Source organism: Allobosea sp. FBZP-16 (assembly GCF_002831785.1).
GTDB lineage: Bacteria > Pseudomonadota > Alphaproteobacteria > Rhizobiales > Beijerinckiaceae > Allobosea > Allobosea lupini.
The window spans coordinates 333,167-389,026 of the sequence record NZ_LNCQ01000023.1; the positions used below are offsets into that span (position 1 = coordinate 333,167).

Here is a 55,860-nt window from a genome sequence, read left to right on the forward strand (position 1 = left end):
GCGCCGCCGATCACGGCGCCAGCACCGGCACCGATCAATGCGCCGGTGGCGGTCCTTTCCTCGCGCGGCGTACAGGCGCCGAGCGCGGTCACGGCGGTGGCGACAAGGAGAAGCTTCTTCATCGTCATCGGGATCGTCATCGGGCGTTTCCTTTACTTTGAGGGCGAGGGCCGACGACGCGCGGCAACACCGCTAGCGTTCATCCGCCTCGTGAATCGCGTCGCTTCAAGCCGCGTTCGATCGGTCATCAAACCGCAGCCGTCCGCATTTGTTCCGGGCATGGGCTGACAGGCCGTCCGCTGAATGTTCGCGATGGCAGGGATGCCCCGTCGCGGCACTGTCTTGAGGACGCGCTTTTTTCGCTCGCGCCTGGGAACCAGGCAGCAGCCTCGGGGTTGATGGAGCAGGCCGGCCTACCGGCTTGTCAGATATGCATGGAGGGACCGATGAGCGCTACGATGACCGCAGCCTCTCACGCCGCCAACCCGCTGATCGCCGGTGCCCGTGTCGCCGGCACCGATGTCTACAATACCACCGGCGAGCATCTCGGCTCGATTTATGACGTGATGCTCGACAAGGCGACGGGCAAGGTCGCCTATGCGATCATGTCTTTCGGCGGGTTCCTCGGCCTCGGCGAGAAGTATCACCCGATCCCGTGGAGCATGCTCGACTACGACGTCGACAAGGGCGGTTACGTCGTCCCGCTGACCCGCGAGAAGCTCGAGGCCGCTCCGATGTACGGCGCCGACGGCGAGCCCGACTGGCACGACAAGGAGTATGGCAAGCGCGTGCACGATTATTACGGCACGATGCCCTACTGGATGATGTGAGAGCGCGCCGCTAGGCCGTCGCTCCACGCCAAGGCGCAGCTCGCGGCGATCGCTATCCCCCCAGCCGGATCGTCGTGATTGCGTGGTGCGGGCCGAAAGGCCCGCACCTTTTTTATGCACTCAGGCTGGCCATCGGGCGGGAACTTCGGCCGGCTGAGCGCGTCATTAAGTGCCGGTCGGGGAGCTCCCCCGCCGCGGCGGGGCGGCTCCCATCGCGCAGCGTTGAGGTCACTATGCATATCCGCTATGGCTACCGGATCGAACTTGTCTGTGAACAGCCGAGCGCGTTGTTGACGCTTCTGGACGTTCATCCTTCGCGTCGGCACGATCTGATCCACCCCGACGAGATGCGCGCCACCTCGCTGCGCGGCCCGGGTCGATCGATCGAGATCAGTCAGCACATCGACGCGTTCGGCAACATCTGCCGGCGTCTGGTCGCGCCTGCGGGCGGCGTGCTGCTCGCCTGCGAGGGGCTCGTCTATGACGACGGCGAGCCGGATCGCATCGATCTCTCCGCACGTCAGGCCCAGCCGGCGGAGCTGCCGGACGAAGTCCTCCCCTATCTGCTCGGCAGCCGCTACTGCGAGACCGATCGACTGGCCGACACCGCCTGGAACCTGTTCGGCCAAGTGGAGCCAGGCTGGGCCCGCGTACAGGCGGTCACCCAGTTCGTCCACAATCATATAACCTTTGGCTACGCATTCGCCCGCAACACGCGCACCGCGGCCGAAGCGTTCAACGAACGCATCGGCGTCTGCCGCGACTTCGCCCATCTGGCGATCGCCCTGTGCCGCTGCCTCAACATTCCGGCGCGGTACTGCAATGGCTATCTCGGCGATATCGGCGTGCCGCCCGATCCGGCGCCGATGGACTTCAACGCGTGGTTCGAGGTCTGGCTCGGCGGGCGCTGGCACACCTTCGACGCGCGCCACAATGAGCGGCGCATCGGCCGGATCGTCATCGCTCGCGGCCGCGATGCCACGGACGTTCCGATGCTCACCTCGTTCGGCCCGCACTGGCTGCAGCGCTTCGAGGTGATCACGGAGGAAGTCGACGAGGAATCGTTGCATAACATGGCCCGCCTTGTTCCCGCCAGAAGGGACGTCCATATCGCCGCCTAATATGGCGAAACAGTCGGACCCGTTGCTGGAGCTCGATGCGCAGGCGAAGCTTCGCTGCTTCCGCGTGATCGCCAATGCGCGCGCCGGAACGGTGCTGGAAGCCGGAGCGGAGAGCTTCGCGCGTCAGATCGAGGCGGCCTTCGAAGCGGCGGGGTGTCAGGCCGAGGTCGAGCTGGTCCCTCCGCGACAGCTGGAGGAACGCTTGCGGGCCGCGATCGCCGACGAGGCGGTGACGACCGTCGTCGCCGGCGGCGACGGCAGCATCAACGGGGCCTTGCCGGTTCTGGTCGGGTGCAAGCGGCCCGTCGGCGTGCTGCCGCTCGGTACCGTCAACGTCCTTGGCCGCGATCTCGGCCTGATCGGCCCGCTCGAAGAGCAGATCGCTGCGATCTGCGCGGGCGAGCCGGTCTCAATGGATCTCGGCAGCGTCAACGGCCGGCTGTTCCATTCGATCTCTGGCATGGGCTTCTTCAGCCTGATGGCGCGTGAGCGCGAATATGCGCGCCGGCGCTTCCCGTTCAGCCGTCTCGTCGCCTTTCTCTTCGCGGCGACGCGATCGATCCTGTTCACCCACTCGATCCGCATCGAGATGGAGATCGCCGGTGAGCGTCGGCAGGTCGAGGCCGACGCGGTCCTCGTCACCGTCAACCAGTTCGACGGCACCGAGTGGCGCCGCAACCGCCTCGACGGCGGCGAGTTCGAGGTCCACATCCTCGATACCGGGGGCCTGCTGTCGCGCTGCAAGGCCGCCTTATCGATGCTGACCGGCGGCTGGCGCAATTCGCAGCATCTGGTTTCGCTGACCGGCACGGCGGTGACGATCAACCGTCGCGACAAGCGCCGCGGTCACGTCACATTCGACGGCGAGGTCGAGCGTCGCGCCAGCCCTTTCACCTATCGCCTGTTGCCGGGTGCGCTGCGGGTGATAGCGGCGCGACCGGCCAAGATCGAACCGCACCCGGCCGAGCACATGTTCCCCTCATGAGGCATGCGATGTTCCTCCTCCAGCCGCGCTTCCTCCTGCCTGTCGCGGCGGCCTTCGGTTTCGTCGGGCTGGCCTTCTATGTCATCTCCGATGGCGGCGCCGCGCTCGACAGCGCCCTGGTCATGCTGTTCCGCGATCCGGCCAACCCGTCGCTGCCGATCGGCCCGGCCTGGTTCCGCGAGATGATGCGCGACCTGACGGCTCTCGGCAGCTTCATCGGGCTCGGCATCGCGACCGTGATCGCGACGCTGACGCTGCGCCTCTGCGGCCATCGCCCTCTTGCGGTCGGCCTGGTGCTCAACGTCCTGGCGGCCGTGGTGGCGAGCACCCTGCTCAAGATCGGCATCGGCCGCGAACGGCCGGATATCGTCGAGCACGCAGCGTTGACCTTCACGGCGAGCTTCCCGAGCGGTCACGCCTTCCTTGCCGCGGTGGTTCTGCTGAGCATTGCGAGCTTCGCCGGCATCGCGTCGCGCCGCGCCGATATCGCCCGGCTCTGCCTGTGGGTGGCCTGGGCGCTGATCATCGCGATCGGCGTGAGCCGGATCTATCTCGGCGTGCATTGGCCGAGCGACGTGCTCGGCGGCTGGTGCCTCGGAGTGGCCTGGTCAAGTCTTGCCACTTTCCTGATCGGGCGCCGGGCAGCCCGCTCGGAGGACGATCTCGCCCAGGTCGTCGCATCCCGCAGCGAGGCCGCAGGCTGAGAAGGTCGGAACCCGCGCGCCGGCGTCGGCGTTGATGGGTGGCGCCGTGTCGGCGCCCCCGCAACGGAGTTCCTGATGACGCTGTCCCGCAACACGCTTGTTCTCCTCGTCGCCATGCTCGTGCTCGGCCTCGGGGCCGTCAGCTATGCGCTTTATCAGGAGAAGAAGCAGCCGGAGGGCGTCGAGATCTCGGTCGGCAAGAACGGCCTGTCGATCAAGGAGAAGTAAGCGGCTGCTCAGCTGTTCGCCAGGATCATGTTGCGGACGATCGGGTAGATCTGGTTCTCCCATTTGCGGCCCGAGAACACGCCGTAATGGCCGACGCCGGCCTGCATGTGATGGCGCTTGCGGAAGGGCTTGAGCCCGCGGCAAAGGTCGTGCGCCGCTGCGGTCTGCCCGAGCGAGCAGATGTCGTCGCGCTCGCCCTCGACTGTAAGCAGCGCCGTCCTGCGGATCGCGCTGCAATCGACGCGCTCGCCGCGATAGGTCAGCGTGCCGGCCGCCAGCCGTGCCTCCTGGAAGATCCACTGCACGGTCTCGAGATAGAACTCGGCCGGGAGGTCGAGCACCGCGAAATACTCGTCGTAGAAGGCCTTGATCGTCTGCGCCTTCTCGGTCTCGCCGGCGGCGAGGTGGGTGAAGAGATCGATATGCGCGTTGACGTGCCGGCTCATGTTCATCGCCAGGAACGCGCCAAGCTGGACAAAGCCCGGATAGACCCGGCGGCCGCCGCCGCCATAGCGCCGCGGCACGGTCGAGATCAGGTTGCTGCGGAACCACTCGATCGGCTTGTCGTTGGCGAGCCGGTTGACCGCGGTGGGGTTGATGCGGGTATCGACCGGCCCTGCCATCAGCGTCATGCTGCGGGCCTGGGCGCGGTGGCCGGCCTGCGCCATCACTGCCGCCGCGGTGAGCACCTGCACACAAGGCTGGCAGACTGCGACCAGATGTGCCTGTGGACCGAGCACGTCGAGGAACCGGATCAGATAGTCGACATAGTCGTCATAGCCGAAGGGCCCGGCCTCGAGTGGCACGTCGCGGGCATTGTGCCAGTCGGTGATGTAGACGTCGTGATCCTGCAGCAATGTCGCGACGGTGTTGCGCAGCAAGGTGGCGAAGTGCCCGGACATCGGCGCGACCACCAACACCTTCGACTGGGCGAGATCGCTGTCCTTGCGGAAATGCAGCAGGGTGCCGAAGGGAAGGGTCAGTGCCGCCTCTTCGGTCACCGGCACGTCGCGATTGCCGGTGCGGACGCTGGCGATGCCATAGGGCGGGCGCTTATGCGTCAGACCGGCCCGCGTCACCATCTCGTAGCCGGCCGCCGCGGCACGCAGACTCAGCGGCTCGCCGAGCAGGGCCCGGCTGCCGAGAGTCACGATCGCCGCCTGGGCGAGCGCGCGAGCCGGGTCCAACAGGTCGGATTGGGCCTGATAGGCGAGATAGAGCATCCGTCTGCGATCCCGATCGTGCCGCGCCGGCATAGGCCGTTGCCCCGTGCAATCGGCATGCCCACGCCGCCCCACGCATGCCGGCGCCGCTGGAACATCTCTTGCTACGCCGGTTCTCCGCGCGCCGAGGATGCCGAGCATGCCCGCCACCACGCTGACCATCAGTAGCAAGAACTACTCATCCTGGTCGCTGCGCGGCTGGCTGCTCTGCCAGCTCGCAGGTCTCGAGGTCGAGGAGATCATGCTCTCGGTCGACGACCCCTCGGCTCGGGCCGAACTGCTGCTGCTCTCGCCCTCCTTCCTGGTGCCCTGCCTGCGCCATGACGGCGTGGTGATCTGGGACACGCTCGCCATCGCCGGCTATCTCGACGAGCTGAAGCCGCAGGCCGGACTGCTGCCGGCCGAGGTCGGCGCGCGCGCCCGTTGCCGTGCCATTTCCGGTGAGATGCATTCGGGTTTCGCCAATCTGCGCTCGGCCCTGCCGATGAACCTCAAGGCGCATTATCCTGGCTTCAAGCTCTGGGCCGGAGCCCAGGCCGATATCGACCGCGTCATCGAGATCTGGCGCGACTGCATCGCGAGCTATGGCGGGCCCTATCTCTTCGGCGAACGGCTCACCATGGCGGATGCGATGTATGCGCCGGTCTGCCTGCGCTTCCTGACCTATGACGTCGCGCTCGACCCGGTCAGCCGGGCTTATTGCCAGACAATCCTCGGCTGGCCGGCGCTGCAGCGCTGGATCGCGGCTGCGAAGACCGAGCCGGACGAACTCGAGGAACTCGACGCCGAATTCTGAGGACGTCGGAGATCAGGCTGCGCGGCGCGCGACGACGACGCGGTCGCGGCCAGCCTGCTCTACCCGGTAGAGCGCGGCATCGGCTTCCTGCAGCAAGCGGCAGTAGCGGCCATGAACTGCGGCCAACGACCTCTTGTCAGCCCTGCCGCATGCGCCCATGGCGGGGCGCACATCGCCATTCATCGGGCCGTCCTGCATGGCCTTGCCGACATAAAACGGTTAAGACCGGCTCCTCAATTCGGTTTGGCACGTTTGGTTAGGCAAGAGGTTTTGCGATGAATGCTCCCTTCAAGAACCTGATCGCCGGTGAATGGACCGGCTCGCAGAACGCTTCGCGCAACATCAACCCCTCCAACACCAACGATGTCGTCGGCGAGTATTCGCAAGGGTCCGTCGACGACCTGAACAATGCGGCCGCCGCCGCCAAGGCCGCCTTCCCGGCCTGGAGCCGCACCACCCCGCAGGAGCGCTACGAGGTCCTGAAGAGGGCCTCCGACGAGATCCTCGCCCGCAAGGAAGAGCTCGGAAAGCTGCTCTCGCGTGAGGAGGGCAAGACCCTCCCCGAGGGCATCGGCGAGGCGACCCGCGCCGGCCAGATCTTCGCCTTCTTCGCCGGCGAGTGCCTGCGTCTGAACGGCGAGAGCATCCCCTCTGTGCGTCCTGGCGTTGGTGTCGAGGTCACCCGCGAGCCGGTCGGCATCGTCGGCATGATCACGCCCTGGAATTTCCCGATCGCGATCCCGGCCTGGAAGATCGCCCCTGCGCTCGCCTACGGCAATTGCGTCGTGATCAAGCCGGCCGACCTGGTGCCCGGCTCGGCCTGGGCGCTGGTCGACATCATCCAGCGCGCCGGCCTGCCCAAGGGCGTGCTCAATCTGGTGATGGGCCGCGGCTCGGTGGTCGGCCAGGCGCTGCTCGAGCACAAGGATGTGCACGCGATCTCCTTCACCGGCTCGGTCTCGACCGGCCGCAAGGTCGCGGCCGCCTGCATCGCCGGGAACCCGATGAAGAAGGTCCAGCTCGAGATGGGCGGTAAGAACCCGCTCGTCGTGCTCGACGATGCGGATCTCAAGGTTGCGGTCGAGGCTGCCGTCCAAGGCGCCTTCTTCTCGACCGGCCAGCGTTGCACGGCCTCCTCGCGCCTGATCGTCCAGGCCGGCATTCACGACCGCTTCGTCGAGGCCTGCATCGAGCGGCTGAAGGGCGTCACCGTCGACGACGCGCTGAAGGCCGGCACCACGATCGGCCCGGTCGTCGACCAGAGCCAGCTCGACCAGAACCTGAAGTACATCCAGATCGCCCGTGACGAGGGCGGCAAGCTCGCCTTCGGCGGCGAACTGCTCAATCGCGAGAACCCCGGCTTCTACCTGCAGCCGGCGCTGTTCACCGAGACCACCAACGCCATGCGCATCTCGCGCGAGGAGGTCTTCGGCCCGGTCGCCAACGTCGTCCGCGTCAAGGACTACGAAGAGGCGCTCGCCATCGCCAACGACACCGAGTTCGGCCTGTCCTCGGGCATCTGCACGACCTCGCTGAAGTATGCGACGCATTTCAAGCGCAATGCCGAGGCCGGCATGGTGATGGTCAACCTCGCCACCGCGGGCGTCGACTACCATGTGCCGTTCGGCGGCCGGAAGGGCTCGAGCTACGGCCCGCGCGAGCAGGGCGCCTATGCCCGCGAGTTCTACACCACGGTGAAGACCTCCTACACGCTCGCCTGAGCCGAGGCGTCATTCGGAACTCTTGGGGCCGCGCCGCAAGCGCGGCCCTTTTTCATGCCGAACTGATGTTTCGTTGGGGTCCTGTCACAAGGGGACGGGTCGTCCCGGGCGGAGCGCAGCGGAGACCCGGGACCCATTCCGGAACCTCTTTCGGATAGGCTCCGGAATGGATCCCGGATCGGCGCCGCTGACGCGGCTTGTCCGGGATGACAGGTAATGGATGTCGAAACCCGCCCCTTCGGCGTCCTGACTAATCGAACAGCGCCTGCTCCAGCCCGGCGATGCTCGGCAGCAGGATATGGCTGAGCGGGCGCAAGGTCTCGGCGCTACCGGCGCCGGTCAGGACCGCGACTCGCAGGCCAGCCCCGGCCGCGGCCGCCATGTGCATGTCATGGCTGGAATCGCCGACGACGGCGACCGCATCCGCGGGCAGCCCCGTCGCGGCACAGAAGCCGTCGACCATGCCGCGCTCCGGCTTGGCGCCATGGCCGGAATCATAGCCGCACTGGAAGACCAGATGCGATTCGAGGCCGAAGCGCTCGGCCGTCGCGGTCACCGCCGCTTCGCTGTCGCTGGAGGCGATACCGAGCGCGAGGCCGCGATCGGCAAGGCTGGCGAACAGGGCAGCAAGATCGCAGACCGGCACGGCGGCGACGACCGCGGATCGAAAGAGGGTGTCGAGCCGGTCGGTCAGCTCCGTCATCCCGAACCGGGCGCCGGCCTCCACCCAAGCCTGAGCCACGTCCTCGGTATTGCCGGAGGCGAGCAGGCCGTCGGAGGTGGCGTAGCCTGTCGCGGGATCGACACCGGCGATCGTCAGCAGCCGCGCCGCCAGCTCGATATCGCCCCGGGCCGCGAGCCGGCCGGCGCCGAGATTGGTTGGGGCCCAGCTCGCCTGGTAGTCGATCAGCGTGCCGTCCTTGTCGAACAGGACGCCGCGGATGGAAGGGCGCGCCATCACGTCACCGGCAATCATAGGACGGGGACCACATCGACCTTGACGTCGAGCTTCTGGCTGCCGGGCCCAACCAGAACGCCGTCGAGCGGCGAGACGTCGGCATAGTCGCGCCCCGTCGCGGTAACGATATGGTCGTCGGCGACGACGAGATCGTTGGTCGGGTCGAGCCCGATCCAGCCGGTCTCAGGCCCGCACCAGAGCATCACCCAGGCATGGGTGGCGTCGGCGCCCTCCAGCCTCGGCTGACCCGCTGGCGGGATCGTGCGCAGATAGCCGCTGACATAGGCGGCCGGCAGGCCGAGGCCCCTCAAGCCCGCGATCATGATATGGGCGAAGTCCTGGCAGACACCGTGGCGGTTGGCGAAGGCCTCGCGGATCGGCGTCGAGACCTCGGTCGCCTCGGGATCGTAGACGAACTCCTTGCGGATCCGGGCCATCAGCTCGCCCGCCGCCTCGAAGACCGGCCGCTTCGCGGCAAAGCTCCTGCGGGCATAGTCGGTGATCTCCGACACGGTCGGCGCCAGCCGGCTGGGATAGAGATATTGGGCGGGGGAATCCGGGGAGAGGCTCTGCGCCTGCAAGGCGAGTTCGGCGACCTCCTCCCAGCCTCGCGTCAGGGCCGGAAAGGGCGGCGCGGTCCGCATCACCTCGACCCGCGAGGTCATCTCGATCCTGAGCTCGCGATGCGGCTTGGCGATGGTCAGCGTCGTCGTGCGATTGCCGAAGAAGCAGACACCGTCGCGCCGCTCGGCACCGCGCGGCGCCACGGAGAGCTGGCTGGTCAGGACACGCTGGCCGACGCCGTCGCGCGGCAGCACGCGCAGGATGCAGCGCGCGAAAGGTACCGGCCGGCTATAGCTGTAAGCCGTGAGATGGCGAATGGCGTAGATCACCCGGACTCCCTTACGCGAGTCGCGTCATCCGCGAACCTTCCGGCGTGGAGTTCTGCAGGAAATAGCGCTCCGCGACTGCACTCGAGAGCCCCATCAGCAATTGCTCGAAATAGAGGATACCGGTGCGGTCGAGACGGCTGGCCTCAGCGGTGCGGCATTCGGCAGCGAGCTTGAGTGCGAGCCGGCGCGGCTCTTCCAGCATCCCGTCGTCGTTGAGGGAAGGCAGTGCCGCAATCTCGGCATCGAGCTGCTCGATCTGGAAAGCGACGGAGCGCGGATTGTAGGGATCGAGCATGACGAGATCGAGAACCGGCTGCAGCGCGGCGCCGAGCATGTAGCGCGAGCGATAGGTGATCTGCGAGTCCGTCAGGTCGAGCAGCGCGTCGAGGCAATTGCCCGGTGCGTTGTTCTCGACGAAATGGCGGGCGAAGCGGCAGGTGGTGATGCCGCGCTCGATCCGCCGGCCGATGTCGAGGAAGCGCCAGCCGGCGCCGCGCACCATGTTCTCCTGGGAGAGCCCCGAGAAGGCGGCGAGCGACTTCAATCCGGTATCGGCGATCTCGAAAGCCTCGCCCTCGCTGGTCGCCTTGCCGGGGTCGGCGAGCTGCCGCTGCAGATCGCCGAACAGCCGCCAGGCATCGACCGAGAGCCGCTCGCGGATGACGGAGGCGGTGCGCCTGGCTTCGCGGACCGAGGCGGCGGCCGAACCGTAATGGTCGAGATCGTGCAAAGCGGAGCGTGCCTGGACCACGACGGAGCGGGCCTTGGACGCCGTCGGCGCCGCGCCCCAGGCGACGAGCAGATTGGCGAGCCGCTTGATCGTCTCGCCGTGGCCGGGTGCCTGGTCGTCGGCATTGATCAGGCGCCCCAGCAAGGCGCGCACCAGCCGCAGCGTAGCCTCGCTGCGCTCCAGATAGCGCCCGAGCCAGAACAGGTTGTCGGCGGCGCGGCTCGGCAGGATGCCGACGATGCGGCGGATGCCGATCCGGTCCGGGCTCGGCAGCAATGTCACCTGCTCGACCGGCTGGTCGGAGGTCACCCAGACATCGCTGGAGCGCACGCCCGCGCGCATCGTCACGGCGCGCGCATCGCAGTCCTCGGAGATGCGGCAGAAGCCGCCTGGCATCACTTGCCAGCCATCGGGCGTCGCGGCAGCAAAGACACGCAGTGTCATCGGCCGCGGCTCCAGCCGGCCGCCCTGCATCACCGGCATGGTCGAGAGGTTGACGACCTCCTGCCCGACATAGTCGAGCCCGCGCTCGCCGATCCGGGCGCGCAGTGCCTCGCGCTCGGCCTTGTCGAGATCGGCGACCAATACGGTGCCGCCGTCGAGCCCGTCGCCTGGCGCGCGGAAGGCGGGGGAAACGCTCATCTCGTCCAGCCGGTCGAGCACGATCCCGCGCTCGCGCGGCTGGCCGCACCACCAGGTCGCGACGTTCGGCAGGATCAACTCTTTGCCGACTACCTCCCGCGCCAGGCGGGGAATGAAGCCCATCAGCGCGCGCGCCTCGACCACGCCGGAGCCGAGCCCGTTGGCGACGGCGACGTTCTCTGCCCGCACCGCCTCGACCAGGCCGGGCACGCCCAGCGCGGAACGGGCGTTGAGCTCCAGCGGGTCGGCGAAATCGCCGTCGATGCGCCGCCAGATGATGTCGGCGCGCTTGAAGCCGGCGATGGTGCGCACATGCACCAGCCCGTCGCGCATGACGAGGTCGCCGCCCTCGACCAGCAGGAAGCCGAGATAGCGGGCAAGATAGGCCTGCTCGAAATAGCTTTCGTGCATCTGGCCAGGCGTCAGCAGGCAGATGCGCGGCTCGACCCGCCGGGCGCGCGAGACGAGCCCGGCGCGGAAGCCCTGGAAGAAGCCGGCGAGCCGCTCGACGTTCATCGTCCGGAACAGGTCGGGGAAAGCGCGGCCGAGGGCGAGCCGGTTCTCCAGCGCATAGCCTGCGCCGGATGGTGCCTGGGTGCGGTCGTTCAACACCCACCAGCGCCCATCCGGCCCGCGGCCGAGATCGGCGGCGTAGATCTGCAGTTGTCCCGCGCCGGCCGTGCCTTGCACCGGCCTGAGATAGTCGGGGCTGCCCGTGATGGCCGCGGCCGGCAGTGCACCTTCTGCGATCAATCGGCCGGGGCCGTAGATGTCTCCGAGCACGGTGTCGAGCAGGCTTGCGCGCTGGGCGACGCCGGCGGCGATCACCTGCCATTCCTGCCCGGTGAGTACGAGCGGGGCATGATTCAGCGGCCATGAGCGCTCGCCGGCGAGAGGATCGCTCTCGTCGAGGTCGCCATGGACGCGATAGGACACGCCGGTGTCGCGCACATGCCGGTCGGCGAGGCCGAAGCGGCGCTGCAACTCGTCGCTGGAGAGCGAAGACCATTCCGCCAGGAAAGGCTCCCAATGCGGCCGGATCGAGCCATCAGGCGCCATCAGCTCGTCGTAAGCGCCTGGCAGCGGCCGATAGCCCGCGAGAAGGGCGTTGCGGCGCTCGTTGCGCGTCCTCGTCGAACTCGATCGGCGCTGCAAAGCCATCCTTGACCTCAAACCCCCGGCGGGCGGCGCAGGTCGAGGGTCATCGGGAACTCCGGATTGCGCTCTTCTGCGGGAATCGCCAGCGGTCCCGGACTATGGCCGATCGCTTCGAACCGGGCCAGCCTCCTGGCCTCCGCCTCGTAGGAATTCACAGGCGGTGTCTCGTAATTGCGCCCGCCGGGATGGGCGACATGATAGACGCAGCCGCCGAGCGAGCGCCCAGCCCACGTATCGACGATGTCGAAGGTCAGCGGCGCATGCACCGGTATCGTCGGATGCAGTCCAGAAGCCGGCTGCCAGGCTTTGAAGCGCAGGCCGGCGATGCAGGTTCCGGCGGCGATATCGGTCATCGGCAGCGCGCGGCCATTGCAGGTGATCACGTGCCGGCCGGGGGTCAATCCCGTCGCCTTGACCTGCAGGCGCTCGACCGAGGAATCGACATAGCGGACAGTGCCGCCGATCGCGCCTTCCTCACCCATGACGTGCCAGGGCTCGAGTGCCTGGCGCAGTTCCAGTTCGACGCCGCCCTGGTTGATCCTGCCGAAGAAGGGGAAGCGGAACTCGTGCTGCGCCGAGAACCAGGCGGGATCGAAGCGGTAGCCGGCCCGTTCCAGATCGGCGAGCACATCGCGGAAATCCTGCGAGACGATCTCCGGCAGCATGAAGCGGTCATGCAGGCTGGTGCCCCAGCGCACGAGCCTGCCTTGTTGCGGCTCACGCCAGAACCAGGCGATCAGCGCCCGGATCAGCAGTTGCTGCGCCAGCGACATCCGCGCATCCGGCGGCATCTCGAAGGAACGGAACTCGATCAGCCCGAGCCGGCCCGTCGGCCCATCCGGCGAATAGAGCTTGTCGATGCAGATCTCGGTGCGGTGGGTGTTGCCGGAGACATCGACCAGGAGGTTGCGATAGAGCCGGTCGACCAGCCAGAGCGGGATGGCGGGATCGTGCGGGCCGGGCGTCTGCGCCAGCGCGATCTCGAGCTCGTAGAGCTGGTCGTGCCGGGCCTCGTCGATGCGCGGCGCCTGGCTGGTGGGTCCAATGAACAGGCCGGAGAACAGGTAGGACAGCGAAGGGTGGCGCTGCCAGTAGAGCACGATGCTCTTCAGGAGGTCCGGCCGGCGCAGGAACGGGCTGTCGGCCGGGGTGACGCCGCCGAGCACGACATGGTTGCCGCCACCGGTGCCGGTGTGACGGCCGTCGACCATGAATTTCTCAGCGCAGAGCCGGGACTGGCGGGCTTCCTCGTAGACGCCGCGGGGGATCGCGACAGCTTCCGCCCAAGTCTTCGCCGGGTGGATGTTGACCTCGATTACACCGGGGTCGGGAGTGACCTTGATGACGTTGAGGCGCGGGTCATGCGGCGGTGAATAGCCTTCGATATGCACCGGCTGGCCAGTTTCTTCCGCTGTCGCCTCGATGCTGGCGATCAGGTCGAGATAATCCTCAACTCGCTCGACCGGCGGCAGGAAGACGCAAAGCACGCCGTCGCGCACCTCGATGCTGAGCGCGGTGCGCACCGATTCGGCGCCGAGCTCCTGCTCGACGATGTCCTGGCGCGCAGTCTGGGGCTCGCTGCTTCCGGCCGGCCGCGTCGGCTGGATCGGGCCGTCGAAGCTCGGCGGGGAATCGGTGGCGCGCGGTGCGCCAGGTGAGCTGGCCGTGACAGGCGGCAGCGGTCCGCGCGGCTCCAGAGGGTCCTGCGGATGAATATGCGGATAGGATTTGGCCGGGACATGCGGCAGCGATCCGAGCGGCAGCCGGAAGCCGACCGGTGAATCGCCCGGTACCAGGAAGAGCTTGCCGCGCCTGAGCTTCCACTTCTCCGAGCGCCAGCGCCGGTCGTCCGCTGCTGCCTGCCAGCGCTGCACCGGGATGACATAGCCGCTCGGCTTGCCGAGCCCGCGCTCGAAGACGCGGACCATGCGAGCGCGTTCCTCCGGATCCGACAGCTTCGGGTCGAGCGGGTCGACATTCTCCGGCAGCTGGCCTTCCTTCACCAGCCAGTGGCCGGTGTCCTCATAGGCCGGCAGCACATAGTCGGCCCCGAGGCCGAGCCGCTCGGACAGGCCCGCGGCGAGTCTCTCGACTGCGGCCGAACTCGGCACGACTTCGTGCTCGCGGTCGCCGCCCGTCTTGGCGCCGGGCTCGCGCGCGATCAGCGCGGCATTGCGCCAGATCGGCTCGCCATCCTCGCGCCAGTAAAGCGCAAAGGCCCAGCGCGGCAGGCTCTCGCCCGGATACCATTTGCCCTGGCCGTAATGCAGCATGCCGCCCGGTGCGAAGCGCTCGCGCAGGCGCCGGATCAGCACGTCGGCGCGCTCGCGCTTGGTCGGCCCGACGGCGGCGGTGTTCCATTCCTCGCCGGTCTGGTCGTCGATCGAGACGAAGGTCGGCTCACCTCCCATGGTCAGGCGAACGTCCTGCGCCGTGAGATCGGCCTCGACCTGCTCGCCGAGCGCGTCGAGCTCGGTCCAGGAGGCATCCGAGAAGGGCAGGGTGATGCGCGGCACCTCGTGCACGCGCGTGACGCTCATGTCGAAAGCGAACTGCGTCTCGGCATAGCTCGCGACGCCGCTTACGGGGGCGGCCGAGCGGTAATGTGGCGTCGCTGCCAGCGGCAGGTGGCCCTCGCCGGTGAGCAGGCCCGAGGTCGGATCCATCCCGATCCAGCCGGCGCCGGGAAGATAGACCTCGGCCCAGGCGTGCAGGTCGGTGAAGTCCTTGTCGGTGCCGCGCGGCCCTTCCAGCGGATCGACGTCCGCCTTCATCTGGATCAGGTAGCCGGAGACGAAGCGGGCGGCGAGGCCGATATGCCTGAGGATCTGGACGAGCAGCCAGGAGGTGTCGCGGCAGGAGCCGGATTTGATCGCCAGCGTCTGCTCGGGCTCCTGCACGCCCGGCTCCATCCGGATGCCATAGGCGATCATCTGCTGGAGACGGGCGTTGAGATCGACGATGAAGTTGACTGTGTTGGTCTTCTCGCGCGGGATCGTGGCGAGGAATGCGGCAAGCAGTGGCCCGGCCTCCTCCTTGACCAGATAGGGCGCAAGCTCGTCGCTCAATTCATCCGGATAGGCGAAGGGAAATTCCTCGGCTTCGCTGGCGACGAAGAAGTCGAACGGATTGATGATCGAGAGCTCGGTGACGAGGTCGACCTCGATGCGGAATTCGGTCACCGGCTCGGGGAAGACGTAGCGCGCCAGCCAGTTGCCGTTCGGGTCCTGCTGCCAGTTTACGAAATGCTCGGCCGGCGTGACCTTGAGCGAATAGCTCTTGACCGCCGAGCGGCAATGGGGCGCCGGCCTCAGGCGGACGATCTGCGGGCCGAGCGTGACCGGGCGGTCATAGCGATAATGGGTCAGGTGATGCAGTGCAGCGATGATGGCCAAGAGCGGGGGTCCTGCTGTGCCATGAACCGGCCCGGGCTGGCCGCTGCCATTACGATAGCGGCAGGGGCAAGCGGAGCAAGCCCGTTCCTGCGCAGGAATGCGCCGGCAATTCAGGCTGTTGCGCAACAAGCGTGCATGCTGGACGCCATCCCTCGCACACTGCTCTTCCCCGGCTGGACATCGGCCATGATCTGGCCACAGAGTGCGCGCCAACGGGCGCCTGCGAGTGCCCGCAGACCACACAACGGGGATTTTCCATGCGTCATGTAGCGAAATTGATGGCGGCTTCTGCTTTCGCCGCCCTGCTGGCGAGCGCTGCCCAGGCCCAGACGCCCAAAGACACCATCGTGATGGCCAAGCAGATCGACGACATCATCACGCTCGATCCGGCCGAGGCCTTCGAGTTTTCCGGCGTCGAGGTCGTCACCAATCTCTACGACAAGCTGATCGGCGTCGATCTCAAGAACAACAATGCTCTCGTCGGCGAGCTCGCCGAGAGCTGGACCGTCAGCCCCGACAACCTGACGTACACCTTCAAGCTTCGCCCTGGGATCAAGTTCCACTCCGGCAATCCACTCACCGCCGCCGACGTGGTCTATTCCTTCCAGCGCGCGGTGACGTTGAACAAATCGCCAGGCTTCATTCTCACCCAGTTCGGCCTGAACAAGGATACGGTGCTGGATAAGGTCAAGGCGGCGGACGCCAACACCGTCGTCATCACCGTCTCCAAGCCCTTCGCGCCGAGCTTCTTCCTGAACTGCCTGACCTCCGGCGTCGCCTCGATCGTCGATTCCAAGCTGGTCAAGGCCAACGAGAAGGACGGCGACTGGGGCAATGGCTGGCTCAAGCTCGCCTCGGCCGGCTCCGGCGCCTACAAGGTCCGCGCCTACCGCCCGAACGAGCAATACGCGCTCGACGCCAACGAAGGCTGGTACAAGGGTGCGCCGAAGAGCAAGCGCATCATCGTGCGCCACGTCGCCGAGCCGGCCTCGCAGCGCCTGCTGCTGGAGAAGGGCGACATCGACATCGCCCGCAATCTCTCCAAGGATCAGCTCGCCGCGGTCAAGAGCAACGCCAATGTCGAGATCACCCAGGGCGACAAGGGCTACATCCTCTATCTCGGCCTGAACCAGAAGAATCCGAACCTCGCCAAGCCCGAGGTCCGCGAGGCCCTGAAATGGCTGGTCGACTACGACGCGATCGAGAAGAACATCGTCGAGGGCACCTATAAGGGCCACGAGTCCTTCCTGCCCAAGGGCTTCCTCGGCGCCATCGACGACAGGCCCTACAAGCTCGACGTCGCCAAGGCCAAGGAGCTTCTCGCCAAGGCCGGCCTGCCGAACGGCTTCACCGTCACGATGGATACGCGCTCGGTCAACCCGATCACCGATATCGCTCAGGCGATCCAGTCGACCTGGGCTCAGGCCGGGATCAAGCTCGAGATCCTTCCCGGCGACGGCAAGCAGACCCTGACCAAGTACCGCGCCCGCACTCACGACATCTATATCGGCCAGTGGGGTCCGGACTATCTCGACCCGCACACCAATGCCGAGACCTTCGCCATCAACGAGGACAATGGCGAGGAGGCAAAGTCGAAGACGCTGGCCTGGCGCAATGCCTGGGATATCCCGGACATGACCAAGATCACCCAGGCCAACGTGCTTGAGAGCGATGCGACCAAGCGCGCCGCCGTCTATGGCGAGCTGCAGCGCGACCACCAGAAGGTCTCGCCCTTCGTCATCATGTTCCAGCAGATCGAGGTCTCGGCGCAGCGCAAGGGCGTCGGCAACTGGGTGATCGGACCGAGCTCCGACACCAATTTCTACGCTCCGATCACCAAGAACTGAGGCGTTTCGCCAGCGGAACCCGCCGTAGCCCATCACCAGGCTGCGGCGGGTTCTTGCCATTGGTCCTGGCCTGATCTGGCCGACGCCCTCCAAGAACAAGAAGAACGGAGCCGACGATGGTTTCCATCACTGCACCGACCCCGCCCGCACCCCCGCCACGCGCCAAGAGCGGTGTCGTTCGCTGGGCCAAGATCCTCGGTCGCGAGCTGACCACGGTTGCGATCACCATCTTCGGCCTGCTGCTGGTGACCTTCCTGATCGCCCGCGTCATGCCGATCGACCCGGTGCTCGCCGTGGTCGGCGACCGCGCCCCCGCCGATGTCTACGACAAGGCGCGCCTCGCGCTCGGCCTCGACAAGCCGTACTGGCAGCAATTCGCCGTCTATATCGGCAAGGTGTTTACCGGCGACCTCGGCACGTCGGTGCTGACTGCGCAGAAGGTCACCGACGACATCAAGACCGTTTTCCCGGCGACGCTGGAGCTGGCGACGCTCGGCACGCTGATCGGCGTCGCGCTCGGCGTGCCGCTCGGCATCCTGGCCGCCGTCAACCAGGGCCGCTGGATCGACCAGGTCGCCCGCGTGATCGGCCTGATCGGCTATTCGATCCCGGTGTTCTGGCTCGGCCTGATGGGGCTCCTGCTGTTCTACGCCAAGCTCGGCTGGGTCGCCGGCCCCGGCCGCCTTTCGATCGCCTATCAGGATTTCGTCACGCCGATGACCGGCATCGTCATGCTCGATGCCGCCATGCAGGGTGAGTGGGAGGCGTTCGTGGACGCCTTCTGGCATCTGATCCTGCCGGCCTCCGTGCTCGGTCTGCTCTCGGTCGCCTATATCAGCCGCATGACCCGCAGCTTCATGATCACCGAGTTGCAGCAGCAATACGTCGTGGCTGCACGGGTGAAGGGGCTGTCGGAATGGCGCGTCGTCTGCGGCCATGCGCTGGGCAACGCCCTCGTACCGCTCGTCACCGTGATCGCGCTCTCCTACATGCACCTGCTGGAGGGCTCGGTCCTGACCGAGACGATCTTCGCCTGGCCGGGGCTTGGCCGCTATCTCACCAATGCGCTGCTCAACGCCGACATGAACGCGGTGCTCGGGGGCACGCTGGTGGTCGGCGCCGTCTTCATCGCGGTCAACCTGTTCTCCGACATCCTCGGCCGGCTGGCCGATCCGCGGGCGCGCTGAGGAGGATCGCCATGACCGATCACGCCACCTCACCCGTCACCTGGCATGCCTGGCTGACCACGACCTCGCCGGAATCTCGCCGGCAGGCCAGGCTGGGCCAGCTCTACCGGCAATGGCTCGCCTTCAGGAAGAACCCGGCCGCGGTGGTCGGCCTCGTGATCGTGCTGGCGCTGTTGCTGATGGCCGCCTTCGCGCCGCTGATCGCGCAGCATGACCCGCTCGCGCAGGCGCTCGACCAGCGCCTGCTGGCGCCCTCGGCCAAACACTGGTTCGGCACCGACGCGCTCGGCCGCGACATCTTCAGCCGCGTCGTCTACGGCGCCCGCATCACGCTGGTGATCGTCATGCTCGTCGTCATCACGGTCGGGCCGGTCGGCCTGCTGATCGGCTGCGCCGCCGGCTATTTCGGCGGCTGGGTCGACACCGTGCTGATGCGCATCACCGACGTCTTCCTCGCCTTCCCGCGCCTCGTGCTCGCGCTCGCCTTCGTCGCGGCGCTGGGGCCGGGCCTGGAGAACGCGGTCATCGCCATCGCCTTCACGGCATGGCCGCCTTATGCCCGCGTCGCCCGCGCCGAGACGATGATCATCCGCAATGCCGATTACATCTCGGCGATGCGCCTGCAAGGCGCCAGCCAGATGCGGATCGTGCTCAAGCACGTCGTGCCGATGTGCATGCCCTCGCTGATCGTGCGCACCACCTTCGACATGGCCGGCATCATCATCACGGCCGCCGGCCTCGGCTTCCTCGGCCTCGGCGCCCAGCCGCCGATCCCGGAATGGGGCGCGATGATTTCGACCGGCCGCGAGCAGATCTTCGACCAGTGGTGGGTCGCGACCTTCCCGGGCATCGCCATCTGCGTCGTCGCGCTCGGCTTCAACCTGCTCGGCGACGGCTTGCGCGACGTGCTGGATGCGAGGTGAGCAGCATGTCTGATCAAGCTCTGCTGACGCTCGACGACCTGCGCGTCGACTTCCACACCCCGACCGGCATCGTCAACGCGGTGCGCGGGCTCTCCTTCACCCTCGGCCGCGAAAGGCTCGGCATCGTCGGCGAATCCGGCTCCGGCAAGTCGATGACCGGCCGCGCCATCCTCGACCTGATCCCGCATCCCGGCGTGGTCACGGCCAAGCGCATGGAGTTCCGCGGCAAGGACCTCACGACCATGGACAAGGCGAGCCGCCGCAAATTGCGCGGCCGTCACATCTCCATGGTGATGCAGGACCCTAAATTCTCGCTGAACCCGGTCCAGACCGTGGGCAACCAGATCGCCGAGGCCTATCGTGTGCATCACAAGGCGAGCGCGCGCGAGGCTAGGGAGCGCAGCCTCACCATGCTCGAAGCGGTGCAGATCCGCGAGCCCGGCCGTGTCTATGATCTCTATCCGCACGAGGTCTCGGGCGGCATGGGCCAGCGCGTGATGATCGCGATGATGCTGATCGCCGAGCCGGAGATCCTGATCGCCGACGAGCCGACCTCGGCGCTCGACGTCACCGTGCAGTTGCAGGTGCTGAAGATCCTTGACGATCTCGTCACCAGCCGCGGCATGGGGCTGATCTTCATCAGCCACGACCTGCATCTGGTGAAGTCGTTCTGCGACCGCGTCATCGTCATGTATGGCGGCAAGGCGCTGGAGACGCTGCCGGCCGGCGAGCTCGACAAGGCACAGCATCCCTATACGCGCGGCCTGCTCGGCTGCCTGCCCGATCTCGACCATCCGCGCGCGAAGCTCGCGACCCTCAACCGCGACCCGGCATGGCTGGCATGAGCACGAACTCCGCGATCAACGTCGACAAGCTCAACGTCTCCTTCGGCGACTCGCATGTCGTGAAGGACCTCTCCTTCGCGGTCGAGCCGGGCGAGAGCTACGGCATCGTCGGTGAATCCGGCTCGGGGAAGTCGACCGTGCTGCGCGTCCTCGCCGGCCTCAACCGCGACTGGAGCGGCGAGGTCGACATCCTCGGCAAGCGCCAGCCCAAGCTCCGCGACAAGGCCTTCTATCGCGCCGCCCAGATGGTGTTCCAGGACCCGTACGGTTCGCTGCATCCGAAGAAGACCGTCGACGACACCTTGGCCGAGCCGCTCGCCATCCACGGCATCCGCGACGCCGAGGCGAAGATAAGCCGCGCCATGCAGGATGTCGGGCTGCCGACCTCTTTCCGCTTCCGCTATCCGCATCAGCTCTCCGGCGGCCAGCGCCAGCGCGTCGCCATCGCCCGCGCCCTCGTGCTCGAGCCGACGATCCTGCTGTTGGACGAGCCGACCTCGGCGCTCGATGTCTCGATCCAGGCCGAGGTTCTGAACCTGCTGCAGGCGCTGCGCCACGAGCGCAAGCTGACCTATATCCTGGTAAGCCACGACCTCGCCGTGGTCGGCCATATGTGCGAGCGGCTCCTCGTCATGCAGTTCGGCCGCGGTGTCGAGGAGATGACGGCGGCGACGCTTGCCGCCCGCGCCCCGCAGACGGCCTATGCCCAGCAATTGCTGACGGCGAGCGAGGGCTTCAGGCGGGCGGGGTAGGGGCGCACCGCGCGCCATCCCTGAGCCCAAACCGTTTGGCAAGCTGCCTGCTTGGTCGCATTGTCGTCGCAGGATTCGGTTCGACTGGACCGATCAGGAGTATGCCGCCATGGACGCCATCGCCGAACGCCTGCTGAAGCCGGAGGCTGCGCCGGAGCGCACGCCGGTCCCGCCCTTCGATCTGGTGATCTTCGGTGCCGGTGGCGACCTCGCCTTGCGCAAGCTCTTCCCGGCGCTGGCCCAGCGCAATGAGGAGGGCGTGCTGCCGGAGGAGAGCCGTATCCTCGGCATCGTCCGCAAGCAGGAGGATGTCGAGGGCATCCCCAACGAGATCGCTGCGAAGCTCGCTGCCGCCGGCCTGTCGCAAGATCGCATCGCCGCCTTCCGCCGCCGCCTCACCATGGTGCTGCTCGATGCGGTCAAGCCAGAGACCTATGGCGCACTCAAAGAAGCGCTAGGCGATTCCCAGCGGGTGCGCTCCTTCTACCTCTCGACGCCGCCGGACCTGTTCATCCCGATCTGCGAGAATCTCGCGAGCTCCGGCATCCTGACGCCGACTTCGCGCGTCATCCTGGAGAAGCCGCTCGGCCGCGATCTCGCCTCGGCCCGCGAGATCAATGACGCCGTCGCCCGCATCCTGCCTGAGAGCCGGACCTACCGGATCGATCATTATCTCGGCAAGGAGACGGTGCAGAACCTGTTGGTCCTGCGCTTCGCCAACACGCTGTTCGAGCGCTCCTGGTCGAGCCGCGACATCGACAATGTCCAGATCACTGTGGCCGAGACCGTCGGGCTGGAATCGCGTGCCGGCTATTACGACAAGGCCGGCCATCTGCGCGACATGGTGCAGAACCACGTCCTGCAACTGCTCTGCCTGTTCGCGATCGAGCCGCCGAACCAGCTCGAGGCCGACGCCGTCCGCGACGAGAAGGTCCGGGTGCTGAAGGCGCTCCGCCCGATCGTCGGTCCCGATGTGCAGCGCCACACGGTCCGCGGCCAATATGGGCCGGGCGTCATCGATGGCCAGCGGGTCAAGGGGTATGCCGAGGAGCTCGGCCATGTCAGCGGCACCGAGACCTTCACCGCGATCCGCTGCGAGCTCGATACCTGGCGCTGGGCGGGCGTCCCGATCTATCTGCGCACCGGCAAGCGCATGGCGCAGCGCTATTCCGAGATCACCGTTACCTTCAAGCCGGTGCCGCATTCGATCTTCGGCCGCGCCCCGGGCTGCGAGGAGCTCTACGCCAACCGCCTGATCATCCGGCTCCAACCCAATGACGGCGTCCAGCTCCAATTGATGATGAAGGTGCCGGGCTCGGGCAAGCTCAAGGTCGTGCCGCGCCAGCTCGATCTGCGCTACGAGACCGCCTTCGACGTGCGCACGCCGGACGCCTATGAGCGCCTGCTGACCGATGTGATCCGCGGCGACCAGACCCTGTTCATGCGCCGCGACGAGGTCGAGCAGGCCTGGACCTGGATCGACCCGATCCTAGCCGGCTGGCAGGAATACTATCCCCAGCCGCATCGCTATGCCGCCGGCTCCTGGGGGCCGTCGCAGGCGATCGGGCTGATCGAGCGCGAGGGCCGCTCCTGGGCCGATCCGGAGTTCGGCGAGTGAGCGCGGCCGGCCCTCTGATCCGCCATCGCTTCGAGACGCTGGCCGACGCTTCCGAGGCGCTGGCCGAAGCGGTCGCGATCCGGCTGCGTGCGCTCGTCGCGGCGCAGGGCAGGGCGTTGCTTGCGGTCCCTGGCGGCACCACGCCAGCGCGCTTTCTTGGATCGCTCGGCGCGCACGATCTGCCTTGGGAAAGCATCACGCTGATGCCGACCGATGAGCGCTTCGTCGCCCCCGACGATCAGGCCTCGAACGAGCGCATGATCCGGGCGACCTTCGCTCCCTTGCGCGAAGGCCGGACCCCGTTCGTCTCGTTCCATAACGCCGGCGATGACCTCGCCGCGGCCGCAGCCAGCCTCGACCGCGTGCTGAAGACCCTGCCGCCGCTCGACATCGTCGTTAGCGGCATGGGGGCGGACGGACATATCGCCTCGCTCTTCCCTGGGCAGACGGCGGCGCTGACCGCGCCGGCTTCGGTGCATGCGCTCGCCGCGACCCCGCCCGACTTGCCGCCGCGGCTGTCGCTCTCGCCCGCCCGGCTGCAGGGCGCCGGCCATGTCGCCTTGCTGATCTCCGGTCGGGAGAAGGAGGACGTTTTGGCTTCAGCGGTCGAATTACCGGCAGCCTTCCCGGTCGGCCTGCTGCTCTCGCGCCCGCAGGGGCTCGACGTCTACTGGGCCAAGGCGTAAGCGAGGCGCGAAAGGAACTTTGCCGATGTCGATCGCTCCCGAAATCGCCCGCCTCAAGGCCTGCGGCGTCGTCCCCGTCGTCGTCATCGACGAGGCCGAGATCGCCGTGCCGCTGGCGGAAGCCCTGCTCGCCGGCGGCATCGACGTGATCGAGATCACGCTCCGCCGCCCGGCCGCGATGGCGGCGCTCGAGGTCGTCGCGAAGAAGGTTCCCGGTATCCTGCCGGTTGCCGGCACGGTGGTGACGCCGGCCCAGGCGGCCGAGGTCCACAATGCCGGTGCGCTCGCCGTGGTCAGCCCCGGCTTCACAGAAAGCGTCGACGAGGCCATGCGCAAGACCGGCCTGCCCTGGCTGCCGGGCGTCGCCACCGCGTCCGACTGCATGCGCGCAGTGGGAGCGGGACGCGTCACATGCAAGTTCTTCCCGGCCGAGCAGGCCGGCGGCGTTGCCGGCCTGAAGGCGCTGTCGGGGCCGTTCCCGCAGATGCAGTTCTGTCCGACCGGCGGCGTCTCGCTCGCCAATCTCGGCAGCTACCTAGCGTTGCCGCAGGTGATCTGCGTTGGCGGCTCGTGGCTCGTTCCGGCCGAGGCGGTGAAGAACCGCGATTGGGCGCAGGTGACGAAGCTGTCCAAGGAAGCGCGCGAGAAGGTCGCCGAACTGCGCGGCTAATCCTCCGTTCGCACTGCGCTCCAAGCCAGTTCCTGTGTGTAGGTGCGGATGTCGGCCGGCCAGCCTGCGGCCTGCCGGAAGAAGCCGATCTCGTCATTGGCGAAGAGCGCGCGCGTCGCCTCCTCGAAGCCGGACAGGTTGCCGGCGAGCGCGCTCATGAAGCGATAGGCCGCCTCGCGGGCGATGCGTCCTTGCGTCTCGCCGCGATCGCCACGCCTGGCTTCGTCGATCAGGCGCCTTAGCGCCTGCGAGGCACCGCCCGGCTGTGCCGACAGCCACTCCCAATGCCGCGGCAGCAAGGTCACCTCGCGCGCGACCACGCCGAGCTTCGGCCGTCCGCGCCCGCGCGGCTCGTCCCCCAGCCGCGCCACGATCTCGGCTGGCGTGCCGCGCAGGTCGAGATCGACTACTCGTCCGGTCGCATCGTCGAAGGTCAGTAGGGCTGCGTCCGGTCGCTCGATCAAGTGTTGTTGCACCGCTAGGGCGACCTCGGCCAAGCGGCCGCGAGCCAGGATGCTGTTGCCGTCGAAGGCGGTCGAAAGGCGGTCGGCATCGGACATGATCGGTTCCCGAGTGGTGTCATTAAATACCCGGATAAAAATGCTTGAGTCAATATTGCCCGGGTGATATTTGCGGCGCCTCACATGAGGAGGGCGCTATGCGTCACGAAGACAGGAAGGTCGCCGTCGCGGCCTACAAGGAGCGCAAGGTCGTGGCCGGCATCTATCTGCTGCGCTGCCTTGCGACCGGCGAGCGCTGGGCCGGTCAGGCGCCGGATCTCTCGACGATCCAGAACCGCATCTGGTTCACGCTGCGCCATGGCAGCCATCGCGGACGAACGCTGCAGGCGGCCTGGAACACGCATGGCGAGAATGCCTTCGCCTTCGAGGAGGCCGAGCGGCTGGACGAGAAGGCGCTGGAGGCCGGCCGCGACCGCGTCATGAAGGCGCGGCTGATGCATTGGTGTGCGGTACTGGGCGCGGAGGCGGTGTGAAGTAGGGCGCGGGGAACCCTCTCCTGGAAGGAGAGGGGCAGGGTGAGGTGTAGGCCGTTCGACCAGCGCCGCGAGCGCTTACCGTGCGGTCGGGTTCAGGCTAACGATGTCTCTCCCGAACACCTCACCCCCACCCCTCTCCTTCCAGGAGAGGGGATCCCGCGTTTCCTCACCACGGTTGAGCGTCAGCTCACCAGCCGCTCCACCACCAGATCGGCGATCGCGAGCGAGCTCGTCAGCCCAGGGCTCTCGATGCCGAGCAGATTGACGAGTTCCGGCACGCCATGCACCGCCGGCCCGTCGATGCGGAAATCCGGCATCGGCTCGCCCGGCCCGTGCAACTTCGGCCGGATGCCGGCATAGTCGGCGACGAGCGCATTGTCCGGCAAGGCGGGCCAATAGGTTCGGATAGCCGCGTAGAATTTTTCGGCGCGGGCCGGATCGACGACCAGGTCCTGATCGTCCTCGACCCATTCGACGTCGGGGCCGAACTTGACGCGGCCGGCCATGTCGATGGTTGCGTGGATGCCAAGGCCCGCCGCTTCCGGCACCGGATAGACCAAATGCGAGAACGGCTGCTTGCCGAGCAGCGAGAAGTAGTTGCCCTTGGCGAAGGACTGCTTCGGCACATGCTCGACCGGGAAGCCGTCGAGCTTGCCGAGCAGGCGCGGAGCGCCATGGCCGGCCGAATTGACCACGGTGCTCACGCTGTAGGTCGCCGGGTCCTCGCCGCCGAAATCGACGCTGAAGCCGTCGGTCTCGCGGCGCCACGCCAGGATCGGCGTGTTGAGCGCGAGCGAGCCGCCAGCCGCCTCGCACTCGCCGAGCAGCGACAGCATCAATGCATGGCTGTCGACAACGCCGGTCTCGGGTGAGAGCAGGGCGACCTCGCACGTCACCTCCGGCTCCAGCGCCTTGGCCTCAGCACCATCGAGCCAGCGCAGCGAGGTGACGCCGGAAGCCTCGGCGCGCGTCGCGATCGTCTCCAGCGCCGGACGCTGGCCGGCATGGGTGCCGACGATCAGCTTGCCGCAGGCTTTGTGCGGCAGGCCGCGCTCCCTGAGATAGGCGTAGAGCAGCTTGCGCCCCTCGACGCAGACCCGCGCCTTCAGCGAGCCAGGCGGATAATAGATGCCGGCATGGATGACCTCGCTGTTGCGGGCCGAGGTCTGGGTGCCGATCCCGTCCGCGGCCTCGGCGATCACGACCTCGCGGCCGGCGAGCGCAAGCGCGCGCGCCGTTGCGAGGCCGACGACGCCGGCCCCGATCACCAGGCAATCGATGTCGCTCATGCCGCGCGCTGCGGCATCGCCATCTCGACCAGGCTCGCCCAGTAGGTCATGCCCACGGGGATGGCCTTGTCGTTGAACTCATAGGCGGGGTGGTGCAGCCCGGCGGACTCGCCATTGCCCATGAAGATGTAGGCGCCGGGACGCTCCTCGAGCATGAAGGAGAAGTCCTCCGAGCCCATGGTCGGCGGCACCGTGGTGTCGATCGCCTCCTTGCCGAAGGTGCTCTTCGTCGCGCTGGTGACGAAGTCGGTCTGGCCGGCATGGTTGAAGGTGACCGGGTAGCCGCGCTCGTACTCGATCTCGAAGGTCAAGCCGAACGCTTGGCAGGTGCCGGTGACGATCTCGCGGAAGCGCTTCTCGGCGAGGTCGCGCATCTCCGGCGAGAGCGAACGCACCGTACCCTTGATCACGGCATGCTGCGGGATGACGTTGAAGGCCTCGCCGGCCTGCAGCGCGGTGACCGAGACGACGACGGAATCGAGCGGGTCGGCATTGCGCGAGGCGATCGTCTGCAGCGAGGTGACGATCTGGCAGGCGGAGACCAGCGGGTCGATCGTCTCGTTCGGCTTGGCGGCGTGGCCGCCGCGGCCTTCCAGCTTGATCAGGAAGCGGTCGGCCGCCGCCATCATCGGCCCCTTGCGGATGGCGAACTGGCCGATCGGCAGGCCAGGCATATTGTGCAGGCCGTAGACCTCCTGCACGCCGAAGCGCTCCATCATGCCGTCCTTGCACATCTCGCGGCCGCCGCCACCGCCTTCCTCGGCCGGCTGAAAGATCACGATCGCGGTGCCGTCGAAATCGCGGGTCTGCGCCAGATATTTGGCGGCGCCCAGCAGCATGGCGGTGTGCCCGTCATGGCCGCAAGCGTGCATCTTGCCGGGCACGGTCGAGCGATGCTCGAGATTGGTCTCCTCATGGATCGGCAGAGCGTCCATGTCGGCGCGCAGGCCGATGACCTTGCCGGAATCCTGGCCCTTGCCCTTGATCACGCCGACGACGCCGGTGCGTCCGATCCCGGTGACGACCTCGTCGACGCCCCATTCCCGGAGCTTGTCGGCGACGATGCCGGCGGTGCGCTGCACGTCGAAAAGCAGCTCGGGGTGGCGGTGGAAGTCGCGGCGGATCGCGCTGATCTCGGGTTCGATCGCGGCGATGAGATCGGATTTGGGCATGGTGTCCTCGACAGGTCGCTGCCCTGCGGAAAGCAGGTTGGCAGAAAACGGGTTGCCAGGCGCGCACGCTAGCCCGGAGCCATGCGTCCTGTCCAAGCCGAATGCGGCATGAGGGGTGGGAGGCTGGCGAATGCGTGGTGCGCGCTGTCCACATCGCCACGAAACCGTTAAGAGCCACGCAGCCGGAGAGTGTCGCTCCGGGCGATCCCGAGCTGACGAGCATCCCCATGTCCGAGGCGAACACCATTCGCGATGTCACCATCCCGGAGCTGCCGAACCATTATCGCGGCAAGGTCCGCGAGAACTACGACCTGCCGGACGGCCGCCGGATCATCATCGCGACCGACCGGCTCAGCGCCTTCGACCGCGCCATCGCCTGCATCCCGTACAAGGGCCAGGTGCTGACGCAGACGGCGCGCTTCTGCTTCGAGCAGACCGCCGACATCTGCCCCAACCATGTCCTCGACTATCCTGACCCGAATGTCGTCGTCGGCCAGCGGCTCGATATTCTCCCCGTGGAGATCGTCGTGCGCGGCTATCTCGCCGGCACCACCGGCACCTCGATCCTGACCATGTACAAGCAGGGCCAGCGGGAGATGTATGGCACCCGCTTCCCCGATGGGCTGCGCGACAACGAGGCGCTGCCGCAGGCGATCATCACCCCGACCAGCAAGGCCTTCGACGGCGGCCATGACGAGCCGCTCTCGCCGGCTGAGATTCTCGAACAGGGCCTGCTGACTGCGGCGCAGTGGGAGAAGCTGTCGGACTATGCGCTGAAGCTCTTCGCCCGCGGCCAGAAGATCGCCGCCGAGCGTGGCCTCATCCTGGCCGACACCAAATACGAGTTCGGCACCGATGCCGAAGGCAGGATCATTCTGGCCGACGAGATCCACACGCCCGATTCGAGCCGCTACTGGTTCGCCGGCAGCTATCCCGAACGTCTCGCGAAGGGGGAGAAGCCCGAGAGCTTCGACAAGGACTTCGTGCGCAACTGGGTCGCGGCCCGCTGCGACCCCTATCACGAGCCGATCCCCGCAATCCCGGACGAGCTGATCGAGCAGACCTCGCAGGTCTATATCCGGGCCTTCGAGACGATCACCGGCAGGGCCTTCGTGCCGCCGGCGGCCGATGTGGCGCCGCTGGAGCGGATCAGGCGGAACCTGGCGCGTTATTTCTGAGGCGGGTCGCGGCTCGGCTGGCACGAGCCGGCGCCACGGAACAGCCGCAGTGCGCGCGCGTTGATGGTTGACCGTCCTGCTGCCGAGGGAGGCTGCCATGCGCCGCCTGATCGTTCTTGCCGCTTCACTCGTTCCCCTGCTCGCCTTCTCCGCCAACGACGTCTCCGCGCAGGCCTTGAGCGGCGGCATTGGTCCTGGCGGCGCCCGTGCGATCGGCGGTCCCAGCGGCGGAGGCCGAGCTCTCTCCCGTGGCGGCTTAGGCGGAGGCTATCGTCCCAGCCTTGGAGGCGCAGGCTACGGCTATCGCGGCGGTTCCTATCGCGCTGGTGGCGGCAACTGGGGCTATCGCCCCAACCGCTGGTATGGCGGCGGCTATTACGGGCGGCGCGGCTATTATGGCGGTGGCTGGGGATTGGGCGCTGGAGCTTTGGCGGCAGGGGCCATTCTCGGCAGTGCCGCAGCCTATCCCTATTACTATGGCACGCCGTATTACGACGAGCCGGCCTACTACTATTACCGCCGGCCCTACTATGCCGCTCCGGTCTCGTCGGGCGTTGGCGACTACTGCCGGACGCCGGTCCGGACCTGCCAGCTGATCAATCCGGCCGAGCTCGGCGCGGGCTGCTCTTGCCGCGTCGCCGGCGGGCGGGCTCGCGGCAGCGTCGTTCCTTAGAGCTGCGCATCGCACGAGAGTGCGCCGATGACCGGCGTGCTCCGCCGTCTGGCTCATACCCCCGAAGTTTTTATACCCCGAAGTCCTGCCGCCAGCGCTCGATGTCGTCGAGTGAGACGTTCGAGCCGCACAGCACCAGCGCGACGCGATCCCCTGGCTTGAATTGGTCCTTGCGTGCGATCGCTGCCGCGACCGTGCAGGAAGCGGCGGGTTCGAGCAGGACGCGCCCGTTCTGCAGGACCCAAACCAGCTCGCGCACCGCCTCGGCGTCGCGCACGACCACGATCTCCTCGAGGAACTGGCGCGCTGCCGCCATTGTCCGCTCGGTCGCGAAGGGCGCGCCGAGGGTCCGGGCGATCGAGGTCGGGCGGATCGGCACTGGCTTTCCGGCCTCCAGCGCCTGGGTCATCGTGGTGGCGCCTTCGGTCTCGACGCCGTGGATGCGAACGGCAGGATCGAGCCCCTTCAGCGCCGCGCCCACGCCGGCCGAGAAGCCGCCGCCGCCGATCGAGATGAAGACATGGTCGATCCGCCCGCCGGCATCGGCGGCGAGTTCGAGACCGACCGTGCCATGGCCGGCGATGATCGCCGGATCGTCATAGGAATGGACATGGGTCATGCCCTTGCCCTCGTACTCCTCCGCCCTTGAGAAGGCAGCGAGGGCATCCTCGCAGAGCTCGACCTCGCCGCCGGCCTCCTGCGTCAGGCGAATGTTGAGCGGGGCGACGTTCTTCGGCATCAGCACCAGCGCCTTGATGCCGAGCATGCTGGCGACCAGCGAGACGGCGATGGCGTGGTTGCCGCCGGAGACGGTGACGACGCCCCGCGCTCGCTCGGCGTCGGAGAGCCCGAGCAGCTTGTTGTAGCAGCCGCGGACCTTGAACGAGCCGGCGAGCTGCAGGCTCTCGACCTTGACCACGGTTTCGACGCCGAGCCGGGCCGAGAGGCCGGCGCTCATGAAGGTCGGCGTGCGCCGGACCTTGCCGGCGATGCGGGTGGCGGCGGCCTGGATGTCGGCGAGGGAGACGTCGAAGGGCATGGCGGACTCACGGGAAGCTTTGCTTGGCCGGCACATCAGCGCGCCGGGCGCAGCCCGGTCAAGCGCCGAGAAGCGATTGACGACAGGCAATGCCAGCGTAGCCTGCCGGCACGGTTCATGCCTATTCGCCGATTTCTGGAGATTTTACCCGTGCGATATTCACCCAAGGAGATGCTGGCCAAGCTGGTGTCGTTCAACACCGAGTCCTGGCGAAGCAATCTCGAGCTGATCCATTTCTGCCGCGACTATCTCGCTGCGCACGGCGTCGAGAGCACGATCGTGCCGAGCCCGGACGGACAGAAGGCCAATCTCTACGCGACCGTGGGCCCCAAGGTCGAAGGCGGCATCGTCCTCTCCGGCCATACCGATGTCGTTCCGGTCGAGGGCCAGGACTGGAGCTCCGATCCGTGGACGCTGACCGAACGCAACGGCAAGCTCTACGGTCGTGGCGCCTGCGACATGAAGGGGTTCGATGCGATCGCACTGGCGCTGGTGCCGGAGATGCTGGAAGCGGGGTTGAAGCGGCCTTTCCACATCGCTCTCTCCTATGACGAGGAGGTCGGCTGCATCGGCGCCGCGATCATGATCGACGCCATGGCGGCGGCGGGATTGAAGCCTTCGGCGGTGATCGTCGGCGAGCCCTCGATGATGCAGGTCGTCACCGGCCACAAGGGTGGCACCCGCATGAAGACGACGGTGCGCGGCCACGCCGTGCATTCGAGCCGCGTCGACATCGGCGTCCCCGCCGTGATGGTCGCCGGCAAGCTGATCGCCTGGCACGACGACGTGATGCAGGAGAACAAGGCGAAAGCGCAGCCCGGCATTGCGTTCGAGCCGCCCTATTCGACGCTGCATGTCGGGGTCGTCGCCGGCGGCACGGCGGTCAACATCACCGCCGAGCACGCCAGCTTCAGCCATGAGGTCCGCGTCATGCCCGGCGACGATACCGACTATGTCGCGCGCTATCGGGCGAAGATCGCCGAGCTCGAGGCGCCGATGAAGGCGATCGCCCCCGAGACCGGCATCACCATGGAGATCACCTCCCAGACGCCGCCGCTGGCGCCGGAGAAGGACGGCGTGGCGGAGACGCTGTCGCGTCGCATCACCGGCGACAACGCCAGTCACGTCGTTGCCTATGGCACAGAGGGCGGACTGTTCCAGGCGGCCGGCTGGTCGACGGTGGTCTGCGGACCCGGCGATATCGCCCAGGCGCATCAGCCGGATGAGTTCCTCACAGTGGCCCAGCTCGACGCCGGCACCGCCTTCGTCCGTGCGCTGATCACGGAACTGGCCCGCTGAGCGCACAGGGCGGGGTGCTTCATTGCAGGCTTTTGCCTCGCCCTTCGCAGCTTCGTGCGCCGCATTAGTTGGATTCGCAACAAAGTTCGATCTGGAACGAAGTCGATTGGACGCACTGGACGCGGGCTTCGAACCGTCATTAATCTGCCGCCTTCGTCGTCCTGCCGCCAAAATAGGCGCGCGGCCGGCACCGCTCCTGGGGAGGAGTGGTTTTCAACCAGAGGGAGCAGTCTCACATGTCGTTCAAGACCAATTGCCTGGCAGCCGTTGCCGCCCTGGCCTTGATGTGCGGGGCTGCGCAAGCCCAGACCTTGCGATACGCCAACCAGGGCGAGCTGAAGTCGCTCGATCCCTATACCGTCAACGAGACCACCACCAACGCCCATCTCGGCCATCCCTATGAGGGCCTGACGGCTCGCGGCAAGGATCTGAAGATCGAGCCGGCCCTCGCCGAAAAGTGGGAGATTTCGGCGGACGGCCTGAAGTGGCGCTTCTACCTGCGCAAGGGCGTCAAGTTCCACGACGGCTCGGATTTCACCGCCGACGACGTGATCTTCTCGGCCGACCGCGTCCGCGCCCAGGGCTCGAACTTCACCACCCGCATCCCGACGAGCGCCAAGTTCGTCAAGGTCGACGACCACACGGTCGACGTGGTCCTGACCGCGCCGAACCCGATTCTGAACGCGCAGTGGGACACCTGGTACATCATGTCGAAGAAGTGGGCGGAGGCGAACAACGCCGTCGCTCCGACCCCGGCGGCGGCGACCACCCCGAGCCATGCCTCGCTCAACGCCAACGGCACCGGCCCCTACAAGATCGAGAGCCACCAGCCGGGCGTGAAGACCGTCTTCAAGCTCAACGAGAATTACTGGAAGAAGATCGAAGGCAACATCAAGGAGATCATCTTCACCCCGATCTCCTCGGATGCGACCCGCGTCGCCGCGCTGCTCTCCGGTGAGGTCGACGTGATCGAGCCGGTTCCGATCCAGGACATCCAGCGCGTCAACGCTGCCGGCAACGCCCAGGTTCTGACCGGCCCCGAGCTGCGCACCATCTTCCTCGGCTTCGACCAGACCCGCGACGAGCTGCTGGAATCGAGCGTCAAGGGCAAGAACCCGTTCAAGGACCCGAAAGTCCGCCAGGCCTTCTACCAGGCGATCGACATCGAGACGATCAAGAGCCGCGTCATGCGCGGACTCTCGACCCCGTCGCCGCTGATGATCGCGCCGGAGCTCTATCCGCATGCCGGCTTCACCCGGGCCAAGTTCGACACCGAGGCCGCCAAGAAACTGCTCGCCGAGGCCGGCTATCCGCAGGGCTTCGAGCTCGGCATGGACTGCCCGAACGACCGCTACGTCAATGACGGCCAGATCTGCCAGGCCGTGGTCGGCATGCTCGCCCGCATCGGCGTCAAGGTGAACCTCAACGCCCAGCCCAAGGCGCAGTACTTCGCCAAGGTGCTGAAGCCCGGCGGTTACAAGACCTCGTTCTACCTGCTCGGCTGGACCCCCGGCACCTTCGACAGCCACAACGTCCTCTATGACATCCTCGGCTGCCGCGACGTCGCCGGTTCCTCCCGCGGCGAGTCGAACCTTGGCAACTACTGCAACAAGAAAGTCGACGAGCTGACCGACAAGATTCTCGTCGAGTCGGATACCGCCAAGCGCAACGCCATGATCGGCGAGGCGTACAAGATGACCGTCGACGAGTTCTCCTACATCCCGCTGCATCAGCAGGCCCTGGCCTGGGGTGTGTCGAAGAAGGTGAAGCTCGCCCAGCGCGCCGACAATTCGGTGCTGCTCTACTACGCCACCAAGGAGCAGTGAGGGCCTGAGGGCGCGTAGGCGAGGAGCCAACGCGCCCTTTCTCTATCTGCAGCAGAGAGGCCGTTCCTGCGGAGCGGCTTCAGATTCCTTGTAAGGGCGATCATGCTCGCATTTGTCCTGCGCCGGCTGTTCCAGTCGCTGATCGTGATGCTCGCGGTCGCGCTCATCGCCTTCGCCATGTTCCGCTTCGTCGGCGATCCGGTGAACCAGATGGTCGGCGTCGACACGCCGCAGGAGCAGGTCGCGCAACTGCGCCAGACGCTCGGCCTCGACGAACCGGTGGTCGTCCAGTTCGCGCGCTACATCTACAACGCCGCGCGGCTCGAGTTCGGCGTCTCCTATCAGTTCCGCCTGCCGGTGATCTCGCTGCTCGGCGAGCGCGCCCCAGCGACGCTGGAGCTCGCCTTCATGTCGGCGCTGTTCTCGCTTCTCGTCGGCATACCCATGGGCGTCTACACCGCGCTGCGCCGCGACAGCTGGCTGGCCAAGATCTTCCAGACGGTCTCGCTGGTCGGCATCAGCCTGCCGACCTTCCTGATCGGCATCCTGCTGATCTACCTGTTCTCGGTCACGCTCGGTTGGCTGCCCTCGTTCGGGCGCGGCGAGGTCGTCAAGCTCGGCAACTGGTGGACGACCGGGCTTTTGACCGCCTCGGGCTGGAAAGCGCTGATCCTGCCTTCGATCACGCTCGGCCTGTTCCAGATGACGCTGATCATGCGTCTCGTCCGGGCCGAGATGCTCGAGGTGCTGCGCACCGACTACATCAAGTTCGCCCGTGCCCGCGGCCTCAAGACCCGCGCCATCCATTTCGGCCATGCGCTGAAGAACACGCTGGTGCCGGTCATCACCATCGCCGGCCTGCAGCTCGGCTCGATCATCGCCTTCGCCATCATCACCGAGACGGTGTTCCAGTGGCCGGGCATGGGTCTGCTCTTCCTCAAGGCGGTGCAGCAGGTCGATATCCCGATCATGGCCGCCTACCTCATGTTGATCTCCTTCCTGTTCGTCAGCATCAACCTGATCGTCGACCTGCTCTACGCATTGGTCGATCCGCGCCTGCGCGCGACGATCGGGGCGCATTGAGGCCGTCATGAGCGCGCAACCCGCTTCCCCCACGAAACAGCCACCCTCGCTCTGGGCGCGCATCCTCGACAGCGACATCCTCGCGAGCTTCCTGCGCTCCAAGGTGACGATGGTCGCAGCCGTCATCGTGCTGGCGCTGTTCATCGGCGCCTTCTTCTCGCCCTGGATCGCGCCGACCAACCCGTTCGACCCGGCGACCGTCTTCCTCTCTGACGCGAACATCCCGCCGGCCTGGCAGCAGGGCGGCGATCCCAAGTTCATCCTCGGCACCGACGACCAGGGCCGCGACCTCTATTCGGCGATCCTCTACGGCCTGCGCGTCTCGCTGATCGTCGGCCTGCTCGGGGTCGCCCTGGCGGCGACGATCGGCATCACGCTCGGCCTGCTTGCCGGCTATCTCGGCGGCCGTGTCGACTCGCTGATCATGCGCATCGCCGACGTGCAGCTGACCTTCCCGGCGATCCTGATCGCGCTGCTGATCGATGGCGTCGTCCGCGGCATCTTCAAGCACGCCAACCGCGAGGACACCGCGCTCTACGTGCTGGTGATCTCGATCGGACTGAGCTTCTGGGTGCAGTATGCCCGCACCATCCGCGGCTCGACCCTGGTCGAGCGCAACAAGGACTATGTCCAGGCCGCCCGCCTCGTCGGCCTGCCGGCGCCTCTCATAATGCTGCGCCATGTCCTGCCGAATGTGATCGGCCCGGTGCTGGTCATCCTGACGATCAATCTTGCGCTTGCCGTCATCACCGAGGCGACGCTCTCCTTCCTCGGCGTCGGCCTGCCGCCGACCCAGCCCTCGCTGGGCACGCTGATCTCGATCGGCAACCGCTACCTGTTCTCCGGCGACTGGTGGATCGTCACCTTCCCCGGTGTGACGCTGGCGATCCTGGTGCTCGCCGTGAACCTGCTCGGCGACTGGCTGCGCGACGCCCTGAACCCGCGGTTGAGGTGATTTGATGCTGAGTATCGATGTCACTGCGATCGATATATTGATGAAGTCGCATGCAGCCCTGAAGGCGCAAGAGAAAGCACAGTTCCCGGATAAATCGGTTCCTCATCGCTTTGGTGCAGAGATATTCGCTGGAGCAATAGTGATGATGTCTTCACTAATGCAGGCGTATGTCGAAGAGATATTTGAAGAGTGCTTCAAAAAGAAATTTATGAATCTGAAATCAGAGGCCGACATAAAAGAATATTGGAGGTCAGTCGGAAATTGGGGTAATCCAAATCAGAATAATATCAATAAATTGTTTTTGCGGCTTGGGATTATAGATGTTCTTGCTGATTTTAAATTTTACTCAGCCGATCATTCAGGCGATATGAAGAGACTCAGAGCGTTAAATGAAATAAGAAACAAGATCGCACATGGAGAAATTAAGTACGAATACATTGTAGATGGAGTGTCTCATAAGCTCTCGCAAGGGGAAATGTGGAACTGGAGAAATTTTGTGTATAGCTTTGGCCAAAATTTCGAAAACTATGTGATAGCAAAGCAGCTATGAGCGAGACCGTCCTCTCCGTCCAGGATCTCACCGTCGAGTTCGTCACCAGACGCGGCACGTTGCGCGCGCTCGACAGGATCTCCTTCGACATCGCCCGCGGCGAGGTGCTTGGCGTCGTCGGCGAATCCGGCGCCGGCAAGTCGGTCACCGGCTCGGCGATCATCGGCCTGATCGATCCGCCCGGTCGCATCGCCGATGGCAAGGTCGTGCTCTCCGGCGAGCGTGTCGACCATCTCCCGCCCGAGCAGATGCGCCGCGTTCGCGGCAAGCGCATCGGCATGATCTTCCAAGATCCGCTGACCAGCCTGAACCCGCTCTACCGGGTCGGCGAGCAATTGATCGAGACGATCCAGACCCATACCGATCTCAACGCCGCCGATGCCCGCAAGCGCGCCATCGCCTTGCTCGACGAGGTCGGCATCCCCGCGCCCGAACGGCGCATCGACGGCTACCCGCACGAATTCTCCGGCGGCATGCGCCAGCGCGTCGTCATCGCGCTCGCGCTCTGCGCCGAGCCCGAATTCATCATCGCCGACGAGCCCACCACGGCGCTCGACGTCTCCGTGCAGGCGCAGATCATCGGCCTGATCAAGCGGCTCTGCAAGGAGCGCGGGACCTCGGTGATGCTGGTGACGCACGACATGGGCGTGATCGCCGAGACGGCCGACCGGGTCGCGGTGATGTATGCCGGCCGTGTCGCCGAGATCGGCCCGGTGCGAGAGGTGATCAAGCAGCCGCTCCACCCCTATACGCAGGGGTTGATGGGCGCGATTCCCTCGATCACGGGCGATGCTTCCAGGCTTGTGCAGATCCCGGGTTCGATGCCCAGGCTTTCCAGCATCCCCCAGGGCTGCGCCTTCAATCCGCGCTGCGCCAAGGTGTTCGACCGCTGCCGGATCGACCGGCCGGAGCTCATCGATGTCGGCGGGCACCAGGTCGCCTGCCATCTCTACGACAAGGCCAAGGCGCCGGCCGGCAAGACGGAGATCGCCGCGTGAGCGACAAAGCCTTCGTCCAGGTCCGCGACCTCAAGCGCGTCTTCGATGTCTCCAGGCCCTGGCTCAACCGGGTGCTGGAGCGCCAGGACAAGCAATTCCTCAAGGCTGTCGACGGCGTCTCCTTCGACATCCGCAAGGGCGAGACCTTCGCGCTCGTCGGCGAGTCCGGCTCGGGCAAGTCAACCGTGGCGCGCATGGTCGTCGGTCTCCTGAAACCATCCGGCGGTACGGTCGCGATCGACGGCGTCTCGATGAACGACGTCAACGTCGCCCAGGAACGCCAGCGCCTGCGCAAGCGCATCCAGATGATCTTCCAGGATCCTTACGCCTCGCTCAATCCGCGCTGGCGTGTCGGGCGGATCATCGCCGAGCCGATCCGGGCCTTCGGCATCATCCAGGGCGATGCCGCGATCGAGGCGCGCGTCGGCGAATTGCTCTCGCTGGTCGGTCTGCATCCGGACGACGCCAAGAAGTTTCCGCACGAATTCTCCGGCGGCCAGCGCCAGCGTATCGCGATCGCCCGCGCGCTCGCCTCCAACGCCGAGTTCATCGTCTGCGACGAGCCGACCTCGGCACTCGACGTCTCCGTCCAGGCGCAGATCCTCAACCTGATGCGCGACCTGCAGGAGAAGTTCGGGCTGACCTATCTCTTCATCAGCCATAATCTCGCGGTCGTCCGGCACATGGCGACGCGCATCGGCGTGATGTATCTCGGCCGCCTGGTCGAGGTCTCGGACGGCAAGCAGCTCTTCGCCGCGCCGCGCCACCCCTATACCAAGATGCTGCTCGACGCGGTGCCCGACCTCGCCATGGTCGGCAAGCCGCGCGAAGGCGTGAAGGGCGAGATCCCGAACCCGATCAACCCACCCTCGGGCTGCACCTTCCATCCGCGCTGCCCGCTGGTCTTCGATCGCTGCCGCATCGAGAACCCGCCGGTGATCGACGGAGTCGCCTGCCATGCGGTCAATACGGGCCGGGAAGCGGCGTAAGACCTGCTCAGGCGACGCGTCGGCCGCTCGTGTTGAGCAGGGCCCAGCCCTTTCCTGTCACGGCGATCAGTCTGCCCTGCCGTGCGAGATAGCCATGCTCGACCGCGTCCTCCCAGACCGTCAGGCGCGGGCAGGAGGTGCGCCAGCTCTCCATGAGGTCGGCATGGCTGCGCTTCTCGCGCGCGACCCATTCGACGAGATCGAGGATGAGCGGATCATCTGCGGCAAGCATCGCGGCCTCGCCTTCCGATCGGGACGAACGTCCAACGATAGCGCTCCGCAGCGGGCGGGAAAAGCCGCCTCAGATCACTGCCCGGCGTGGAGGTTCGGCGCCTTGGGACGACGGCTCAGCGGCGCCACCGGCCGCTCGGTCCGATACTGGCCGCGCGCGATGGCGGTGAAGAGCAGCGCGACCGCGGTCAGCGTCATCAGCCACCAGGTCTGGAACGAGGCGAAGCCGAGGGCCGCCAGCGCAAAGGCCGTGACATAGGCCGCGACGCCGCCGGCGGCGAGCGCACCCGGCATCCGGCCGGCGGCGCTGACCGCGAAATAGAGGCAAAGCGCCGCCGTCGCCGCGCCGACAAGACCGAGCTCGTACCAGGTCTCGAACAGGATGGTGGTCGGCACCTCCAGCGGCAGCGCCCCGGTGGTGCGGCCGCGCAGCACGGTGTCGAGTCCATGGCCGGTGATGAGCTGCACCGGGCGGCTCGAGATGATGTCGGCCCAGATGTCGAGGCCGGCGCCGACCGTGCTGAACACCGCCGGCGAGAGCCGGAAGAACGGCAGCAGCAGGAAGGGTAGCAGCGGCGCGAGCAGCATCAGTCCAGCCATGATCCCGCCCATCAACCGCGCGCCGACGATGCGGTTGGCGCTGACCGCGCCGAAGGCGATCGCGCCGCAGAGCATCGCCATCGCTTCGCCGTCCTCGATGCGCGAGAGCGCAAGCAGCCCGACGACCAGTGCCAGTCCCAGTGCCGTCAGCCCGCGCTCGCGCGACAGGAGCCAGGCGAGCGCGGGCCAGGACATGATCAGGACGACGCTGATGCCGCGCTCGACGCTGCCCGCGGCGTCGGCGGCGCGCGAGTCGACGGGGCCGAGCGCTTCCGTCAGGAGCAGCCCGAGTGCGAAGATCGCAGCGGTGCCGGCGCCGAGCGCAGCGAGGTTGAGATTCGAGGCGCGCATGCGCTCGGGCAGCGCCGCCGCGCCGGCGAAGCCGAGCGCCACGGCAAGGAACAGGTTGGCCGCTTTTTCGGTGGCCGAGCCGGTATAGGGGCTCCAGATCAGCGAGAGCACGGCCCAGCCGACCAGCGCCCACAGCGTCAAGCCGGCACGACTGAAGATCGAAGCCCGGATATTGCCGGCGAACCAGCGCGGCGCCTCGATCAGCGCGGCGATCGACAAGAGGATCACCCCGATCGGCACCAGCACGACGGCGGCGCGGCGCGAGACCAGCGAGGCCAGCGGGAGGGCGAGCGCCAGCGTCGCAAAGCCGATGCGGCGCAGTAGCAGCGCGGCGTCGGTCGCAGGGTCGAGGGGCGTCTGGGCGTTGGGGCGGATCATCGGCAAGCGGGTACTCGGCGAGCCGCGCCCGGCCAGGATGCCGGGAACAGCCCTTGTCACCCTAGCGCCTGCCTCAAGCTTCGACTGTAGGTGCGCTGCAACACTGGCAAAGCATCTCGCGCAGTTTGGAACACCTAAAGTTCACTGGCCGCGAAAGCCGTTCCGTGGGATGAAGCAGACGATGACTGCTCCGCTTGCCGCGATCGTCTATTCCTCGGGCTTCCCCATCGACGAGCTGATGGCGGAGGTCGCCGATATCCTGAAGCGCGAGGCCGTCCGGCTTGGCGGCGTCGTCCAGCACAACAATGGCGACTGCATGAGCGGTTGCACCAGCATGGCGCTCGAGGACCTTGCCTCCGGCCGGCTCTTTCCGATCAGCGAGGATCGCGGTGCCGGCTCGGCTGGCTGCCGGCTTGACGCTGCAGGCCTCGCGGCTGCTGGTGCCGCCGTCTCTGGCGCGCTGTCTGGGCCGGTCGACCTGGTCATCGTCAACAAGTTCGGCAAGCAGGAGGTGCTGGGCCAGGGGCTGCGCGCCGAGATCGCCGCCGGCGTCGTCGCCGGCCTGCCTCTTCTGACTGCAGTGCGCGACGACATGCTTGCCGCCTGGTCGCAGTTCGCCGGCGAAGACTGGCAGCGCCTGCCGCCCGAATCTGCTGCCGTGACCGATTGGGCGATGGCAGCGCTCCGCCAGCCGGCCTGAAGGCTAGCAAGGAACGATCCGTGCCCCTCGGCAGCGATTTTCTCGACGATTACCTGATCCGGCCCGACCCGGCTGCCGCGCGGCTCGGCGCGACCGTTGCCGGAATCGACCATAGCGGCGCCCATGTCGAGACCCGCGTCGTCACCGAACGGGCTCTGACGCTCTATCTGAACAGCCAGGAGATCGTCACGATGATGACGATCGGCGACCATCCCGAATATCTCGCGCTCGGCTATCTCCTGAACCAGAACATGCTGAGGCGCGGCGATCCGGTCGAGGCGGTCGACTATGACGAGGAACTCGAGGTCGTGGTGGTGCGCACGCCGGAGCGCACCGATTTCGAGCAGAAGCTGAAGAAGAAGACGCTGACCTCGGGCTGCGCGCAGGGCACCGCCTTCGGCGACCTGATGGAAGCGATCGACGAGATCGTCTTGCCTAAGGCCGAGTTGCGTACCAGCTGGCTTTATGCGCTGACCCGCAAGATCAACACCACGCCCTCGCTCTATCTGGAGGCGGGCGCGATCCATGGCTGCGTGCTCTGCGAGCGTGACAAGCCGCTGGTCTACATGGAGGACGTCGGCCGCCACAATGCCGTCGACAAGGTCGCCGGCTGGCTCTTCCGTCATGATGTCGATCCCGGCAGGATGATCTTCTACACCACCGGCCGACTGACCTCGGAGATGGTGATCAAGACGGTGCGCATGGGCATCCCGATCCTGGTCTCGCGCTCGGGCTTCACCGAATGGGGTGTCGAGCTCGCCCGCAAGGCCGGCCTCACCCTGATCGGCCGCGCGCGCGGCAAGCGCTTCCTGGCGCTGGCCGGCGAGGATCGCATCATCTTCGACCAGGACCCCGACAGCGTGGAGGAGGAGGGCGGCAAGCATCGCCGCAAGGGAGCCGGCGATGACTGATCCCGGCCCGCCCACCCTGGGCCTGCTCCTTGCCGGCGGGCTCGCCCGGCGCATGGGTGGCGGCGACAAGCCGTTGCGCACCATCGCCGGCCGCACCATCCTCGCCCATGTGATCGAGCGGCTTGAGCCCCAATGCGACGGGCTTCTGCTCAACGCCAATGGCGATCCCTCTCGCTTCGCCGATTACGGTCTGCCTGTCGTCGCCGATAGCGTGCCGGACTTCGCCGGGCCGCTCGCGGGCATCCTCGCCGGGCTCGACTGGCTGGCGGTGAATCGGCCGGGCGCGGAGTGGCTGGTCAGCGTCGCCGCCGACACGCCGTTCATCCCGCGCGATCTGGTGGCGCGGCTGCATGCGGCGCGGGAGGCGGGGAATGTCCCGCTCGCCTGCGCTGCCTCAGGCGGCTGGACCCATCCGGTGATCGGTCTCTGGCCGGTCGCGCTGCGCGAGGAGTTGCGCCATGCGCTCACCGTCGAGGACGAGCGCAAGATCGACCGCTGGACGGCGCGCCATGGCGTCGTGTCGGTCGAATGGCCAGTCGAGCCGGTCGATCCCTTCTTCAACGCCAATCGGCCTGATGATCTCGCAGACGCCGAGCGGCTGCATGCCGCGCTCGGCGACGCTTGATCAGCCGCAGCCCCGCCCCTAGATTCGGGGGATGAGCGAAGCTTATTCGCCTGCCTCTGGGGGAAGTTGCATGAAGTCGTTTGCCATCGCCGTCGCTTTCGCTGCCATTGCCGCCTATGGGGCGAGCCTGGTGCTGGCGACCTATCAGCGCCCGGTCGATGTCGCCTTTGCGACCAGCAGCGTGCGACTCTAGCCCTCCAGCAGCTTCTTCAACCGGGCGAGATCGGCCGCGATCCATTCGGCATCGCGGGCGAAGGCGTCATCCGTCATCTCTGGCCGCCTGAGCAGCGTGAACACCACCTCGCTGCCGCTGCCATTCGCCAGCGCACGCATCGGGTTGTGCATCGGCGCGCCGCTGTCGGGGATGACGGCGTGGTCGAGCACGCCGTAGCGGTTGGGCTCGCTGAACATCACCCGCATCGGCCCCATCGGCGTCTTCGCGCGATAGGTCATGCCCTCGACATGGCTGAATTCAGCCCCGAGCCCCTCCGCCCATGTCGGGAAGTTCATGGGATCGGCGAGGAAGCCGTAGACCTCCTCGATCGGCCGGTCGATCGCGATGCTGATATGGCGCGTTGGCAGCACGGGCATGGTCGCGTCTCCATCATTGTCGCCTTGGAACATAACATGAACAAGATTCTTTGTCATCGCGGATCGATGATGGGCCGTGCGCGAGCTCGCCGCGGATCGATCAAGAATCCGCCGGTTTCGCCCACCCTCTATTCCAGCGGCGACGGATCAGGAGATTCGAGATGAAGCAGACCATCGGCTTGGGCCTGGGGATTTTCGTGCAGCATGGGCGTGAGCAGGAGGCCGCGGATTTCTACAGCGAGGCTTTCGAGGCGCGGCAACTCAAGACACACAGGATCGATGGCGAGATCGCCGGGGTCGAGATGCTCATCGGTGGAATCCGTGTTTCCGTCGCCGGTTCGAATCCGCGCCGCGAGGAGGAGCCGTCCTATGGCGGCCCGTTCTTCCCCAAGGCGGCCGGGGCGGTCAGCATGACGATCCTGCTGACGGTTCCCGATCTCGAGACCTGTTTCGCGCAAGCGATCGTGGCGGGCGCTGCGCTGCGTGACCGCGTCCAGACCGATACCGAAGGCAGGCGGGTCGCCTCGCTCTTCGATCCGTTCGGCCATATCTGGATGTTGACGGAGCGACAGACGGAAGCGGAGAGAGCGTCTTCCGACCAGTTCGTGGCGCAGGCCGACAGGCCTGGTGTCTCGATGCTCCGGGGCTAGCTTCGAAGCCGGTCGGCCTTACTCGATCACGATCCGTGGCGCGGCCCGGGCGGGCCCGGCAAGGCCGGCCTTCACCTGCCGCGCCAGAGCGACATAGGCCTTGGCATGGGCGCTGTCGGGATCGCTCGCCACGATCGGGCGGCCGCCATCGGAGGTCTCGCGGATCGGCATGGCGAGCGGGATTTCGCCCAGGAAGGGCACGCCCTGCCGCTCCGCTTCGTGCCGGGCTCCGCCATGGGCGAAGATGTCCGAGCGGTGGCCGCATTCCGGGCAGATGAAATAGCTCATGTTCTCGACGATGCCGAGGATCGGCACCTCGACCTTCCTGAACATGGCGACGCCGCGGCGGGCATCGAGCAAGGCGAGGTCCTGCGGCGTCGAGACGATGACGGCGCCGGCGAGCGGGGTCTGCTGGGCCATGGTGAGCTGGGCGTCGCCCGTCCCGGGTGGCATGTCGACGACGAGCACGTCGAGTTCGCCCCAGGCGACCTCGCGCAACATCTGGGTGATCGCCGAGATCACCATCGGCCCGCGCCAGATCATCGGCGTTTCCTCGTCGATCAGGAAGCCGATCGACATGATCTTGAGGCCATAGGCCTCCATCGGTGCGAGCGTGCGGCCCGAGACCAGCCGCGGCTTGCCGGTGATGCCGAAGATCTTCGGTACCGAGGGGCCGTAGATGTCGGCATCAAGTACGCCGACCTTGAGGCCGAGGGTCGCCAGGCCAACGGCGAGATTGGCCGTGGTGGTCGATTTGCCCACGCCACCCTTGCCGCTCGCCACCGCGATGATCTGCTTGACGCCGGGAATGCCGGCCGCCTTCGGCACCGGCCCGCCGGGCGCAGGCTGGCCGTGCGCCTGCCGGCGTGCCTCCGCCGCCTGTGAGGGGGCTCGCCCCGGCGCCTTGTCGGCGGTGAGGCCGACCAGGACCTGCGTCACGCCCGGAATGCCGCCGACCGCACTCTCGGCCGCCTTGCGCACGGGCTCCATCGCGCCGGCTTCGGTCGCATCGATGCCGATTGCGAAGATCACCTTGCCGTCGTTGATCAGGATATCGCCGACGCGGCCGGAGGCCGCCAGCGATTGCCCGCTCGCCGGCAGCTTCACCAGCTCGAGCGCGCGCAGGATGTCGTTTTGCGAAAGGGCCACGATCTGGGCTCCGGTTGTTGCGCGACGCTAGGCCGCGGCCTTGCGGATGTGGAAGACCAGCAGCTCGCCCTCGCTGCTGCTGAGTTCGATCGCGTCGCCGGTCTCGCGCATCAGATTGGGGATGTCGATCGCCGCCATCGGATCTGTGCACTCGACCAGGAACAGATCGCCGGGAGTCGCCGCTTTCAACGCCTTGCGCACGCGCAAGGCGGGGAGGGGGCATTTGAGGCCGCGCAGATTGAGCGGAATGGACGTCATGGGCGAAGGCCGATCGAACGAGACAGCGCTTCATATGATGGCTTTTTGTACGGGAGCAACAGGTGGGAAACCGTTCTCCCGCGGGGGAAGAAGCGAAGGCCGCCTTGCCAAGGCCAATTGAAGCGACATGATCGCTGCATGATCAGGATCGCCCTTGCCCTGTCTATGCTCGCCTTCGGCAGCCATGCCTTCGCCCAGGAGCTGCGTGGCCATGGCGGACCGGTTCGCTCGGCCGCCGTCTCGGCCGATGGCACGGTGGCGCTGACGGGCTCCTTCGATCAGTCGGCGATCCTCTGGGACCTGTCCCGCGGCAGCGCGATCAGGGTGCTGCGTTTCCATCAGGGCGCGGTCAACGCCGCCGTCGCGGTCAAAGGCCTGGGCTTCGCCACTGGCGGCGAGGACGGCAGGATCGCGCTCTGGCGCGGCGATGCCGCCGAACCGGCGAAGGTGATCGAAGGCCACAAGGGGCCGGTCGCGGCGCTGGCGGTCTCACCCGAGGGCGGGCATCTCGCTTCCGCCTCCTGGGATGGAACGGTTCGGGTCGCCGCCCTGGCCGATGGAACGGCGCGTGTGCTCGAAGGCCATCAGGGTCCGGTCAACGGCGTCGCCTTCGCGCCGGGCGGGATGGTCGTCTCCTCCGGCTATGACGCGAGCTTGCGCTTCTGGCCGGCGGATGGCGGTGTCCCGCTGATCGTCACCACCCCCGCGCCGCTCAATGGCGTTGTCGCTGCGCCCGATGGCGAGATCGTGGTCGCTGCTGCCGATGGCCGCTTGCGTCTGTTCGGCTCGGATGGCAGCCAGCGCGCCGAGATCTCCGTCGGCGACACCCCATTGATCGCACTCGCCATCTCGCCCGATGGAGCAACGATCGCAGTTGGTGGCCTGCGCGGCCAAGTCGCGCTGATCGACCGCAAGATGCGCACGATCCGCGCCACGCTTGTCGGGCCTGGCCTGCCGGTCTGGTCGCTTGCCTTCCTGCCCGATGGCAAGCAGCTCCTGTCCGGGGGCGCCGACCGGCTGGTCCGGCGCTGGAACGCCGTCACCGGCGAGCATGTCGGGGCGGTGGTGCCGCGTGCCGGCGAGGATGCGCTCGCCGCCTTCCAGGGCGAGCGGGGTGCGCAGCTCTTCCGCGCCTGCGCGGCTTGCCACACCTTGACGCCGGCGGATGGCAACAGAGCCGGTCCGACGCTGCACGGCATCTTCGGTCGCCGCATCGCCACCGCGCCCGGCTATACCTATTCCGATGCGCTCAAGGGCATGGATATCGTCTGGAGCAAGGAGAGCGTCGCCAGGCTGTTCGAGATCGGCCCGAACACCTACACGCCCGGCACCAAAATGCCCGAGCAGAGGATCGGCGCTGCCGAGGATCGACAGGCGCTGGTGGACTGGCTGGAGAAGGTGACGCGGTAGGGAGGACCGCTCTCTCCGTCATGGTCGGGCTTGTCCCGACCATCCACGCCTTCGTTCGGGCAATGCGGTGTTCAAGACTTGGATGCTCGCCACAAGGGCGAGCATGACGGGAGCGTATCCTACCCCAGCGGGTCCTCGCCGCGCTCCGCCCGCTCCCGCAGATAGTCGTCGGTGGTGCGCACCGGCGGGCGCTGCGGCGAGTGATGCGGGTCGAAGCTCTCGTTGACCACCGCCTCGACCCGGCAATCCTCGCACATGCGCAGGATCGAGGCGCGCTTGGCGCCTTCGCCAGCGAACATCCAGTGCTTGTTCTCGAGCTTGGCGGCGATCTTTTCGATCGTGCTGCGAACGCCGAAGGGCTTGGCGCAGGCGATGCAGTGGAACGGCTCCTCCTGCTTGACGACCCATCGGCCGCCCTTCCAGGCGTCGAAATCGACGCGCGGCTCCAGCGTGATCACCTTTTCCGGGCAGGTCGCGGCGCAGAGCCCGCACTGCACGCAAAGATCCTCCTGGAAGGTCAGCGTCGGGCGCTCCGGATTGTCACCGAGGGCGCTGACCGGGCAGGCGGAGACGCAGGCGAGGCAGAGCGTGCAGCCCTCGGTGTCGACATGAACTGTGCCGAAGGGTGCGCGTGGTGGCATCGCCACGTTGGCGACCGGCACCGGCGCGGCGGCATGCAGTTCACCGATCGTCTGGCGCAGCAGCGGGCGTCCGGCTCCCATCGGCCGGAAGCGCGCTGGTTGCGCGACGTTGGGGCCGGGCGTGATCTTCGACAGGGCGGCGTTGAGGGCGTCGGGATCGTCGGTCTCGATCAGCGCGGCGCGGGCTTCGCCATAGCCGAGCGCGCCCGCGAGGGCGTTGGCGTAGTCGAGATTGCGGGTGAGCCCGGAGAGGTCGTGCTTCGGCTTGGCCTGGCCGAGCACGCGGATGGCTGAGGCGCCGAAGGCGAGCGCGGCAGCGAAGGTTTCCAGACCGATCTGGGTGATCTCGTTGACGCGCAGGGGCAACACCCGCGCCGGCAGGCCGGCCCCATGGCGCGCAAGCGCCTCGATCAGGGGTTCGCCGTGGTCGCCGTCATGCAGCAGCACGACGGGCTCGCGCCCGCCGGCCTCGGCATAGGTGACGAGCAGCGTCCGCAGCTTGCGCAGCAGCGCATCGGCCGGCGGCAGCGCATAGGTCACCGCGCCGGTTGGGCAGACGGCGGCGCAGGCGCCGCAGCCGGCGCAGATCTCGGCGGAGATCGCGACATGATCGCCGGCCGGGGTTATCGCGCCGGTCGGGCAGAGTTCGAGGCAGCGCGTGCAGCCTGTCTTCTGCGAGCGCGCATGGGCGCAGAGGCCTTCGTTCAGGGCCACATAGGCCGGCTTGTCGAACTCGCCGAGGAGCCCGCTCGCCTGGAAGGCGAGCCGCTCGACCGCGGCCGCATCGCGTGGGTCGGCTCGCAGATAGCCGGCGCGGAGGTCGCCGGCCGGGAAGAGCGGCGTGCCGCCGGAGACGTCGATGATGACATCGCAATGCGAGACCGCGCCATTGCGCGGTGCCTCGAAGACGAGCTTCCCGCGCGAGGACGGGCTCGGGGCGGCGTAGTCGTTGACGGTGAGTTCGAAGGCGCCGAGCCAGCCGCTCGCCTGCGCGATCGTGCCTTTCAGCACGGGGAATTCGTCGCTGCGCGGTGGCGAAACTTCGCCGGGACGCGACAGCAAGACGGTGACGTCGAGATGCTCGGCGAGCCGGTGCGCCAGCGTGATCGCGATCTCGTCGCGGCCGTAGATCAGCGCGACGCCCTTGCTGGTCAGCGTGGTGAAGGAGGCCGGCGGCATGGGTTCGCTTGCCGCGGCGAGCAGGGCGGCCATCTTCGGGCCGGCGGACCTGGCCTCGTCCGACCAGCCGGCCTGTTCGCGGATGTTGGTGAAGATGAGGTCGCCGGTGTAGTCGAGGTCTGCTGCGATCTCCTCAAAGAGGGGCGCCTCCTGCGTGCAGGCGACGGTGATGGCATCGCTCCTGGCCAGCATGGCGTGGAAGCGTTCGACCTGGCTGCGGCAGAGATGGCGATGCTCGCTGATCTCGGCGCCGGCGCAGCCGCGCTGGATTGCCTTGCCGTCGAGCGGCATCGTGTCCTCGCACGAGCAGATCATCAGCGTGCGGGCGACATCGGTCATCGGGCAGGCGTCCTCATGATCGAAGCAGCGGCTTTCGTCGCGCTTGCGATAATTCCTCCCTATATGGGATTGGAATGGCTCCAAAGAAGCAAGCCTCTCCCTTGGGATAAGAGGCGACAGGGCAGCGACGATGGCGGCAGGGCCGGTCAGGCAGGACGATCTCAGGCGCGAGCCGGTGCTGCCGCCGGGCTTTTCGCTCGTCACCCTGCGCGAATCCGGCGACGCCTTCGCCCATGCGCAGGCGATCGCGGCCGAGGCCGGGGCCGCGACCCTGGTTTGGGTGCGACGTTTCGACATCGTCGAATTCGCGGTGGTCCTGGAGCCCGACGCCATCCTCGCCGAGGCGAGGCTCGCCCATTACCTCGCCATGAACGCGCTCGCCGATGCGCTTGCCGTGCATTCGCCGCCGGAGCGGCCGGTGCTGTTCCGCTGGCCGGATGCGCTGACCTATGATCTCGGCCTGATCGGCGGCGGCTGCCTCGGCTGGCCGACGGATTGCCCGGAGAATCAGGTGCCGGACTGGCTCGTCTTCGGCGCCATGGTCCGGGCGACCACGATGTCGCCCTTCGAGCTCGGCCAGACCGGCGTCGGCATGGCCGAGGAGGGCTTCGAGGAGGTCGATGCCGTCGACCTGATCGAGTCCTTCTGCCGCCATCTCATGCTGGGCGTCAGCCACTGGCAGGAGGAGGGCGCCAAGGCGGCTGCGCGGCGCTGGCTCGACCGGCTGGAAAAGGTGGTCGGCGTGCGCCACGGCATCGAGCCGAACGGTGATCTGATCGCGACCTCGCAGTTCGGCACGGAACGTCGGAGCCTCACCGAGGCGCTGGCGAAGGTCGACTGGCTCGACCAGGAGAATGGAGCCCCGAAGCTGTGAGTGCCCTCAAGCTCCCGCGCGCGATAAGGCTCGACCCGTCGGACGGCTTCGTCTTCCGCAAGGCGGCGGAACCGGGTGAGTGGCTGGTCACCGGCTCCTTCCTGTTCACGCCCGAAAGCGTCGCCGGGCTCGATACCAAGGGGCGAGTCGCCTTCCGCTCCGGCTTCCTCGGCATCGACAGCTTCGGCTGGAGTACGCTCGCTATCGTCACGGAGGTGAAGGTAGAGGAGCGCGAGCAGGCGACTGCGCAGCTTGCAGGACAGTTCGTCGATAAGCTCGGTGCGCCCAATCTCGCAGCTGCGCGCGCGGCGGCCGAGGAGGAGGTCGCATTCGCCGCTTCGCTCTGCGATCATCCCGCGCAGACTCTGCTCGCTTTGCATCGCACGCTCGAGGATGGCGAGATCCGCGAGCGCTTCCGGACCTTGATGCCGCGCGGTGATACGCCGAAGGATGCGTTCCGCGCCTTCGAATTCGTCGAGACCGATGGCGAGGACGAGCCTGAGGAGCATGTCGACCTGATGCAGTTGATCAAGGACGCGCCGAGATGACCCATTTCTGGGCGAGCTCCGGTCATCTCCTGCTCGACCGTGAAGTGGGCGGCGGACTCGTCGTCACCGATGATTTCCTCAAGGCCTATCTGGCGCGGCCGGAGGTGCTGCCGCCGGAGGAAGCCTGCGATGCCGAGCGCGCACTGCATGCCAAGCTGATGGCGCAGCCGCAGGCCGAGGTCGCCGAGAGCGAGATCGCGGCCATCGCCGATGCCGATGCGCGCGAGAACTGGCGCTTCCTGCTCGGCTGGCGCGAGCGTCTGCTGGCGGCGCCGACGCTGCAGGGCGCCTATGCCGGAATCATCCGCCGCGGGGGGTCCGGCATTCCGCCCGTCTTCCTCGACCAGCTCGTCCACGTCATCCTGCGCGCCGGGCTAGACGAGGAAAGCGACCCCTTCGTGGTGCGTGCCGCCGAATGCCTGTTCCGGCCGCAGCGCGTCACGTTGCACGAGAACACGATCCTGCTCGCCGATGCCGAGATGATCGAGGGCCACGAGGCTGACAGGCATGCGTCGCCCTTGCTCGCCATGCTCGGCGGGCCGGCAGTGACCTCGCTCGATATCCTCAAGAGCGGCGATGCCGACCGCTACTGGCAGCGCTCGGACGCCTTCGACATGGTGCTCGACCTCGGCGGCAAGCCCTCCGGCCGCGCTGCACTCGGCAAGGCGATCGCCCACTGGATCCGGCAGATCCATGGCTTCGACGTCGAGATCGAAGCCGTCGAGAATGTAAGGGACGCAAACTGGCGCTGGTTCGTCGGCCTCGATGCGCAGGCAACCGCGATCGGCAATGCGCTCTGGAAGGGGGAGGCGCTCGATGAGGACAAGGCTTCACGCCTGATCGCGCTCTACCGTTTGACCCTGCCATCCGAGGTGCCGGTGCTGCCGGCGGCCAAGGGAGCACCTATCTATCTGATGCTGGCGATAGACGGCGACCGACTGGTCAGGATGAAGCCGCAGAACCTGGTGACCGGCCTGCCGCTCGCCGCGCACGAGATGGCGAATTGAGGACGAGGCCATGCAGCAACATCACGAGGTTGGTGTCGTGGTCGAGCGGCGCAGGCTCGATTCGCCCTGGGCCGACCATGCCTGGGCGCCGATCGCGGTGCTGCCCGAGCCGCCGCCCCTCGCGCCCTGGAGCCGGCTCGCCGGCGACGATAGGCGCGAGCAGTTCTATCTCGGCTCGGCCGTGCTGACGCTGCATTCGGTCGACACTGCCCATTTCCGCGAGAATTTCGCGAGCGGCAACGCCAAGCTCTGGGTTTCGATCCGCCCGACCGGAATCGAGCCGGCGCTGGAGCTGGTCGGCGTCACCGCCGATCCCTCCGAAGGCGAGGTCTTCCTCGAGAATGTCGACGACATCGTCGAGGCGGTGCCGATGCCGGCCGCGATTGCTCAGGCCGTGCTCGCCTTCTTCGAGGCGCATCATGTCGAGCGCGAATTCGTCAAGCGCAAGCGGACCGAGCATGATCCGCGCAAGGGCGGATTGCGGCCGCGCCCGGGTCTCCAACGTGGAGAGGATTGATGCCGCTCCCCGACGACGAGTATCGCGAAGAAGGCTTCCTAGGCCGCTGGGCACGCCGCAAGAAAGAGGCGCAGCAGCCGGCCCAGCCGGCTGCCGAGCCGGCACCGACCGGCACCGAGCCCGCTACGGAAGCCCCCGCACCTGAACCCGTGCCCGAGATGGTCGAGCCGCCTTCGCTCGATCTCGTCGACAAGGATTTCGACGTCGCCCATTGGCTGAAGCAGAACGTGCCCGAGGAGTGGAAGCTCAAGGCACTGCGGCGCGCCTGGGAGAGCGATCCGGCGATCTCGGGCTATCTCGACCCGGCCCGTGACTATGCGCTCGATTGGAACACGCCGGGTGGCGCGCCGGGCTATGGGCCGCTCAGCGAGTCGGACAATGTCGAGGAGATGCTGGCCAACATCTTCGGCAAGCCGCCCGAGCCGGTTGCCGGTCCAACCGAGGAGGTGCGTAACGACGTCGCAGTTGTTCGACCTTCGTCTAATGACGAGAGCGGGTCTGATTCTGCTGCGGCGCAGCAGGTTCCTGGAATAGCCGCCGATGACGCCCAGCCGGTGCGGCTAGGCGACGAGGGTGTTTCCCAAAAATTCGCTGAAAAAGCTGCTGAATCGAGTGTTTCTCCGGGCGGCGGTTCTGTTGCAGCGCAAAAAACACCTGAAATTCAGCCGCCACAGCAGCGGGCAAGGCGCCGTGGCGGGGGGGCGACACCGCTCTGAGCTTCAGTTGAGAACAATTGCAATCTAAACCGATAAGGTCTCATTATCGCCGCGTGCTCCGGCGGGTTCTAGCTTGCTGGCGCGGCATTGGAGACGCCTTCGTTCATGCGGGACCAGGCTCTGGAGCGAGCGATCGAAGCGGCCGGCGGCGTGCGTGCGCTGGCGCGAGGGGTCGGTGTCTCGCAGCCGGCGATCTCGACGTGGAAGCGTGTCCCGGCCGATCGCGTCCTCTCGGTGGAGGCCTTGACCGGCGTCTCGCGCAGCGATCTGCGGCCCGATCTCTACCCGCAGGAGCCGATCATCGTCGAGACTGCCGCCCTCGCGATCGATGAGCTCGACGCCGCTCGCGCCGACGAGTTCGAGCTGATCGGCGCTCTGCTCTGGCGCGCTCCGACAATCGAAACCCTTGCGGCCCTGCAGAGCCTGCGCGGCGATGCTTCCCCGCTCGGAATGGCCCATATGGCTCTGGCGGAAGCCGCCGCCGAGGCGAGCCCCGAACAGGTGCGGGACGAGTTTTTCCAGCTCTTCATCGGTGTCGGCCGCGGCGAGCTCTTGCCATATGCCTCCTACTATCTCACGGGCTTCCTGCACGAGCGCCCGCTCGCTCTGGTGCGCGAGGACATGGGCAGGCTCGGTCTCGCTCGCGCCGAGCGCGTCGGCGAGCCCGAAGACCATATCGCCGTGCTGATGGATATCGAGGCCAGGCTGATCCGCGGCGAGGTCTCGGGCGAGGGGGTCGACGAGGCTTCTTTCTTCGCCCGCCACATCCGCCCCTGGGCCGACCGCTTCTTCGCCGATCTCGAGACCGCGCAGGCGGCGCGGTTCTATCGCGCCGTCGGCCGGGTCGGCAGCCTTTACCTTTCGATCGAGACGCAGGCGGCGAGCCTGCCCGCATGACATACGGCACGGAGGAGACGACGATGTCGCAGAAGAGCAAGGAGACGGCTCTCGACCGCCGCAACTTCTTCAAGGCGCTCGGTGCCGGCGCAACGGTGGCCGTCGCGCCAGTCGCGGTCACGCCTGCCGCCGCCGTCGATCCCGGCAAGGACGAGACGAAGGCGCGCTATCGCGAGAGCGAGCACGTCAAGGACTTCTACCGTGTCAACCGTTACTGAGGAGGCGGCATCATGCTGATCAAGCGCAAATCCGCCGACGTCCAGCGCGGCCGCCTGCAGAGCGCCCTTGGAGGCCTCGCCTCCGGCGTGATGGACCGCCGCTCCTTCCTGCGCCGCTCCGGCCTCGTCGCCGGCGGTGTCGCGGCTGCCGGCGCCCTGCAGATCGGCTCGGTCCGCAAGGCCGAGGCCGCAGTGCCCGGCCCGGCCACCGGCACCAAGGTCGTCAAGAACATCTGCACCCATTGCTCGGTGGGCTGCACCGTCCGCGCCGAGGTCAACAACGGCGTCTGGGTCGGCCAGGAGCCGGCCTGGGAGAGTCCGATCAACCGCGGCAGCCACTGCGCCAAGGGCGCCTCGGTGCGCGAGCTCGTCCATGGCGATCGCCGCATCAAGTACCCGATGAAGCTGGTCGACGGGCAGTGGCAGCGCCTGTCCTGGGACCAGGCGATCAACGAGATCGGCGACAAGATGATGGAGATCCGGGCCAAGTCCGGCGCGGATTCTGTCTATCTGCTCGGCTCGGCCAAGTTCTCCAACGAAGGCTCCTACCTGTTCCGCAAGTTCGCGGCCTTCTGGGGCACCAACAACGTCGACCACCAGGCCCGCATCTGCCACTCGACCACGGTCGCGGGTGTCGCGAACACCTGGGGCTACGGCGCCATGACCAACTCCTACAACGACATCCGCAATTCGAAGACCGTCATCTTCATGGGCTCGAACGCGGCCGAGGCGCATCCGGTCTCGATGCAGCATATCCTGACCGGCAAGGAGCAGCAGCGCGCAAACGTCATCGTCTTCGACCCGCGCCTGACCCGCACCGCGGCGCATGCCACCGACTATGTCCGTTTCCGCTCGGGCACCGACATCGCGGTGATCTGGGGCCTGATGTGGCACATCTTCAAGAACGGCTGGGAGGACAAGGCCTTCATCGCCGCGCGCGTCCACGGCATGGACGACGTCCGCAAGGAGGTCGAGAAATACGATCCCAAGACGGTCGAGGACATCACCGGCATTCCGGGCGAGCAGCTGAAGCGCGTCGCCCAGACCTTCGCCACGGTTAAGCCGGCGACCTTTGTCTGGTGCATGGGCGTGACCCAGCACTCGGTCGGCACGGCCAATGTCCGCGCCATCTGCAACCTCCTGCTGGCGACCGGCAATGTCGGCTCCAACGGCACCGGCGCCAACATCTTCCGCGGCCACTGCAACGTCCAGGGCGCAACCGACTTCGGCTTGGATATCTCGAACCTGCCTTGCTATTACGGCCTGGTCGAGGGCGCCTGGCGCCACTGGGCCCGCGTCTGGGGCGTCGACTACGACTATTTCGTCTCGCGCTTCGACGAAGTGCCGGCCAAGGGCGGCCGGCCGGCCCGCACGCGCAAGGCCAATATGGAGACCTCCGGCCATACCTCGACCCGCTGGTTCGACGCCGCGAACCTGCCGGCCGAGCAGGTCGACCAGAAGGACAACCTCAAGGCCATGTTCGTCATGGGCCATGGCGGCAACACCATCCCGCGCATGCCCGATGCGGTGAAGGGCCTCGAGAAACTCGATCTCCTCGTCGTCTGCGATCCGCATCCGACCAATTTCGTCTCGCTCGGCGGGCGCAAGAACGGGACCTACATCCTGCCGATCTGCACCCAGTTCGAAACCTCCGGCTCGCGCACCTGCTCGAACCGCTCGGTGCAGTGGGGCGAGAAGGTCGTCGAGCCGATCTTCGAATCGGCCAGCGACTACGCGGTCATCTACAAGCTCTCGCAGAAGCTCGGCTTCGCCACCGAAATGTTCCGGCCCTATGAGATGGTCCAGGGCAAGATCGGGCTGGAGCCGACGGCCGAATCGATCCTCAGGGAGATCAACCGCGGCGGCTGGTCGACCGGCTATACCGGCCAGTCGCCCGAGCGCCTGAAGCTGCACATGGCGAACCAGGACAAGTTCGACATCGTGACGCTGCGCGGCGCCAAGGGTTCGCCGGTCGAGAACGATTTCTACGGCCTGCCCTGGCCGTGCTGGGGCACGCCCGAATACAAGCACCCGGGCACGCACATCCTCTACAACACCTCGCTCGCGGCCAAGGATGGCGGCGGCACCTTCCGCCCGCGCTTCGGCCTCACCCGCGAGCGCACGCTGCCCGACGGCAGCAAGGTCGAGGATACCCTGCTCGCCGAGGGCGGCTCCTACTCGCTGAACTCGGACATCAAGGACGGCTATCCCGAGTTCACCATGGGCGTGCTGAAGAAGCTCGGCTGGGACAAGGACCTGACGCCGGCGGAACTGGCCACCATCTCCTGGATCGGCGGCAACGCCGTCGATGGCGTCTCCTGGTCGACCGACCTCTCCGGCGGCATCCAGCGCGTCGCGCTGGAACATGGCTGCGTACCCTATGGCAACGGCAAGGCCAGGGCCAATGCCTGGAACCTGCCGGACCCGGTGCCGGTCCATCGCGAGCCGATCTACTCGCCGCGCGTCGACCTCGTGGCGAAATGGCCGGCACGTCCGGACGAGCGCACGCTGCGCATCCCGAACCTGCACACCTCTGTGCAGAAGGCGGCGGTCGAGAAGGGCATCGCCAAGTCGTTCCCGATCGTGCTGACCTCAGGCCGCCTCGTCGAATACGAGGGCGGCGGCGAAGAGACGCGCTCGAACAAGTGGCTGGCCGAATTGCAGCAGGACATGTTCGTCGAGATCAACACGGCGGATGCGGCCGAGCGTGGCATCCGGGACGGCGCCTTCGTCTGGGTCACCGGGCCGGAGAACAACTCCAAGGCCAGGGTCAAGGCGCTGGTTACCGAGCGGGTCGGCAAAGGCGCCGCCTTCATGCCCTTCCATTTCGGCGGCTTCTATCAGGGCGTCGACCAGCGCGGCAATTATCCGAAGGGCCTCGACCCGATCGTGCTGGGCGAGTCGGTCAATATCGTCACGACCTATGGCTACGACCCTGTGACCGCCATGCACGAAGGCAAGGTCACGCTCTGCCAGATCGCGGCGGCGTGAGGAGGAACTGAACCATGGCCCGGATGAAATTCCTCTGCGACGCCGATCGCTGCATCGAGTGCAACGCCTGCGTCACCGCCTGCAAGAACGAGAACGACGTGCCCTGGGGCATCAACCGC

At 66.9% G+C, this 55,860-nt stretch carries 55 protein-coding genes (1 of these 55 running past the window's edge); 40 read left to right on the forward strand and 15 right to left on the reverse strand.

Annotation, left to right across the window (positions count from 1 at the left end; all coding sequences use genetic code 11):
• Positions 1–446: 446 nt before the first annotated feature.
• The 5 genes from CXY91_RS11385 (at position 447) to CXY91_RS30570 (ending at position 3,868) form a co-directional block, all read left to right on the forward strand.
• Positions 447–830 carry a PRC-barrel domain-containing protein gene (locus CXY91_RS11385; protein ID WP_244667892.1) on the forward strand — a complete coding sequence of 128 codons (384 nt, stop codon included), beginning with the start codon at positions 447–449 and terminating at the stop codon, positions 828–830.
• Between the two features lie 233 nt (positions 831–1,063).
• On the forward strand, positions 1,064–1,951 hold the full coding sequence (locus tag CXY91_RS11390; RefSeq protein WP_100961364.1) for a transglutaminase-like domain-containing protein: 888 nt from the start codon (positions 1,064–1,066) through the stop codon (positions 1,949–1,951).
• Position 1,952: 1 nt separating this feature from the next.
• A complete protein-coding gene (locus CXY91_RS11395; protein WP_100961366.1) occupies positions 1,953–2,936 on the forward strand; it encodes a diacylglycerol/lipid kinase family protein in 984 nt (327 codons plus the stop codon).
• Positions 2,937–2,944: 8 nt separating this feature from the next.
• Positions 2,945–3,640: a phosphatase PAP2 family protein gene (locus CXY91_RS11400; protein ID WP_158673376.1), complete on the forward strand. Its 696-nt coding sequence runs from the start codon at positions 2,945–2,947 to the stop codon at positions 3,638–3,640.
• 75 nt (positions 3,641–3,715) lie between these two features.
• Entirely contained in the window at positions 3,716–3,868 is a 153-nt protein-coding gene (locus CXY91_RS30570; RefSeq protein WP_167561580.1) for a hypothetical protein, read from the forward strand.
• 8 nt (positions 3,869–3,876) lie between these two features.
• Here the strand turns inward: CXY91_RS30570 and CXY91_RS11405 are convergent, their stop codons facing one another.
• The gene (locus CXY91_RS11405) at positions 3,877–5,091 is read right to left on the reverse strand and encodes a polyhydroxyalkanoate depolymerase (protein WP_091832110.1); all 1,215 of its coding nucleotides are present in this window, start codon (positions 5,089–5,091) and stop codon (positions 3,877–3,879) included.
• A 139-nt stretch (positions 5,092–5,230) separates the two neighbouring features.
• On the opposite strand from CXY91_RS11405, the gene CXY91_RS11410 reads away from it, so the two are divergent.
• Complete coding sequence (locus CXY91_RS11410; protein WP_100961370.1) at positions 5,231–5,887, forward strand: glutathione S-transferase family protein; 657 nt, start codon at positions 5,231–5,233, stop codon at positions 5,885–5,887.
• 275 nt (positions 5,888–6,162) lie between these two features.
• The gene (locus tag CXY91_RS11420; protein ID WP_100961372.1) at positions 6,163–7,608 is read left to right on the forward strand and encodes an aldehyde dehydrogenase family protein; all 1,446 of its coding nucleotides are present in this window, start codon (positions 6,163–6,165) and stop codon (positions 7,606–7,608) included.
• A 250-nt stretch (positions 7,609–7,858) separates the two neighbouring features.
• On the opposite strand, the gene CXY91_RS11425 is transcribed toward CXY91_RS11420, so the two are convergent.
• The 4 genes from CXY91_RS11425 to CXY91_RS11440 are packed head-to-tail and all read right to left on the reverse strand — an operon-like array spanning position 7,859 to position 15,384.
• The gene (locus tag CXY91_RS11425) at positions 7,859–8,569 is read right to left on the reverse strand and encodes an HAD family hydrolase (RefSeq protein ID WP_465246852.1); all 711 of its coding nucleotides are present in this window, start codon (positions 8,567–8,569) and stop codon (positions 7,859–7,861) included.
• An 11-nt stretch (positions 8,570–8,580) separates the two neighbouring features.
• The gene (locus tag CXY91_RS11430; RefSeq protein WP_100961376.1) at positions 8,581–9,459 is read right to left on the reverse strand and encodes a transglutaminase family protein; all 879 of its coding nucleotides are present in this window, start codon (positions 9,457–9,459) and stop codon (positions 8,581–8,583) included.
• Between the two features lie 10 nt (positions 9,460–9,469).
• On the reverse strand, positions 9,470–11,992 hold the full coding sequence (locus tag CXY91_RS11435; protein WP_100961378.1) for a circularly permuted type 2 ATP-grasp protein: 2,523 nt from the start codon (positions 11,990–11,992) through the stop codon (positions 9,470–9,472).
• An 8-nt stretch (positions 11,993–12,000) separates the two neighbouring features.
• A complete protein-coding gene (locus tag CXY91_RS11440; RefSeq protein ID WP_100961380.1) occupies positions 12,001–15,384 on the reverse strand; it encodes a transglutaminase family protein in 3,384 nt (1,127 codons plus the stop codon).
• A gap of 278 nt (positions 15,385–15,662) precedes the next feature.
• Here CXY91_RS11440 and CXY91_RS11445 point away from each other — a divergent pair, with 278 nt between their 5' ends.
• The 8 genes from CXY91_RS11445 to eda all read left to right on the forward strand — a co-directional run bounded on the left by CXY91_RS11445 (position 15,663) and on the right by eda (position 23,912).
• Positions 15,663–17,231, forward strand: a complete 1,569-nt coding sequence (locus tag CXY91_RS11445; protein ID WP_248307444.1) for an ABC transporter substrate-binding protein — start codon at positions 15,663–15,665, stop codon at positions 17,229–17,231.
• A 116-nt stretch (positions 17,232–17,347) separates the two neighbouring features.
• A complete protein-coding gene (locus tag CXY91_RS11450; protein ID WP_091832080.1) occupies positions 17,348–18,418 on the forward strand; it encodes an ABC transporter permease in 1,071 nt (356 codons plus the stop codon).
• A gap of 11 nt (positions 18,419–18,429) precedes the next feature.
• Entirely contained in the window at positions 18,430–19,341 is a 912-nt protein-coding gene (gene nikC, locus CXY91_RS11455) for a nickel transporter permease (protein WP_100961382.1), read from the forward strand.
• Positions 19,342–19,346: 5 nt separating this feature from the next.
• Entirely contained in the window at positions 19,347–20,186 is an 840-nt protein-coding gene (locus CXY91_RS11460) for an ABC transporter ATP-binding protein (protein ID WP_100961384.1), read from the forward strand.
• Positions 20,183–20,938, forward strand: coding sequence for an ABC transporter ATP-binding protein (locus CXY91_RS11465; RefSeq protein ID WP_248307445.1), 756 nt, complete (start codon positions 20,183–20,185; stop codon positions 20,936–20,938). The genes CXY91_RS11460 and CXY91_RS11465 overlap by 4 nt, the downstream gene beginning before the upstream one ends.
• Before the next feature lie 109 nt (positions 20,939–21,047).
• Positions 21,048–22,556 (forward strand): glucose-6-phosphate dehydrogenase, encoded by a 1,509-nt coding sequence (gene zwf, locus CXY91_RS11470; protein WP_100961388.1) that lies wholly within the window; start codon positions 21,048–21,050, stop codon positions 22,554–22,556.
• Complete coding sequence (pgl, locus tag CXY91_RS11475; protein ID WP_158673377.1) at positions 22,553–23,242, forward strand: 6-phosphogluconolactonase; 690 nt, start codon at positions 22,553–22,555, stop codon at positions 23,240–23,242. The genes zwf and pgl overlap by 4 nt, the downstream gene beginning before the upstream one ends.
• A 25-nt stretch (positions 23,243–23,267) precedes the next feature.
• Complete coding sequence (eda, locus tag CXY91_RS11480) at positions 23,268–23,912, forward strand: bifunctional 4-hydroxy-2-oxoglutarate aldolase/2-dehydro-3-deoxy-phosphogluconate aldolase (protein ID WP_091832065.1); 645 nt, start codon at positions 23,268–23,270, stop codon at positions 23,910–23,912.
• On the opposite strand, the gene CXY91_RS11485 is transcribed toward eda, so the two are convergent.
• A complete protein-coding gene (locus CXY91_RS11485; protein ID WP_100961392.1) occupies positions 23,909–24,472 on the reverse strand; it encodes a DUF2239 family protein in 564 nt (187 codons plus the stop codon). The genes eda and CXY91_RS11485 overlap by 4 nt on opposite strands.
• A gap of 98 nt (positions 24,473–24,570) precedes the next feature.
• On the opposite strand from CXY91_RS11485, the gene CXY91_RS11490 reads away from it, so the two are divergent.
• A complete protein-coding gene (locus CXY91_RS11490) occupies positions 24,571–24,906 on the forward strand; it encodes a GIY-YIG nuclease family protein (protein WP_100961394.1) in 336 nt (111 codons plus the stop codon).
• A gap of 185 nt (positions 24,907–25,091) precedes the next feature.
• Here CXY91_RS11490 and CXY91_RS11495 read toward each other — a convergent pair whose 3' ends face one another.
• Both CXY91_RS11495 and CXY91_RS11500 read right to left on the reverse strand, forming a co-directional pair.
• Positions 25,092–26,198 (reverse strand): NAD(P)/FAD-dependent oxidoreductase, encoded by a 1,107-nt coding sequence (locus CXY91_RS11495; protein WP_100961396.1) that lies wholly within the window; start codon positions 26,196–26,198, stop codon positions 25,092–25,094.
• Positions 26,195–27,370, reverse strand: coding sequence for a M20 aminoacylase family protein (locus CXY91_RS11500; protein WP_100961398.1), 1,176 nt, complete (start codon positions 27,368–27,370; stop codon positions 26,195–26,197). The genes CXY91_RS11495 and CXY91_RS11500 overlap by 4 nt, the downstream gene beginning before the upstream one ends.
• Positions 27,371–27,597: 227 nt before the next feature.
• Between CXY91_RS11500 and CXY91_RS11505 the strand changes: the two genes are divergently transcribed.
• Both CXY91_RS11505 and CXY91_RS11510 read left to right on the forward strand, forming a co-directional pair.
• Positions 27,598–28,548, forward strand: a complete 951-nt coding sequence (locus CXY91_RS11505; protein ID WP_100961400.1) for a phosphoribosylaminoimidazolesuccinocarboxamide synthase — start codon at positions 27,598–27,600, stop codon at positions 28,546–28,548.
• A 97-nt stretch (positions 28,549–28,645) separates the two neighbouring features.
• Positions 28,646–29,221 carry a BA14K family protein gene (locus tag CXY91_RS11510; protein WP_100961402.1) on the forward strand — a complete coding sequence of 192 codons (576 nt, stop codon included), beginning with the start codon at positions 28,646–28,648 and terminating at the stop codon, positions 29,219–29,221.
• A 70-nt stretch (positions 29,222–29,291) separates the two neighbouring features.
• Here the strand turns inward: CXY91_RS11510 and CXY91_RS11515 are convergent, their stop codons facing one another.
• Positions 29,292–30,260, reverse strand: a complete 969-nt coding sequence (locus CXY91_RS11515) for a threonine ammonia-lyase (RefSeq protein WP_158673378.1) — start codon at positions 30,258–30,260, stop codon at positions 29,292–29,294.
• 150 nt (positions 30,261–30,410) lie between these two features.
• Between CXY91_RS11515 and argE the strand changes: the two genes are divergently transcribed.
• From argE to CXY91_RS11545, 7 genes are all read left to right on the forward strand, one after another.
• Positions 30,411–31,559 carry an acetylornithine deacetylase gene (gene argE, locus CXY91_RS11520; RefSeq protein WP_248307446.1) on the forward strand — a complete coding sequence of 383 codons (1,149 nt, stop codon included), beginning with the start codon at positions 30,411–30,413 and terminating at the stop codon, positions 31,557–31,559.
• 236 nt (positions 31,560–31,795) lie between these two features.
• Positions 31,796–33,385 carry an ABC transporter substrate-binding protein gene (locus CXY91_RS11525; RefSeq protein WP_091832038.1) on the forward strand — a complete coding sequence of 530 codons (1,590 nt, stop codon included), beginning with the start codon at positions 31,796–31,798 and terminating at the stop codon, positions 33,383–33,385.
• 102 nt (positions 33,386–33,487) lie between these two features.
• Positions 33,488–34,468: an ABC transporter permease gene (locus CXY91_RS11530; RefSeq protein WP_091832035.1), complete on the forward strand. Its 981-nt coding sequence runs from the start codon at positions 33,488–33,490 to the stop codon at positions 34,466–34,468.
• A 7-nt stretch (positions 34,469–34,475) separates the two neighbouring features.
• A complete protein-coding gene (locus CXY91_RS11535; RefSeq protein WP_091832032.1) occupies positions 34,476–35,423 on the forward strand; it encodes an ABC transporter permease in 948 nt (315 codons plus the stop codon).
• A 4-nt stretch (positions 35,424–35,427) separates the two neighbouring features.
• Entirely contained in the window at positions 35,428–35,973 is a 546-nt protein-coding gene (locus CXY91_RS30165; RefSeq protein ID WP_158673379.1) for a HEPN domain-containing protein, read from the forward strand.
• Positions 35,970–36,971 (forward strand): ABC transporter ATP-binding protein, encoded by a 1,002-nt coding sequence (locus CXY91_RS11540; protein ID WP_091832029.1) that lies wholly within the window; start codon positions 35,970–35,972, stop codon positions 36,969–36,971. Before CXY91_RS30165 ends, CXY91_RS11540 begins: the two co-directional genes overlap by 4 nt.
• Positions 36,968–37,960, forward strand: coding sequence for an ABC transporter ATP-binding protein (locus CXY91_RS11545; RefSeq protein WP_100961408.1), 993 nt, complete (start codon positions 36,968–36,970; stop codon positions 37,958–37,960). The genes CXY91_RS11540 and CXY91_RS11545 overlap by 4 nt, the downstream gene beginning before the upstream one ends.
• A gap of 7 nt (positions 37,961–37,967) precedes the next feature.
• Here CXY91_RS11545 and CXY91_RS11550 read toward each other — a convergent pair whose 3' ends face one another.
• A complete protein-coding gene (locus CXY91_RS11550; protein WP_100961410.1) occupies positions 37,968–38,192 on the reverse strand; it encodes a hypothetical protein in 225 nt (74 codons plus the stop codon).
• Between the two features lie 74 nt (positions 38,193–38,266).
• Entirely contained in the window at positions 38,267–39,580 is a 1,314-nt protein-coding gene (locus CXY91_RS11555) for a peptide ABC transporter permease (RefSeq protein WP_158673380.1), read from the reverse strand.
• A 121-nt stretch (positions 39,581–39,701) separates the two neighbouring features.
• Here CXY91_RS11555 and CXY91_RS11560 point away from each other — a divergent pair, with 121 nt between their 5' ends.
• From CXY91_RS11560 to CXY91_RS31125, 4 genes are all read left to right on the forward strand, one after another.
• The gene (locus CXY91_RS11560) at positions 39,702–40,220 is read left to right on the forward strand and encodes a DUF2478 domain-containing protein (protein ID WP_158673381.1); all 519 of its coding nucleotides are present in this window, start codon (positions 39,702–39,704) and stop codon (positions 40,218–40,220) included.
• 20 nt (positions 40,221–40,240) lie between these two features.
• Positions 40,241–41,131, forward strand: coding sequence for a formate dehydrogenase accessory sulfurtransferase FdhD (locus tag CXY91_RS11565; RefSeq protein ID WP_091832014.1), 891 nt, complete (start codon positions 40,241–40,243; stop codon positions 41,129–41,131).
• A complete protein-coding gene (gene mobA, locus CXY91_RS11570; RefSeq protein WP_100961414.1) occupies positions 41,124–41,756 on the forward strand; it encodes a molybdenum cofactor guanylyltransferase MobA in 633 nt (210 codons plus the stop codon). Before CXY91_RS11565 ends, mobA begins: the two co-directional genes overlap by 8 nt.
• A gap of 70 nt (positions 41,757–41,826) precedes the next feature.
• Complete coding sequence (locus tag CXY91_RS31125) at positions 41,827–41,949, forward strand: hypothetical protein (RefSeq protein WP_280141471.1); 123 nt, start codon at positions 41,827–41,829, stop codon at positions 41,947–41,949.
• Here CXY91_RS31125 and CXY91_RS11575 read toward each other — a convergent pair.
• On the reverse strand, positions 41,946–42,347 hold the full coding sequence (locus CXY91_RS11575) for an SRPBCC family protein (protein ID WP_091832008.1): 402 nt from the start codon (positions 42,345–42,347) through the stop codon (positions 41,946–41,948). The two genes, CXY91_RS31125 and CXY91_RS11575, sit on opposite strands and share 4 nt — an antisense overlap.
• A gap of 161 nt (positions 42,348–42,508) precedes the next feature.
• On the opposite strand from CXY91_RS11575, the gene CXY91_RS11580 reads away from it, so the two are divergent.
• Positions 42,509–42,997, forward strand: coding sequence for a VOC family protein (locus CXY91_RS11580; protein ID WP_100961416.1), 489 nt, complete (start codon positions 42,509–42,511; stop codon positions 42,995–42,997).
• An 18-nt stretch (positions 42,998–43,015) separates the two neighbouring features.
• On the opposite strand, the gene CXY91_RS11585 is transcribed toward CXY91_RS11580, so the two are convergent.
• Entirely contained in the window at positions 43,016–44,146 is a 1,131-nt protein-coding gene (locus CXY91_RS11585) for an Mrp/NBP35 family ATP-binding protein (RefSeq protein WP_100961418.1), read from the reverse strand.
• Between the two features lie 27 nt (positions 44,147–44,173).
• Positions 44,174–44,404, reverse strand: coding sequence for a sulfurtransferase TusA family protein (locus CXY91_RS11590; RefSeq protein WP_100961420.1), 231 nt, complete (start codon positions 44,402–44,404; stop codon positions 44,174–44,176).
• Between the two features lie 138 nt (positions 44,405–44,542).
• Here CXY91_RS11590 and CXY91_RS11595 point away from each other — a divergent pair, with 138 nt between their 5' ends.
• Complete coding sequence (locus tag CXY91_RS11595; RefSeq protein ID WP_100961422.1) at positions 44,543–45,814, forward strand: c-type cytochrome; 1,272 nt, start codon at positions 44,543–44,545, stop codon at positions 45,812–45,814.
• Between the two features lie 119 nt (positions 45,815–45,933).
• Here the strand turns inward: CXY91_RS11595 and CXY91_RS11600 are convergent, their stop codons facing one another.
• The gene (locus tag CXY91_RS11600) at positions 45,934–47,973 is read right to left on the reverse strand and encodes a 4Fe-4S binding protein (RefSeq protein WP_100961424.1); all 2,040 of its coding nucleotides are present in this window, start codon (positions 47,971–47,973) and stop codon (positions 45,934–45,936) included.
• 130 nt (positions 47,974–48,103) lie between these two features.
• Between CXY91_RS11600 and CXY91_RS11605 the strand changes: the two genes are divergently transcribed.
• From CXY91_RS11605 to fdh3B, 9 genes are all read left to right on the forward strand, one after another.
• On the forward strand, positions 48,104–48,847 hold the full coding sequence (locus CXY91_RS11605; protein WP_100961426.1) for a biotin/lipoate--protein ligase family protein: 744 nt from the start codon (positions 48,104–48,106) through the stop codon (positions 48,845–48,847).
• Positions 48,844–49,395 (forward strand): DUF6505 family protein, encoded by a 552-nt coding sequence (locus CXY91_RS11610; protein ID WP_100961428.1) that lies wholly within the window; start codon positions 48,844–48,846, stop codon positions 49,393–49,395. Before CXY91_RS11605 ends, CXY91_RS11610 begins: the two co-directional genes overlap by 4 nt.
• On the forward strand, positions 49,392–50,402 hold the full coding sequence (locus CXY91_RS11615; RefSeq protein WP_100961430.1) for a DUF6352 family protein: 1,011 nt from the start codon (positions 49,392–49,394) through the stop codon (positions 50,400–50,402). Before CXY91_RS11610 ends, CXY91_RS11615 begins: the two co-directional genes overlap by 4 nt.
• A gap of 10 nt (positions 50,403–50,412) precedes the next feature.
• On the forward strand, positions 50,413–50,919 hold the full coding sequence (locus CXY91_RS11620) for a DUF3305 domain-containing protein (protein ID WP_100961432.1): 507 nt from the start codon (positions 50,413–50,415) through the stop codon (positions 50,917–50,919).
• Entirely contained in the window at positions 50,919–51,635 is a 717-nt protein-coding gene (locus CXY91_RS11625) for a DUF3306 domain-containing protein (RefSeq protein ID WP_100961434.1), read from the forward strand. The genes CXY91_RS11620 and CXY91_RS11625 overlap by 1 nt, the downstream gene beginning before the upstream one ends.
• A 105-nt stretch (positions 51,636–51,740) precedes the next feature.
• Complete coding sequence (locus CXY91_RS11630) at positions 51,741–52,532, forward strand: Cro/CI family transcriptional regulator (protein ID WP_100961436.1); 792 nt, start codon at positions 51,741–51,743, stop codon at positions 52,530–52,532.
• On the forward strand, positions 52,529–52,750 hold the full coding sequence (locus CXY91_RS11635; RefSeq protein WP_427363187.1) for a formate dehydrogenase: 222 nt from the start codon (positions 52,529–52,531) through the stop codon (positions 52,748–52,750). Before CXY91_RS11630 ends, CXY91_RS11635 begins: the two co-directional genes overlap by 4 nt.
• 12 nt (positions 52,751–52,762) lie before the next feature.
• Positions 52,763–55,741 (forward strand): formate dehydrogenase subunit alpha, encoded by a 2,979-nt coding sequence (locus CXY91_RS11640; protein WP_100961438.1) that lies wholly within the window; start codon positions 52,763–52,765, stop codon positions 55,739–55,741.
• Between the two features lie 14 nt (positions 55,742–55,755).
• Positions 55,756–55,860 carry the 5' end (the start) of a formate dehydrogenase FDH3 subunit beta gene (gene fdh3B / locus CXY91_RS11645; RefSeq protein WP_091831965.1) on the forward strand. The gene runs 492 nt beyond the window's last position, so 105 of the gene's 597 nt are visible here — the first part of the coding sequence; the start codon lies at positions 55,756–55,758; the stop codon falls past the right edge of the window.

Bases quoted from the DNA above. Each gene is read 5' to 3' on its own strand.
- CXY91_RS11385 (WP_244667892.1), top strand. From the start codon at position 447: ATGAGCGCTACGATGACCGCAGCCTCTCACGCCGCCAACCCGCTGATC.
- CXY91_RS11390 (WP_100961364.1), top strand. From the start codon at position 1,064: ATGCATATCCGCTATGGCTACCGGATCGAACTTGTCTGTGAACAGCCG.
- CXY91_RS11395 (WP_100961366.1), top strand. From the start codon at position 1,953: ATGGCGAAACAGTCGGACCCGTTGCTGGAGCTCGATGCGCAGGCGAAG.
- CXY91_RS11400 (WP_158673376.1), top strand. From the start codon at position 2,945: ATGTTCCTCCTCCAGCCGCGCTTCCTCCTGCCTGTCGCGGCGGCCTTC.
- CXY91_RS30570 (WP_167561580.1), top strand. From the start codon at position 3,716: ATGACGCTGTCCCGCAACACGCTTGTTCTCCTCGTCGCCATGCTCGTG.
- CXY91_RS11405 (WP_091832110.1), bottom strand. From the start codon at position 5,091: ATGCTCTATCTCGCCTATCAGGCCCAATCCGACCTGTTGGACCCGGCT.
- CXY91_RS11410 (WP_100961370.1), top strand. From the start codon at position 5,231: ATGCCCGCCACCACGCTGACCATCAGTAGCAAGAACTACTCATCCTGG.
- CXY91_RS11420 (WP_100961372.1), top strand. From the start codon at position 6,163: ATGAATGCTCCCTTCAAGAACCTGATCGCCGGTGAATGGACCGGCTCG.
- CXY91_RS11435 (WP_100961378.1), bottom strand. From the start codon at position 11,992: ATGGCTTTGCAGCGCCGATCGAGTTCGACGAGGACGCGCAACGAGCGC.
- CXY91_RS11445 (WP_248307444.1), top strand. From the start codon at position 15,663: ATGGCGGCTTCTGCTTTCGCCGCCCTGCTGGCGAGCGCTGCCCAGGCC.
- CXY91_RS11450 (WP_091832080.1), top strand. From the start codon at position 17,348: ATGGTTTCCATCACTGCACCGACCCCGCCCGCACCCCCGCCACGCGCC.
- nikC (WP_100961382.1), top strand. From the start codon at position 18,430: ATGACCGATCACGCCACCTCACCCGTCACCTGGCATGCCTGGCTGACC.
- CXY91_RS11460 (WP_100961384.1), top strand. From the start codon at position 19,347: ATGTCTGATCAAGCTCTGCTGACGCTCGACGACCTGCGCGTCGACTTC.
- CXY91_RS11465 (WP_248307445.1), top strand. From the start codon at position 20,183: ATGAGCACGAACTCCGCGATCAACGTCGACAAGCTCAACGTCTCCTTC.
- zwf (WP_100961388.1), top strand. From the start codon at position 21,048: ATGGACGCCATCGCCGAACGCCTGCTGAAGCCGGAGGCTGCGCCGGAG.
- eda (WP_091832065.1), top strand. From the start codon at position 23,268: ATGTCGATCGCTCCCGAAATCGCCCGCCTCAAGGCCTGCGGCGTCGTC.
- CXY91_RS11485 (WP_100961392.1), bottom strand. From the start codon at position 24,472: ATGTCCGATGCCGACCGCCTTTCGACCGCCTTCGACGGCAACAGCATC.
- CXY91_RS11490 (WP_100961394.1), top strand. From the start codon at position 24,571: ATGCGTCACGAAGACAGGAAGGTCGCCGTCGCGGCCTACAAGGAGCGC.
- CXY91_RS11495 (WP_100961396.1), bottom strand. From the start codon at position 26,198: ATGAGCGACATCGATTGCCTGGTGATCGGGGCCGGCGTCGTCGGCCTC.
- CXY91_RS11500 (WP_100961398.1), bottom strand. From the start codon at position 27,370: ATGCCCAAATCCGATCTCATCGCCGCGATCGAACCCGAGATCAGCGCG.
- CXY91_RS11505 (WP_100961400.1), top strand. From the start codon at position 27,598: ATGTCCGAGGCGAACACCATTCGCGATGTCACCATCCCGGAGCTGCCG.
- CXY91_RS11510 (WP_100961402.1), top strand. From the start codon at position 28,646: ATGCGCCGCCTGATCGTTCTTGCCGCTTCACTCGTTCCCCTGCTCGCC.
- CXY91_RS11515 (WP_158673378.1), bottom strand. From the start codon at position 30,260: ATGCCCTTCGACGTCTCCCTCGCCGACATCCAGGCCGCCGCCACCCGC.
- CXY91_RS11525 (WP_091832038.1), top strand. From the start codon at position 31,796: ATGTCGTTCAAGACCAATTGCCTGGCAGCCGTTGCCGCCCTGGCCTTG.
- CXY91_RS11530 (WP_091832035.1), top strand. From the start codon at position 33,488: ATGCTCGCATTTGTCCTGCGCCGGCTGTTCCAGTCGCTGATCGTGATG.
- CXY91_RS11535 (WP_091832032.1), top strand. From the start codon at position 34,476: ATGAGCGCGCAACCCGCTTCCCCCACGAAACAGCCACCCTCGCTCTGG.
- CXY91_RS30165 (WP_158673379.1), top strand. From the start codon at position 35,428: ATGCTGAGTATCGATGTCACTGCGATCGATATATTGATGAAGTCGCAT.
- CXY91_RS11540 (WP_091832029.1), top strand. From the start codon at position 35,970: ATGAGCGAGACCGTCCTCTCCGTCCAGGATCTCACCGTCGAGTTCGTC.
- CXY91_RS11550 (WP_100961410.1), bottom strand. From the start codon at position 38,192: ATGCTTGCCGCAGATGATCCGCTCATCCTCGATCTCGTCGAATGGGTC.
- CXY91_RS11560 (WP_158673381.1), top strand. From the start codon at position 39,702: ATGACTGCTCCGCTTGCCGCGATCGTCTATTCCTCGGGCTTCCCCATC.
- mobA (WP_100961414.1), top strand. From the start codon at position 41,124: ATGACTGATCCCGGCCCGCCCACCCTGGGCCTGCTCCTTGCCGGCGGG.
- CXY91_RS31125 (WP_280141471.1), top strand. From the start codon at position 41,827: ATGAAGTCGTTTGCCATCGCCGTCGCTTTCGCTGCCATTGCCGCCTAT.
- CXY91_RS11575 (WP_091832008.1), bottom strand. From the start codon at position 42,347: ATGCCCGTGCTGCCAACGCGCCATATCAGCATCGCGATCGACCGGCCG.
- CXY91_RS11580 (WP_100961416.1), top strand. From the start codon at position 42,509: ATGAAGCAGACCATCGGCTTGGGCCTGGGGATTTTCGTGCAGCATGGG.
- CXY91_RS11590 (WP_100961420.1), bottom strand. From the start codon at position 44,404: ATGACGTCCATTCCGCTCAATCTGCGCGGCCTCAAATGCCCCCTCCCC.
- CXY91_RS11595 (WP_100961422.1), top strand. From the start codon at position 44,543: ATGATCAGGATCGCCCTTGCCCTGTCTATGCTCGCCTTCGGCAGCCAT.
- CXY91_RS11600 (WP_100961424.1), bottom strand. From the start codon at position 47,973: ATGACCGATGTCGCCCGCACGCTGATGATCTGCTCGTGCGAGGACACG.
- CXY91_RS11605 (WP_100961426.1), top strand. From the start codon at position 48,104: ATGGCGGCAGGGCCGGTCAGGCAGGACGATCTCAGGCGCGAGCCGGTG.
- CXY91_RS11615 (WP_100961430.1), top strand. From the start codon at position 49,392: ATGACCCATTTCTGGGCGAGCTCCGGTCATCTCCTGCTCGACCGTGAA.
- CXY91_RS11620 (WP_100961432.1), top strand. From the start codon at position 50,413: ATGCAGCAACATCACGAGGTTGGTGTCGTGGTCGAGCGGCGCAGGCTC.
- CXY91_RS11625 (WP_100961434.1), top strand. From the start codon at position 50,919: ATGCCGCTCCCCGACGACGAGTATCGCGAAGAAGGCTTCCTAGGCCGC.
- CXY91_RS11630 (WP_100961436.1), top strand. From the start codon at position 51,741: ATGCGGGACCAGGCTCTGGAGCGAGCGATCGAAGCGGCCGGCGGCGTG.
- CXY91_RS11635 (WP_427363187.1), top strand. From the start codon at position 52,529: ATGACATACGGCACGGAGGAGACGACGATGTCGCAGAAGAGCAAGGAG.
- CXY91_RS11640 (WP_100961438.1), top strand. From the start codon at position 52,763: ATGCTGATCAAGCGCAAATCCGCCGACGTCCAGCGCGGCCGCCTGCAG.